The sequence below is a fragment of the Bradyrhizobium sp. IC3195 genome, from assembly GCF_020193585.1.
Taxonomy (GTDB): Bacteria; Pseudomonadota; Alphaproteobacteria; order Rhizobiales; family Xanthobacteraceae; genus Bradyrhizobium; species Bradyrhizobium yuanmingense.
The window spans coordinates 394,899-450,308 of sequence record NZ_JADYVG010000001.1; the positions used below are offsets into that span (position 1 = coordinate 394,899).

Consider the following 55,410-nt stretch of genomic DNA (forward strand, 5'->3'; position numbering starts at 1 on the left):
AGGTGCTCGCGCAAGGCCACTACTCCGAGCTCACCAAGGACGAGCGCGTCAAGGAAGCTTACCTGGGAGCCGGTCATGCCTGATACAGCGATCGCCGAGGCTCCGGCCAGGGCTGCGACTGGCGGGAACATCTTGCAAGTCCGCAACTTGGAAGCCTGGTACGGCGAGTCTCACATCCTGCACGGGATCAACTTCGACGTGAACGCGGGCGAGGTCGTCACCCTGCTCGGGCGCAACGGCGCCGGCAAGACGACGACGCTGAAGTCGATCATGGGCATCATCGGCAAGCGCACCGGCTCGGTGAAGTTCAACAACCAGGAGATCATCCGCGCGACCTCCGACAAGATCGCGCGCATGGGCGTCGCCTTCTGTCCGGAAGAGCGGGGCATATTCTCCAGCCTCGACGTCCGCGAGAATTTGATGCTGCCGCCGGTTGTCCGCGAAGGCGGTTTGCCGCTCGACCAGATCTTCGAGCTGTTCCCGAACCTGAAGGAGCGGCTGAACAGCCAGGGCACCAAGCTGTCGGGCGGCGAGCAGCAGATGCTGGCGATCGCGCGCATCCTACGCACCGGCGCGAGCTTTCTGATGCTGGACGAGCCGACCGAGGGTCTTGCACCCGTCATCATCCAGCAGATCGGCCATACCATTGCGCGGCTCAAGAAGGAGGGCTTCACGATCCTCCTGGTCGAGCAGAACTTCCGCTTCGCTTCCACCGTCGCCGACCGCTATTACGTAGTCGAGCACGGCAAGATCATTGACGGGTTTTCCAATTCGGAGCTTGCCGCCAACATGGACAAGCTCCACACCTATCTCGGTGTGTAGCCGAGCAGGCCGGACGATCGAGAGTAACTATCAAAGGAATATTGGGAGGTCGGATTATGAAGCACAGCATTTCGGCAATGTTGCTCGGGACGGCCCTGGCGCTCGGCGCGGCAGGCGGCGCGGTCGCGCAGGACAAGAACATCAAAATCGGCGTGCTGACCGACAATTCAGGACTTTATGCCGATCTCGGTGGCGCCGGCTCGACCGTCGCCGCACAGATGGCGATCGAGGATTCCGGGCTCGCTGCCAAGGGCTGGAAGCTCGACCTGATCTCCGCCGACCATCAGAACAAGCCCGACATCGGCTCCACGATTGCTCGGCAATGGATCGACGTCGAGAAGGTCGACATCTTCATGGATGTCCTGAACTCCGGCGTTGCGCTGGCGGTGAACAATATCGTCAAAGAGAAGAATTCCATCCTGATCAACACAGGTGCGGCGACGTCGGATCTCACCAACGCGCAATGCTCTCCGAATACGGTCCACTGGGTCTATGATACCTATATGCTGGCCAACAGTACCGGGCAGGCGCTGGTGAAGGCGGGCGGCGACACCTGGTATTTTCTCACCGCGGACTACGCCTTTGGCCATGCCCTCGAGCGCGACACCGCCGCGGTGGTGGTGAAGTCGGGCGGCAAGGTGATCGGCAACGTCAAGCATCCCCTGAATACCGCTGACTTCTCGTCCTTCCTGCTTCAGGCGCAGGCCTCCAAAGCCAAGATCATCGGCATGGCGAATGCCGGCGGCGACACCACCAACACCATCAAGCAGGCGTCCGAGTTCGGCATCGTCTCGGGCGGCCAAAAGCTCGCGGGTCTGCTGCTCTTCATCACTGACGTGCACTCGCTCGGTCTGAAGGTGGCGCAGGGCTTGAACTTCACCGAGACCTTCTATTGGGACATGAACGACGGCACGCGCGCCTTCTCCAAACGCTTCTCCGAGCGGATGAAGAACAAGGCGATGCCCTCGATGGTGCAGGCCGGGGTCTATTCGGGCCTGCTGCATTACTTCAAGGCGCTGGAGGCGATGGGCGGCAATCCGCATGACGGGGCCAAGGTGGTCGCCAAGATGAAGGAGATGCCGACCGACGATGCGTTGTTCGGCAAGGGAACGATCCGTGCGGACGGTCGCAAGCTGCATCCGGCCTATCTGTTCGAGGTCAAGAAGCCCGAGGAATCCAAGGGCCCCTGGGATTATTACAAGCTGATCGGCACGACCCCCGGCGACCTGGCCTTCCGGCCGCTGTCGGAAAGCGCCTGTCCGCTGGTGAAGAAGTAACGGTGAACGATGCGGGCCGGCGCCGCAGCGGTGCCGGCCTGTTGTTGAGGAATAGAAGGGACCGGGTGCGGGATCGATGCAGGCTCTCTACGCTCAGCTACTGGTGGGACTGATCAACGGCTCGTTCTACGCGCTGCTCAGTCTCGGGCTTGCCGTCATCTTCGGCATGCTCAACATCATCAATTTCGCCCATGGCGCGCTCTACATGATGGGCGCCTTCGTCGCCTATTTCCTGTTGAACCTCGGCGGCATCAACTATTGGTGGGCGCTGCTGCTGGCGCCGATCATCGTCGGCATCTTCGGCATGATCCTGGAACGGACCATGCTGCAATGGCTGACCGGGCTCGATCATCTCTACGGTCTGCTCCTGACCTTCGGCATCGCGCTGATCGTGCAGGGCGTGTTCCAGAACTATTTCGGCTCCTCGGGCCTGCCTTACGCCATTCCCGACCAGCTCAGGGGCGGCATGAATCTCGGCTTCATGTTCCTGCCGATCTACCGCGGCTGGGTCGTCGTGTTCTCGCTGGCGGTTTGCCTTGCGACCTGGTTCCTGATCGAGAAGACGCAGCTCGGCGCCTACCTGCGCGCCGCCACCGAAAATCCGACCTTGGTGCGTGCCTTCGGCATCAACGTGCCGCGCATGATCACGCTGACTTACGGTCTCGGCGTCGGCCTTGCCGCGCTCGCCGGCGTGCTCTCGGCGCCGATCAACCAGGTGCGGCCGCTGATGGGTGCCGACCTCATCATCGTCGTGTTCGCGGTGGTGGTGATCGGCGGCATGGGCTCGATCATGGGCTCCATCATCACCGGCTTTGCGCTCGGCGTGATCGAGGGCCTGACCAAGTATTTCTACCCCGAGGCCTCCAACACCGTCGTGTTCGTGCTGATGGTGCTGGTGCTGCTGGTGAAGCCGACGGGATTGACGGGAAGGGCGGCCTGAGATGACAACCCTGACGGACGACACGCTTCCTGTGACCCCGCGCGCAATGCGCGACGAGATGATTGTATTCGCAGTGATGGCGCTGCTGCTCGCAGCGGTGCCGTTCACGGGCGTCTATCCGTTCTTCGTGATGCAGGCGCTGTGCTTTGCGCTGCTCGCCTGCGCCTTCAATCTGCTGGTCGGCTATGGCGGCTTGCTGTCGTTCGGCCACGCGATGTTCTTAGGCACGGCCGGCTATTGCAGCGCGCATGCGCTGAAGGTCTGGGCGCTGCCGCCCGAGCTCGGCATTCTCGTCGGCGTCGCCGCGGCGTTCGTGCTCTCGATCGTCACCGGCTACATCTCGATCCGACGCCAGGGCATCTATTTCTCGATGATTACGCTGGCGCTGTCGCAGCTCCTGTACTTCATCTATCTCCAGGCCCCGTTCACCCATGGTGAGGACGGCATCCAGGGCATCCCACAGGGACGCATGTTCGGCGTGCTCGATCTGTCCAAGCCGACGGTGCTGTACTATGTCGTGCTGGTCGGCTTCCTCGCCGGCTTCCTCCTGATCTTCCGCATCATCAACTCGCCGTTCGGCGAGGTGCTGAAGTCGATCCGCGAGAACGAGCAGCGCGCGATCTCGCTCGGCTACCGCACCGACCAATACAAGTTCCTGGCCTTCGTGCTGTCGGGGACGCTCGCCGGCCTTGCCGGTGCGCTGAAGGTGTTCGTGGCGCAGAACGCTTCGCTCACCGACGTGCACTGGACGATGTCGGGCGAGGTCGTGCTGATGACGCTGGTCGGCGGGCTCGGCACCGTTTTCGGTCCCGTGGTCGGCGCCTTCGTGATCATCGCCATGCAGCAATATCTGGCCGGCTTCGGCCAGTGGGTGACGGTGATCCAAGGCGCGATCTTCGTGGTCTGCGTGCTGACCTTCCGCCGCGGTGTCGTCGGCGAAATCGCGCATTACTTCCGGCGTTCGCTCTAAGTAACTGATATTGCATCAATTTCATTGATGCATGAAAGCGGTGGATGATCCGGCTCCGCCGGCGTGAGGCGACACGCGCGCGGATCGAAAATGGTCTATGACAGTTTTGTGACAGCCCTTGCGGGCCTGACCATTTTCCAACCGGTAGTTTGTCCCCATGATGCGATGGTTTCGTGCGTTCCTGCCCAGGGAAGAGCGGTTCTTCGACCTGTTCGACCGCCATGCCCAGACCGTGATCCAGGGCGCGGTCGCGCTCCAGGGCATGCTCAACGGGGGCGAGGAGACGCCGGTCTATTGCCAGCGCGTCAACCAGTTCGAGAACGACGCCGACAATATCACCCGCGAGGTGCTGACGGCGGTGCGCCGCACCTTCATCACCCCGTTCGACCGCGGCGACATCAAGAACCTGATCACGTCGCTGGACGATGCCATCGACCAGATGCAGCAGACGGCCAAGGCCGTGATGCTGTTCGAGGTGCGCAGTTTCGAGCCGCCGATGCGCGAGATCGGCGGACTCTTGATCGAATGCGCCAATCTGGTCGGCCGTGCGCTGCCGCTGATGCAGGAGATCGGCAAGAACGTCGCCATGCTGACCGCGATCACCGAGGAGCTCGGCAAGCTCGAGGGCCGTGTCGACGATCTCCACGACATCGGCCTGAAGGAGCTGTTCCTCAAGCATCGCGACGGCAATGCGATGGATTTCATCGTAGGGGTCGAGATCTACGACCATCTCGAGAAGGTGGCCGACCGTTTCGATGACGTCGCCAACGAGATCAACAGCATCGTCATCGAGCAAGTGTAGGGCAGGGCCGCCGTGGATGCTGCGTTGGCTTTTCCCGTCCTGGTCGGCTTGATCGCCGTCGCTCTGCTGTTCGACTTCCTGAACGGCCTGCACGACGCCGCCAATTCGATCGCGACCATCGTCTCGACCCGAGTGCTGCGGCCGCAATTCGCGGTGTTTTGGGCCGCGTTCTTCAATTTCATCGCGTTCCTGGTGTTCGGGCTGCACGTCGCCCAGACCATCGGCACCGGCATCATCGATCCCGCGGTCGTCGACGCCCAGGTGATCTTCGCAGCCCTCGTCGGCGCCATCGTCTGGAACCTCGTGACCTGGGCGCTCGGCATTCCATCGTCGTCGTCGCACGCGCTGATCGGCGGGCTAGTCGGCGGCGGCTTGGCCAAGGCCGGTATTTCGGCCGCGGTGTGGAGCGGCCTGTCCAAGACCGTGCTGGCGATCGTGCTGTCGCCGCTGGTTGGCTTCCTGCTCGCAATGGCGCTGGTTGCGATCGTGTCCTGGGCCTCGGTGCGCTCGACGCCGTTCGCGGTCGACCGCGCCTTCCGCATCCTGCAATTCGTCTCCGCTTCGCTCTATTCGCTCGGCCATGGCGGCAACGACGCGCAGAAGACCATGGGCATCATCGCGGTGTTGCTCTATTCGCAGGGCCATCTCGGCAGCGAGTTCTCGGTGCCGTTCTGGGTGGTGCTGTCGTGCCAGGCGGCGATGGCGCTGGGCACGCTGATGGGCGGATGGCGCATCGTCCGCACCATGGGCCTGCGCATCACGAAATTGACCCCGATGCAGGGCTTTTGCGCCGAGACGGGAGGCGCGGTGACCCTGTTCATGGCGACCTATCTCGGGGTTCCCGTCTCGACCACCCACACCATCACCGGCGCCATCGTCGGCGTCGGTGCCGCCCGCCGCGTCTCGGCCGTGCGCTGGAACGTCGCAAGCTCGATCGTCTATGCCTGGGTGATCACGATCCCGGCCTCAGGCATCGTGGCCGCGCTGACCTGGTGGGTGGTCCAGCTCGTCAAGTGACGAGCTTTAGTCCGACGATGCCGGCGACGATCAGGCCGATGCTGGCGAGGCGGAAGGCCGTCGCCGGCTCGCCGAACAGAACCATGCCGAGCGTCGCGGTGCCGACCGCGCCGATGCCGGTCCAGACCGCATAGGCGGTTCCGACGGGCAGGGATTTGAGCGCAAATCCGAGCAGGATGACGCTGCCGGCCATGGCCGCGAGCGTGACCGCGGACGGAACAAGCCTGGTAAAACCCTCGGTGTATTTCAGGCCGATCGCCCAGGTGATTTCGAGAAGACCGGCGACGAACAGGATGCTCCAGGCCATGGCGACCCTCCATTCAAGGCAGGGTCGTCCCCGCGGCTGAGGTGCTGATGGGCGGGGAGGCCGTCCTCCCCCAAGACTGATATATTCAAGCGCCGATATGGGGCTGGCCGGAAGTCTCCGCAATCACCAAATGAGGCTTGATCAGGCCCGTTTTCCCTGCCACACGCTCCCGCCATGTCCGACATCGCCGCCACCACAGCCGAATCGCCGGCCCGTTCCCCGCTTGCCGCCGAGGTGGCGAGGCGGCGGACCTTTGCGATCATCTCCCATCCCGACGCCGGCAAGACCACGCTGACCGAAAAGCTGCTGCTGTTCGGCGGCGCTATCAACCTCGCCGGCCAGGTCAAGGCCAAGGGCGAGCGGCGCAACACGCGTTCGGACTGGATGAAGATCGAGCGCGAACGCGGCATCTCGGTGGTGACCTCGGTGATGACCTTCGAGTTCGAAGGCCTCGTCTTCAACCTGCTGGACACGCCGGGCCACGAGGACTTTTCGGAAGATACCTATCGCACGCTGACGGCGGTCGATTCCGCCGTGATGGTGATCGACGCGGCCAAGGGTATCGAGGCGCGCACCCGAAAGCTGTTCGAGGTGTGCCGTCTGCGCGACATCCCGATCATCACCTTCATCAACAAGATGGACCGCGAGAGTCGCGACGTGTTCGAGCTGCTCGACGAGATCGAGAAGACGCTGGCGCTCGACACCACGCCGATGACCTGGCCGGTCGGCCGCGGCCGCGACTTCCTCGGCACCTATGACGTCGTCAATGGCGGCGTGCGCCTGCTCGAAGGCGGCGGCGCCAAGACCGGCGCGGCGCTCGAGATCGAGATCGAAGAGCTCGCCAAGCTCAACGCCAATCTCGACGTCTCCGCCGTGAAGGACGAGCTCGAGCTCGTCACCGAGGCGTCGAAGCCGTTCGAGCTGGACGCGTTCCGCGAAGGCCACCTGACGCCGGTCTATTTCGGCAGCGCGCTGCGTAATTTCGGCGTCGGAGACCTCCTGGAGGGCCTCGGCAAGTTTGCGCCCGAGCCGCGCGCGCAGGACAGCGACCAGCGCAAGGTCGAGGCCACCGATCCCAGGATGAGCGCCTTCGTGTTCAAGATCCAGGCCAACATGGATCCCAACCACCGCGACCGCATCGCGTTTGCGCGCCTGTGCTCGGGCAAGCTCAGCCGCGGCATGAAGGCCAAGCTCGTGCGCACCGGCAAGAGCATGCCGCTGTCGAGCCCGCAATTCTTCTTCGCGCAGGACCGCTCGGTCGCGGACGAAGCCTTCGCCGGCGACGTCGTCGGCATTCCCAACCACGGCACGCTGCGCATCGGCGATACGCTGACCGAGGGCGAGGATTTCAACTTCGTCGGCGTGCCGAGCTTCGCGCCGGAAATCGTCCGCCGTGTCCGTCTCACCGACGCGATGAAGGCGAAGAAGCTGAAGGAAGCGCTGCAGCAGATGTCGGAAGAGGGCGTGGTGCAGGTGTTCCGCCCCCGCGACGGCGCCCCGGCGCTGGTCGGGGTGGTCGGCGCGCTGCAGCTCGATGTGCTCAAGGCCCGGCTCGAGGCGGAATATTCGCTGCCGGTCGAGTTCGAGGTCAGCGAGTTCCAGCTGGCGCGCTGGGTCTCCTCGGAGGACCGCAAGAAGCTCGACAGCTTCATCGCCGCCAATAATTCGAGCATTGCCGACGACGTCGACGGCGATCCCGTCTATCTCGCTCGGAACGAGTTCTACCTCGGCTACACCCGGGAGCGTGCCGAGGGTATCGAGTTTAGCAACGTCAAGGACGTCAGAAAAAGGGGTAATGTTTCCCAGACGTTCTCCGTGATGCAGGACGGCAACGCATAGCGAGGTCGACGGTCATGAGGCGGCGCGAATTCATCATGCTCGCTGCAGGCGCGGCGGCCTATCCGCTGAGCACATCCGCGCAGGGGAATGTGCGGCGGATCGGTGTGTTGGCGGGAGGCAGGTCGAGCGATCCGGAGAGCCAGGCCGGCTACCAGAAACTGAGACAGCGTCTGGGTGAACTCGGTTGGGAACAGGAGCGCAACATCCATATCGAGTATCGCTGGTGGGCCGGCGATCCGAATGTTGCCGATGCCCAGGCGGCGGAGCTCGTGAAGTGGGGGCGGGATGTGCTTCTGGCAATCGGCACTCCCTCTGTGGAAGCCCTGAGGCGACGCGCGCCGACCTTGCCGATCATCTTCACGGTCGTTGCCGATCCCGTGGGTGCCGGTTTCGTCCAAAGCCTGGGCAAGCCGGGCGGAAATATCACGGGCTTCACGACTTTCGAGCCTGAAATGGCCGGCAAGTGGCTGCAATTGCTCAAGCAGGCGGCCCCGGCGATACGACGGGTTGCCGCAATCTTCAATCCGCGCACGGCGCCCATGATCTTGATGCCGTCCGTGCAAGCGGCCATTCCGGCAGTCCAGCTCCAGCTCGTTCCGGCGCCGGCGCACAACGCCGCCGAGCTCGAACAGGCGATCTCCCGCTTTGCAGAGCAGCCAGACGGCGGGCTGCTGATCTTTCCCGACGCATTTCCACTCGTTCATCGGCAATTGATTCTGAACTTGGCGGCCGCGCATCGTCTGCCGGCGATGTATCCGTTCCCGTCCTTCGTCACGGACGGCGGGCTGATGTCTTACGGAGTCTCGATTACGCAGCTCGTCGGTCGCTCGGCGGATTATGTCGACCGCGTCTTGAGAGGAACCCGTCCCGCAGACTTGCCAGTCCAACAACCGAATGAATTCCAGTTCCTGCTCAATCTCAAGGCAGCCAACGCGTTGGGGCTGAATTTACCGCCCACGCTGGTGGCGCAAGCGGATCAGATTGTCGAGTGAAGCGAACCATCGCGGCCAGTCTTGAAGCTTTTATAGCCGTCGCCACCTGTTGCAAATGCCATTGCGGTCCCGGTACATGTGGCGCTGCATTCTTGTTCTTGCCTTGCTGGCAATGACCTCGATCGCCGCCGACGCGCAGCGACGCCAGATCAATCCGATTCCGTTCGCGCACGAGCCTTGCAGCGTGCTCGACGGCGAGCCCTGCACGCCATCCTATTGCAGCCCGCTCGAGCCCGGCCCCTGTATTCCCGAGATCGACTACCCTTACGGCCAGAACCTCCAGCTCACGATCGAGAGCGTGCCTGCCGAGGCCGACCGCGCCAAATACCGGAAGCCCGATCACGATCTCGACACGATCGGCGACCTCTTCGCCGCGCTGCGCAGCTGCTGGTCGCCGCCATCGGACCATGCGCGCGCAGGCATGCAGATGTCGGTGCGCTTCAGCTTCAACAAGACCGGCGGCCTGATCGGCCCGCCGCGCCTCACATACGCGACTGCGGGCGTGCCGGCGGACACCCGGACGACCTATCTGAACGCCATCAATGCATCGCTGAAGGCCTGTCTGCCGCTGAAATTGACCAGCGGGCTCGGCGGAGCGTTGGCCGGGCGGCCCATCGCGATCCGTTATGTCGACAATCGGGAGCTCGGCAAATAGCGCGCGAGTTGCGAGCATCGGCCGATCGATGATACCTCAGTGGCGGGGGCTGCTTTGCGGGGAGGATGTCGTGGGTCTGCTGGTCATGATCCTGGGGCTGGTGCTGTTTTTTGCATCCCATATTTTCACAACCAGACGGAAGGCCCGCGCGCAGGCGATCGCGAGGCTGGGCGAGGGGACCTACAAGCTCCTCTATTCGGCGGTCTCACTGGCGGGGTTGGTGCTGATCATCTGGGGCTATGCCCATTACCGCAGCTCCGGCTGGATCGACGTCTGGTATCCGCCGAAGGCGATGAAGCACATCGCGCTGGCCTTGATGCTGCCTGCAGTCATCCTCGTGGTGGCGTCCTACATGCGTGGCCGCATCTATGCGACGCTGAAGCATCCGATGCTGGCCGGCATCAAGCTGTGGGCGGCGGCGCATCTGCTCGCTAATGGCGATCTCGGCTCCATCATCCTGTTCGGCTCGTTCCTCGCCTGGGCGGTCTATGACCGCATCTCGCTGAAAGCTCGCACCGACGCCGGTGCTCCGCCGATTCCGGTCGGCGGCCCCACCAACGATCTGATCGCGGTCGCGGTCGGCGTGGTCGCCTATCTGGCCCTGGCCTTCGCGTTCCATCCGGTGGTGATCGGTGTGCCCGTGATCGGGGTCTAGCCGATCGGCGCAAGACGGGGCTCGCCTGACCGTGCGGGGAAGATAACGAGAGCAACAAGCCGAGGGTATCCATGGACTGGTCGCAATCTCAGATCCCGCCGATGCGGCTCGAAGCGCGCTTTGGCGAGCGGGTGGTGCCGGCATTTTGCGATCGGCCATCGAGCCTCTGGGCGATGATCGCGGAGGCGCGCGGCCGCAATGCCGATGGCGAAGCCTTGATCTGCGGCAATGTCCGGCTGAGCTGGCAGCAGGCAGCGGAGCAGGCGGCGCGGATCGCTGCGGGATTGCGTAAGCTCGGATTGCAGCGTGGCGATCGCGTCGCCATCCTGCTCGGCAACCGCATCGAATTTCCGCTGCTGCTGTTTGCCGCGGCACATGAGGGGCTGGTGACCGTGCTGCTCAGCACGCGCCAGCAGAAGCCGGAGATCGCCTATGTGCTCGCCGATTGCGGCGCGAAGATCCTGATCCACGAGGCCTCGCTCGCCGAGCGACTGCCCGACGCAAAGGACGTGCCCGATGTGATCCATCGCATTGCCGTCGCCGATGATCCGGCTCTGTCGCGTTTCGCAGTGCTCGGCGACAATCCGCCGGCCGTGGCACCGATCGAGGTGAGCGAAGAGGACACCGCGATGATCCTCTACACCTCCGGCACCACGGGCAAGCCGAAGGGCGCGATGCTGGCCCATTGCAACATCGTCCATTCCTCCATGGTGTTCGTGTCCTGCCTGCAATTGACGCAGGCCGATCGCTCGATCGCGGCGGTGCCGCTCGGCCATGTCACCGGAGTCGTCGCCAACATCACGACGATGATCCGCTGTGGCGGCGCGCTGATCATCATGCCCGAGTTCAAGGCCGCCGATTACCTCAAGCTCGCCGCGCGCGAGCGCGTCACCTACACGGTGATGGTGCCCGCGATGTACAATCTCTGCCTGCTCCAGCCCGATTTCGACAGCTATGATCTCTCGAGCTGGCGCATCGGCGGCTTCGGCGGCGCGCCGATGCCGGTCGCCACCATCGAGAAGCTCAAGGCGAAGATTCCCGGCCTGAAGCTGATGAACTGCTACGGCGCGACCGAGACGACCTCGCCCTCGACTATCATGCCGGGCGAGCTGACCGAGCGCCACATCGACAGCGTCGGTCTGCCGTGTCCCGGCGCGCGCATCGCTGTGATGGGCCCGGACGGGCGCGAGCTGCCTCCCGGCGAGATCGGCGAGCTCTGGATCCAGAGCGCCTCCGTCATCAGGGGCTACTGGAATAACCCGAAGGCCACCGCCGAAAGCTTTACGGGCGGATTCTGGCATTCCGGCGATCTCGGCTCGGTCGATGCGGAAGGCTTCGTTCGCGTGTTCGACCGGCAGAAGGACATGATCAATCGCGGCGGCCTGAAGATCTATTCGGCCGAGGTCGAATCCGTGCTGGCAGGCCATCCCGCCGTGGTCGAGAGCGCGATCATTGCCAGGCCTTGCCCGGTGCTGGGTGAGCGCGTCCACGCCGTGGTGGTGACGCGACAGCCGGTAACCGATACGGACCTGCGCGCCTGGTGCGCCGAGCGCCTGTCCGACTACAAGGTTCCCGAAACCATGGCGATCACGACAGACCCCCTGCCGCGCAACGCCAACGGCAAGGTGCTGAAGCGACAGCTGCGGGAGCTGCTGGGAGCTTGAGCCGGGCAGGGGCATCCGGGGATGTCCCGGGTGGTTAACGCCTTGATCGGGCTCGCTTTGCCTTGCCACCGCCATATCGTTAGGCTACCTCGCCGCCACACGGGGACGGGATTCCTGACGCGAACGCTTTGGCGCGCGCACCCGGACGGGCATGGGATTGGCATAAGTGTCTGAATTATTTGACGAAGTCAACGAGGAAGTACGTCGCGAACAGTTCAAGAAGCTGTGGGACAAGTATTCGATCTACTTCATCGCGCTGATGGTGCTGATCGTCGCCGGTGCCGGTGGCTGGCAGGGTTATAGGTATCTGGAGGCCCAGAAGGCCGCCGCGGCCGGCGCCGCTTTCGAGAAGGCCGCCGAGCTGTCCGAGCAAGGCAAGCACGAGGACGCCGAGAAAGCCTTCACCGAGCTCGCCGCCAAGGCGCCGTCCGGCTATCGCACCCTGGCGCGGCTGCGTGCTGCGGCCGAGGCCGCGAGCCGCGATCCCAAGGCGGCCGCGAAGATGTATGACGACATCGCCGCGGACCGCAGCATTGGCGGCGAGTGGCAGGATCTGGCCAAGATCCGCGCCGCGGGGCTCCTGCTCGACAGCGCCGGCTATGCCGACATCCAGCAGCGGCTGGAAGCTTCCGCCGCGCCGAAATCGACCTTCCGCCACACCGCCCGTGAGATGCTGGCGCTGTCGGCCTGGCGTAACAACGACATGACTGCAGCCCGCAAATGGCTCGAGGCGATTGACGGAGACGGCGAAACGCCGCCCGGCCTGCGCTCTCGCGCCGAGGCGCTCCAGGCTTTGTTGCCACCCGTCGCCAAAAGCTGACGACGGTTCTCTGACGTAACGAGACACCAAGATGCGCCGCACGCCACGCTTGATCGCAGCCGCCGTCCTGATCGCCTTCACCGGCGTCCTGGGCGGCTGCTCCAGCTTCGATCCGAGCGATCTGCTCGACTTCCTCGACACCAAGAAGAAGCTGCCGGGCGACCGCAAGCCGGTCTTCCCCGAGGGGGTGCCGGGGCTCGAGCAGGGCGTGCCGAGGGACCTGTACAAAGGCGCACAGCAGCAGCAGCCCGATCCCAACGCACCCGCCGTCGCGGCCCTGCCTGCCGAGCCGGAGCCGGCCAAGCCGGCAAAGGGGGCCAAGGCAAAGAATACCAAGCAGTCCGCCGCGCCGGCCGAGGCACCCGTCGGCGAGGTCGACGGCGAGGCGCAGCCGGAGGCAGCGCCGGCGACGTCCGCTCCGCCGCCCAAGCACAAGATCGTCCGCAGGCGCACCACCGCGCCGCCGCCAGATCAGCCGGCCCAGCAGGCGCAGCCGACCCAGCAGGCGCAGCCGACCAAGCCCCCGCAGCAGCAATCGCAGAGCGCCTTCCCGGCACCGCTGCCGAGCGGCAGCTTCTCGCGCTAGAGCATGATCCGGACCCGGAGGGCCGCGCTAGCGCAAAGTGTGAAGCGGTTTTCCGAAAAGATCATGCTCAAACAATATTTCCCGTTGCATTGACAGGCGCAGCCTCGGCAGCGCACGAATGACCGATGTCCTTCACGATCGCCATCATCGGCCGGCCCAATGTCGGCAAGTCGACGCTGTTCAACCGCCTGGTTGGGCAGAAGCTCGCGCTGGTCGATGACCTGCCGGGCGTCACCCGCGACCGCCGCGAAGGCGAGGCCAGGCTCGGTGATCTCCGCTTCACCATCATCGATACCGCCGGCCTCGACGAGGGCGCCAAGGGCTCGCTGACCGCGCGCATGCAGGAGCAGACCGAGACCGCGATCGCGCAGGCCGACGCGCTGTTCTTCGTGATCGATGCCCGCATCGGCCTGACGCCGACCGATCGCGCCTTCGCCGATTTCGCCCGCAAGGCCGACAAGCCGGTGCTGCTCATCGCCAACAAGAGCGAGGGCAAGCACGGCGATGCCGGCGCGATGGAAGCGTTCGCGCTCGGCCTCGGCGATCCCATCCAGATCTCGGCCGAGCACGGCGAGGGCATGGGCGAGCTCTACGATGCGCTCGCGAAGCTAATGCCCGAACCCGTCGAGGAAGATGACGATGAGGACGACGCGCCGATCTCGGAGGAAGAGGCCGCGACGCGCCCGATCCGGGTCGCGATCGTCGGCCGGCCCAATGCCGGCAAGTCGACGCTGATCAACCATCTGCTCGGCGAGGAGCGCCTGCTGACGAGCCCCGAGGCCGGCACCACGCGCGATTCCATCGCGGTCGAGATCAACTGGAAGGGCCGCGATTTCCGCGTCTTCGACACCGCGGGCCTGCGCCGGCGCTCGCGTATCGAGGAGAAGCTGGAAAAGCTGTCGGTTGCGGATGCACTGCGCGCGGTGCGCTTTGCCGAGGTCGTCGTGCTGATGATGGATTCGCAGAACCGCTTCGAGGAGCAGGACCTGCGCATCGCCGACCTGATCGAGCGCGAGGGACGGGCGGTCGTGCTCGCCGTCAACAAATGGGATCTGATGGAGACCAAGGGCGGCGGCGCGATCTCCGGCCTGCGCCGCGATGCCGATCATTGGCTGCCGCAGCTCAAGGGCGTGCCCATCGTCGCCGTCTCGGGCTTGATGGGCGAGGGCATCGATCGCCTGATGCAGGCGATCCAGGACGCCTATGCGATCTGGAACAGGCGCGTGCCGACCTCGGCGCTCAATCGCTGGTTCGAGCAGGCGATCCAGGCCAACCCGCCGCCGGCGGTCTCCGGCCGCAGGCTGAAGCTGAACTACATCACGCAGACCAAGGCCCGGCCGCCGAGCTTCGTGTTGTTCTGCTCGCGTGCCGACGCCGTGCCGCAATCCTACTTGCGCTATCTCACCAATTCCATGCGCGAGACCTTCGAGCTGCCGGGCACGCCGGTGCGCATCACGCTGCGCGAGAAGGCCAATCCCTTCGCGCACAAGCGCAAGCGGGCATCGTGAGCGACGGTGCCGGCGAGGCGGTGGTGCAGGACGCAGCGCCGGCCCCGCGCGGCGCGGTCGCCTTCATCTTCGTCACCATCCTGCTCGACATGGTCGCGCTCGGCGTGATCATGCCGGTCCTGCCGAAGCTGATCGAAAGCTTCGTCGACGACGACACCGCACATGCCGCGCGCATTTTCGGCCTGTTCGGCACCGCCTGGGCCTTGATGCAGTTCGTGTTCTCGCCGGTGCTTGGTGCGCTGTCCGATCGTTTCGGACGCCGGCCGGTGGTGCTGCTGTCGAATTTCGGGCTCGCAGCCGACTACGTCTTGATGGCGCTGGCGCCGTCGCTTGCGTGGCTGTTCATCGGCCGCGTGATCTCCGGCATCACCTCGGCGAGCATCTCGACCGCCTTCGCCTATATCGCCGACATCACGCCGCCGGAACGGCGTGCGGCGGTCTTCGGCCGGATCGGTGCGGCCTTCGGCGCCGGCTTCATCTTGGGGCCAGCGCTCGGCGGCCTGCTCGGCGATATCGATCCGCGCCTGCCGTTCTGGGCCGCGGCGGCCCTGAGCTTCGCCAACGCGCTCTATGGCCTGTTCGTGCTGCCGGAGTCGCTTGCGCCCGACAAGCGCGCGCCGCTGCGCTGGCGCAGCGCCAGTCCGCTCGGGGCGCTGCATCTGCTGCGCTCCGACGCGCTGCTTGCCGCGTTGTCGATCGTCAACTTCATCGCGCAGGTCGCCCATGTCGTGCTGCCCTCGACCTTCGTGCTCTACGCGACCTATCGCTACGGCTGGGATGCCAAGACGGTGGGCTTGACGCTCGCCATGGTCGGCATCTGCGCCATGGTGGTGCAGGGCTTTGCGATCGGCCCCATCGTGCATGCGCTCGGCGAGCGCAACGCGCTCCTGCTCGGCCTCTGCTGCGGCGCGATCGGATTCGTGGTCCTCGGCGCTGCGCCGACCGGACCGCTATCCTGGCTCGGGATTCCCATTCTGGCGCTGTGGGGCATCTCCGGTGCCGCCTCGCAAGCGCTGATGACGCGGCTCGTCGCGCCGGATCAGCAGGGCCAGCTGCAGGGCGCAACCGCGAGCGTGCAGAGCGTGTCGCAGCTCGTCGGCCCGTTCCTGTTCACGCTGACATTTTCCTATTTCATCGGCGCCAGCGCGCCGCTGCATCTGCCCGGCGCCCCGTTCCTGCTCGCCGCGGTGCTGATGGTGGTGTGCGTGGCGATCGCGGTGCGGTCGCTGGGTGCGACCAGGACAGTCTCGTAGGGTGGGTTAGCCTCGCGGTTCGCGCGAAGCGCAAACCGTGAGGCGTAACCCACCTCTTTCATTTCCGCGGAGGCGGAAGAGGTGGGTTACGCCAGCGGACTGCGCTTTGCGCAGCCGCATGCTAACCCACCCTACGATCCTACTTCTTCACCAGCGGGCAGTCGCTGTCCTTGAGCGGCTTGGCCGCATCTTCCGGCGCGATGGTGGCGACCAGCTTGTAATAGTCCCACGGCCCCTTCGACTCCTCGGGCTTCTTCACCTCGAACAGATAGGCGGGGATGAGGCGGCGTCCGTCCTGGCGCAGCGGGCCCTTGCCGAACAGCGGATCGTCGGTCGGTAGCTCCTTCATCTTGGCGACGACCTTGGCGCCGTCACGCGGATTGCTGCCGAGCGCTTCCATCGCCTTCAGGTAATGCAGGATCTCGGCGTAGAGGCCCGCAACCGTCATCGAGGGCATCGAGCCCTTGGGCGAGACCTTCTGGAAACGCTTCGACCATTCGCGGGTCTGGTCGTTGAGGTCCCAGTAGAACGACTCGGTGAAGGTCAGGCCCTGCGCGGTCTTCAGGCCGAGCGAGTGCACGTCGTTGATGAACAGCAGCAGCGCGGCGAGCTTCTGGCCGCCCTGGACGATGCCGAACTCGGCGGCCTGCTTGATCGCGTTGGTGGTGTCGCCGCCCGCATTGGCAAGGCCGATGATCTTGGCCTTGGAGGACTGCGCTTGCAGCAGGAAGGAGGAGAAGTCGGCCGTGTTCAGCGGATGCTTGACGCCGCCGAGCACCTTGCCGCCGGTCGCCGTGACGACCGCGCCGGTATCACGCTCCAGCGCATGGCCGAAGGCATAATCCGCGGTGAGGAAGAACCAGCTGTCGCCGCCCGCCTTGGTCAGCGCCTTGCCGGTGCCGTTGGCGAGCATGTAGGTGTCGTAGGTGAAGGACACGGTGTTGGGCGTGCAGGCCTTGCCGGTGAGGTCGGCGGTGGCCGCACCCGAATTGAGCAGCACCGCATTCTTTTCCTTGACGAGGTTGCTCACCGCGAGCGCGACGCCGGAGCTCGGCGTGTCGGCGATGGCGTCGACCTTGTCGGCGTCGATCCATTGCCGGGCGATGTTGACGCCGATGTCGGGCTTGTTCTGGTGATCGCCGGAGAGCACCTCGATGGTCCAGCCCTTGGCCTTCAGGCCGGAATCCTCGACCGCCATCTTCACTGCCGCCACCGAGTTCGGGCCGCCGATGTCGGCATAGAGGCTCGACATGTCGTTGAGCACGCCGATCTTGATGGTCTTGTCTTGCGCGAAGGCGGATGTGGCAAAGCCGAAAGCGGCACAGGCCAGAAGAGCCGCGGCGCGGCGTGCGGGCATCGTCATAAAGGCTTCCTCCATTGTCAAATATGCGGACGGCTCTCTTCGGGAGCCTTATTCCAATTGACGCTCTACCGTGTCCCATGGCCGACGGCAATGCACCTAAAGCCGGATGACGCTGCGTCGTAGCGTCATCCATCGGTTAACTTTTGGGCAAAATGCGTTGAGACGCTATTTCAGCGCGTTCGATGTCGGCTTGAAATTCTAAATGTGCTTTCCGGTATCGAACTCGGCGGTACGGACATTACCGCCGGCATGACGTCCAAGGCGTCGGAGGGCAATCAGGCCGGCGCGCGGAAGCTCATCAGGGTGCGGGTCTTGTAATCGTAGAATTTGCCGGTCTCGGTCCAGTCGGGCGCGCACAGCGGCACGATGAATTCTGCGACCTGCTCGGGCGTGTCGAGCGTCGCCGGATCCTCGCCGGGCATCAGGGTGGCCCGCATGCGGGTGCGCACCGGGCCCGGATTGAACAGGTTGACGCGCAGCTTCGTGTTTGCGGTTTCCTGCGCCCAGGCACGTGCCAGCGTCTCCAGTGCGGCCTTGGAGGCCGCGTAGGGGCTGACGTAAGCGGTGGCCTTGTTGGCGGCACCCGAGGTGATGAACACGGCGCGGCCGGCATCGGACTGCTTCAGCAGCGGTTCCATGCAGCGGATCAGCTGGAAGTTCGCGGAGACGTTCACCGCCATCACGTCGTTGAAGGTCTTCAGCTCGATATGGCCGATCGGCGAGGAGGGGCCGAGCACGCCGGCATTGCCGACGAGGATGTCGAGCTTGCCGTAGCGCTCGTGCAGGCCGGCGCCGAGACGCGCGATGCCGTCGGAATCGGTGAGGTTGAGCGGCACCAGGGTGGCGCTGCCGCCGTCTTTGCGGATCTCGTCGTCGAGCTCTTCCAGCCCTCCTTGCGTGCGTGCGGTGGCCACAATATGCGCGCCGGCTTTCGCCAGTGCGATTGCCGTGGCGAAACCGATGCCGCGCGAGGCGCCGGTGACGAGAGCGATACGGTTGGCGAGAGGTTTGGTCATCGTCGAATACTTCCGTCATGCCCGGGCTCGTCCCGGGCATCCACGTTCTTTGCGGCGGGTATTACAGACGAAGATGGCCGGGACAAGCCCGGCCATGACGAAAAGAAGTCTCCGATGAGCCCCCGGGGACGATCCTTGGTCAGCTCGCCTCGGCCAGCAGCGACAATTGCCGCGGCTGCGGCTCGGTCTGGGTCTGGTCGGTGAGGTGGGTCGGATAGACGCCGGTGAAGCAGTGATCGGCAAACTTCGGATTGGCGGGGTCGCGGCCTGGCTCGCCCATGGCGCGGTACATGCCGTCGATCGACAGGAAGGCGAGCGAGTCGGCGCCGATGAGCTCGCGCATCTCCTCCAGCGAATGCGTCGCCGCCAGCAGGCCGCCGCGGTCGGGCAGGTCGATGCCGTAATAATCGGGATAGAGGATCGGGGGCGAAGCGAGGCGGAAGTGCACTTCCTTGGCACCGGCATCGCGCATCATGCGCACGATCTTCTTGGAGGTGGTGCCGCGCACCAGCGAGTCGTCGATCAGGATGATGCGCTTGCCTTCGATCGCGGCGCGGTTGGCCGAATGCTTCATGCGCACGCCGGATTCGCGGATCGCCTGCGTCGGCTGGATGAAGGTGCGGCCGACATAATGGTTACGGATGATGCCGAGTTCGAACGGCACGCCGGAATACTGGCTGTAGCCGACCGCGGCCGGCACGCCGGAATCCGGCACCGGCACCACGACGTCGACCGGAACGTGGCTCTCGCGCGCGAGCTGCGCGCCGAAATTCTTGCGCACCTCGTAGACCGAGCGGCCGTGCACGATGGAATCCGGCCGCGAGAAGTAGATGTATTCGAAGATGCAGGGGCGCGGCGCCATCGGCGGGAACGGCTTGTGGATGTCCTGGCCGTTCTCGTCGAACACGATGACTTCGCCGGGCTCGATGTCGCGCACGAAGCGGGCGCCGATGATGTCGAGCGCACAGGTCTCGGAAGTCAGGATCGGGCAGCCGTCGAGCTCGCCGAGCACCAGCGGGCGGATGCCGCGCGGATCGCGGGCGCCGACCAGCTTCTTGTTGGTCAGCGAGACCAGCGCATAGGCGCCCTCGATCTCGCGCAGCGCGTCGATGTAGCGCTCGATGAAGCGGACGCGCTTGGAGCGCGCCACCAGGTGCAGGATCACCTCGGTGTCGGAGGTCGATTGCATCATCGCGCCGTTCTTGACGAGCTCGCGGCGCAACGTCAGGCCGTTGGAGAGGTTGCCGTTGTGAGCGACCGCGAGACCGCCGGCATTGAGCTCGGCGAACAGCGGCTGCACGTTGCGCAGGATGGTCGCGCCGGTCGTGGCGTAGCGGACATGGCCGACCGCGACATTGCCGGGCAGGCGGTCGATCACCTCGCGGCGGGAGAAGGTGTCGCCGACGAGGCCGAGGCGGCGTTCGGAGTGGAAGCGGCTGCCGTCGTAGGAGACGATGCCGGCGGCCTCCTGGCCGCGGTGCTGGAGCGCGTGAAGGCCGAGCGCGGTGATGGCGGCCGCATCAGGGTGGCCGTAGATGCCGAAGACGCCGCATTCCTCGCGCAGCGTATCGCCTTCCAGATCGTCCTGAAGCTCAAGCGCCGCCGGGCCTGGACCGGCGTTTGGATCGAGATCAAGCAGGGCGTCCTGGTCAGGGTGTCGCATCTCGTTCTCGCCTCTCTTTTGGGGCCCTATCAACGCGCCGCAGGTTTCTCGATCAGCTTTTTCATGCCGTCACGAGCCGACTTACTGTACCCGTCGCCACTGCCCGAAGGCTGCTGCTCGGATTCAGCTTGATCATCATCTGGTTTGTTTTTCTTGAATCTCTTCAAGATGGTGTTCTCGGGGTCGTCAGGCAAGAGGGCCATCAGCCAATCCCCGGTTCCCTGCAGCACCACGCGGGACTTGGCCCCGCTGACCCAGTCGGGGCGCTGCTTGTCCGGCACCAGCCAGGTGAAAAACAGGAACGCGACCACGACGATCAAAAGCCCGCGAGCCAGCCCAAACAGGAAGCCGAGGGTCCGATCCAGCGCGCCGATCCGCGAATCCAGGATCATGTCGGAGATCCGGACCGTGATGACGGAGACCACGACCAGGGTGCCGATGAACACGCCGGCCACCACGACGACGCTCGCGACCGTGTCGTTGTTGAAATAGGTCTTGGCGGTCGGCAGCAGCTTCGAGAACGAATACAGCGTCACGATCGCCGCGGCACCCCAGGCCGCGATCGACAGGATTTCGCGCATGAAGCCGCGAACCATCGCGAGCAGGCCCGAGATCAGCATCACACCGAGCAGGATCAGGTCGAGGATGGTTACTGGCATCGGCTGGTCTGGTCCGCTCGTACTTCAAAGGTGCTCTAGCGAATCGGTGCTTGGCCGCTGCCCTAAAAGAAGGGCAGACGGCGTTCCCGGCAAGGCCGCAACCACGCAATCCCATGCTGCTTTTGTGACGGCTGTATAGCGGCGGAGGCCTCCGGCGTCACCTCCACCTAACCCTCTCCGCGGCGGAATCTGGCCGGTGTGGCATTTTTCTCTGGCTGTGCACCGGATTCGCCCCGGCGGGAGCCCCGCGCTGCGATCTCGGCCACCAATGTCGTCAGGCTGTTCACCGCGTTCAGGGACAGTCCGGCATCGCCGCCCGCATCGCCCCGTGCCGATTCGGGCAGCACGGCGCGCTGGAAGCCGAGCTTTGCCGCTTCCTTGAGCCGGGCCGGGGTCTGCGCCACCGGGCGCACCACGCCCGACAGCGAGATTTCGCCGAAATAGACGGCATCGGTGGGTAACTGCGCATTAACCAGCGACGACACCAGGGCCGCGGCGGCGGCGAGGTCGGCCGCGGGCTCGTGGATGCGAAGGCCGCCGGCAACGTTCAGATAGACGTCGTGGCCGGACAGCTTGACCCCGCAATGGGCCTCCAGCACCGCCAGCACCATTGAGAGCCGGCTCGGATCCCAGCCGACCACGGCCCGGCGCGGGGTGCCGAGCGAGGTCGGGGCCACCAGTGCCTGCAATTCGACCAGCACGGGCCTCGTGCCCTCGATGCCGGCAAAGACCGCGGTGCCGGGCGTGCCGAGATCGCGCTCGGACAGGAACAGCTCGGAGGGGTTGGTGACCTCGCGCAGGCCGAGGCCCGTCATCTCGAACACGCCGATCTCGTCGGTCGGTCCGAAGCGGTTCTTCACCGCGCGCAGGATGCGGAATTGCTGTGAGCCTTCGCCCTCGAACGACATCACCGCATCGACCATGTGCTCGACCACGCGGGGGCCGGCGATCTGGCCGTCCTTGGTGACGTGGCCGACCAGGATGATGGCGGCCCCGGTCTTTTTGGCGAAGCGGATCAGCGCCTGCGCCGAGGCGCGCACCTGCGTCACCGTGCCGGGTGCGGATTCCACCGTGTCGGTCCACATGGTCTGGATCGAGTCGATCACGATCAGCCGGGGCACCGCGCCCTCCGACAGCGTCGAGACGATGTCCTCGACCGAGGTCTCGGCCGCGAGCTGCACCGGCGCGTCCGACAGCCCGAGGCGCTCGGCGCGCAGGCGCACCTGGGCGACCGCCTCTTCGCCGGAGATGTAGACGACGCGGTGGCCGGCGCGCGCGAGCAGGCTGGTCGCCTGCGTCAGCAGCGTCGACTTGCCGATTCCGGGATCGCCGCCGACCAGCAGCACCGAGCCGCGCACGAAGCCGCCGCCGGTAACGCGGTCGAGCTCGGTCATCCCCGAGGACAGGCGCGGCGCATCCGGGCTCTTTCCGGCGAGACTCTCCAGCGCGAAGGTTCTTCCCTTGCGCTTGGAGCGGATCGACACCGGCACGCTGCCGCTGGTGTCTTCTTCCGCCAGCGTATTCCACTCGCCGCAGGACTCGCACTTGCCCTGCCAGCGGTTATAGGCCGCGCCGCAGTTCTGGCAGACGAAGGACAGTGTGGATTTGGCCATGGGGAGCGCGAGTCGCGGGTTTCAGATGTGCTGATAGCACGGATTGGCAGGCCGATCGCCGGCGCTTCGAATATCTCAATTCGGCAGAGGAGATATACCTTTCGTTAGCCCTGCGCCGCTGTGCCCGGTGCGATTTTGCCAATTCTTAGCGGACGTGGGTCCAATCTCGGAACCAATGGGGGCGGCGAAATTGACGAGATTCCTGCAAATATTGCTCGCGGCGGGCATGGCCTGCGGCGTCTTCGGGTCCGTTGGCGGTAGCATCGCCAAGCCGCTCAACATCGTCTTCGTCAATCCCGGCAAGTCCGGCGAGGTCTATTGGGACATGGTCGCGCAGACCATGCAGGCCGCCGGCCGCAAGCTCGACGCGCATGTCGAGGTGCTGACCAGCGAGCGGAACCACCGCACCATGCAGGAGCTCGGCTTCGGCGTGGTGGCCCGTCCCGACAAGCCCGATTTCCTCATCCTGTCGAACGAGGAGTCCGCCGCCGTTCCCATCCTCGAGGCGGCCGAAGCCGCGGGCGTCAAGACGCTGCTGCTTTCGAACACGCTGATCGGCGAGGACGCGGTGCGCCTTGGACCGCCGAGGCAGAAGCTCAAGACCTGGCTCGGCGACATCACGACCGATCTTCAGACCGCGGGCGCGCGGATGGCCAATGCGCTGATCACCGCGGCGCGTGCCGAGAAATGGCAGAGCGCGGACGGCAAGATCCACATTCTCGGCATCGGTGGCGACGAGACCACGCCTGCCTCAATCGCCCGCAACGCCGGCCTCACGCTCGCGGTGGATGCTGCGTCCGACGTCGTGGTGGACCGCATGCTGTTCGCCAACTGGACGAAGTCCGAGGCCGAGCGGGTCACGGCAAACTACCTGAGCTGGGCCGCGCGCAAGCAGATCCGGCCCGCCGGGATCTGGGCCGGAAACGATCCGATGGCGCTCGGCGCGCTGCGCGCGACGATCGCCGCCGGCCTCGTGCCCGGCGAGAACATCCAGGTGGTCGGCCTCAACTGGTCGGAGGATGCGCTGCGCGAGATCAAGGCGGGCCGCATGCTCCTGACCGATGGCGGGCATTTCCTGCTCGGCGGCTGGTCCGTCATTCTCCTGCGCGATTATGCCGATGGCTGCGATTTTGCAGCCGTCTCGCCCCGCGTCGAGGTCAAGACGTCGGCGATCACGCGCGACAATCTCGCTTCGGTCGGCGACCTCATCAAGACCCGTGCGTTCGACCGGATCGACTTCGCGCGGTTCCGGGCGAGGGCCGGGCGCTGCGGCCAATATGACTTTTCCCTCGATGCGCTCATTTCGTCGCTGCCGGTCGCCGAAGGCGTTGCCGACTGATGCGCAAGGATGAGGCGATGACCGAGCCGGATCGCAACGAGCAGGCAGCGCCGCCGCGCTTGCGCTCGGTCGTCCACGCGATGATCTGGGCCACCGTGCCCGTTCTGCTGCTGGTGCAATTGCTCGCCTCCGCCGGCGTCGAGGCATCGAGCTTCTGGTCGCAGCTCAGGCAACTCGACGCCCGCATGGCCCGCGTCGCCGAGAGCCGGGCCGAGCTGATCGCCGAGCCGCTCTGGAAGATGCGCTACGACCAGGTCACGGGCGTGCTCAACGAGATCATGCACGACGAGACCATTGCGGCGGCGGCCGTCTATGACGATACCGGCGCTGCGATCGCCCGCGTGGTCGCGCGCCCCCAAGGCCAGTCGGTCGCCGAAGTCTCGCACCCGATCCACTACAGCAACGGCAATATGGCCGTTCAGGCCGGCCGCATCGCCATCGCGTATTCGCGTGCGACGCTGTACGCGGATGCGGGCAGCCGCCTGATGCTGCTGCTCGTCGTCGGGCTGCTCGCAACGTTCGCGACCCTGATCGCCATGCGCATCTCCGCCAACATCTTCATCGGCCGGCCGCTCGCGGCCATGATGTCGGCGATCCAGCGCAGCAAGCAGGACGGCCGGGCCTATCCGGCCGATGTCACGTCCTCGAACGAATTCGGGCAGCTCGCGCGCGCTTTCAACGCCATGCAGCACACGACGTCGGGCGCGCTGGACCGGCTCGGGCACATGGCGACGCACGATCCGCTCACCGGGCTGCCGAACCGGCGCTCCCTGACCGAGCGCCTCGCCGTGACGAGCCAGAATGGAGGCGCGCCGGATACGCTGGTCGCGTTCTGCTTCATCGATCTCGACGACTTCAAGGGCATCAACGACACCTTCGGTCACGAGGCCGGCGATGCGTTCCTGGTCCAGATTTCGCAGCGCCTTCGTCGCGCGGTCGAAGCCGAGGACTGGGTCGCCCGGCTCGGCGGCGACGAGTTCGTCGTCATTCGCCCCGAGGTGAGCGACGAGCAGGCCGCGCACGCATTCGCTCAACGCGTGCTCGATGCCATTTCCGAGCCGATCCGCCTCCATGACAAGCAGGTGGTGCCGCGCGCCAGCATCGGTCTTGCCGTGCGCCACGCCGACGATCCGGAACTGTCGCATCTGCCGACGCTCGCCGACATCGCGCTCTATCACGCCAAGAGCAAGGCGCCCGGCACGGTCGCCGTGCTGGACGAAGCGCTTCAGCGCGACTATCGCCGCCGCAGGGATCTCGAGCTCGCCATTCCCACCGGCTTCGCCGAGGGCCAGTTCGAGGTCTGGTACCAGAGCCAGGTCGATCTCGACAGCCATGAGGTCGTCGGTCTGGAAGCGCTGATCCGCTGGCGCCATCCCGAGCACGGCGTGATCGGCCCCGGCGAATTCCTGCCGCTGATCGAGCGCAGCGGGAACAATGCGCGGCTGACCCGCTACGTGCTGACCGATGCCTGCCGGGCCTTGCAGCAATTGGCCGCTGCGGGCAGGCCGCAGCTGCGGATCGCGATCAATCTGCCGCCGTCCGAGCTTGCCGACCACTCGCTCGCCGCCGAGCTGCGCGCGACCTGTGCGCGCTTCGGTGTCGCGGCATCGATGCTCGAGCTCGAGATCACGGAAGGGTCGCTGATCAACAACATCGCCAGCGCCTCCGAAACGCTGCATCGCCTGCGGCGCCTGGGAGCCACGATCGCGCTCGACGATTTCGGCACGGGCTACTCTTCGCTCGCCCATCTGCGCCGGTTTCCGCTCGACAAGGTGAAGATCGACAAGGCGTTCATCAGCGAGATCCCCGACAGCGCCGAGGACAAGGCCATTGTCGGCGTCATCGCCTCGCTCGCCGCCACGCTGGGACTGACATTGGTCGCCGAAGGCATCGAGCGCGCCGAGCAGGCGGAGGCCATGCGCGAGATCGGCGTGCGGCTCGGGCAGGGGTTCCTCTATCAGCGGCCGCAGCCACTCGAGGCCGTGCTGCAATGGCTCGACGGGCAGCCGGCCGTGGCGAGCCGCGTCGTCTCTGACGGCCCATCGATCACCCCCGAATTCGCCGTCTGAGTAGCGGCTGGGTCACGGCTGCGTTGCGGTCCAGAGCATCGAGAGCCCCGCCGCGATCATGATCGCGTCCATCAGCAGGCGGAAGGTTTCCGGCCTCAGATGCAGCACGAAGCGTTTGGCGATGAAGGCGCCCGACATCAGTGAGGCGCCCGCGATCAGACCCTTGATGAAGACCTCCCCGGTCAGGGCGCCGAAACGCTCGAAAGTCACCGACTTCGCGAAATAGAGCCCGAGCGAGGAGGCCGCTTCGGTGGCGAGGAACGCGCCCTTGGACAGGCCATAGAACAGGAACAACGGCACGCTGAGCGGCCCGGTCGAGACCACGATGCCAGTGAGATAGCCGATCAGCGCGCCCCCGATGGCGAGATGCCAGAGATTGGCCTTGAGCTCGTGCCGCGCCAGAAAGTGCCGCACCGGCACCATCGCGATCAGGAAGAGGCCGATGGTGAGATCGACGGCATGCGAGGGCAGTGCCAGCAGCGTCCGCGCGCCGAGCGCCGCCGCCGGGATGCCCGTGACCGAATAGGCCGCGCAGGCCCGCCAATCGACCTCGCGCCACCAGGCCAGGATCCGCGAAAAATTCGCCATGACGGAGGCCACCGCCATGATCGGCACGGCCTCCTTCGGCCCATAGGCATAGACCAGCACCGGCATCAGCATGATCGACGAGCCGGTGCCGACGATGCCGGAGATGGTGCCGGCGACGAGGCCGACGGCGAGGACGAAGAGAAAGGCCAAAACAGCCTCCAGGAATCGGGAGAGTTTAGCCGCGGGCAGCGATGCGGGCGATCAGTCCTACGCGAGGGAGCCCATCGCGCTGCGCATGGGCATGCCGGTCTGGGCGCCGGCCTTGAGGCATTTCAAAGCCGCCGCTTCGCAACTCACTTCGAGCGCGCGTTGCAGCGACACGCCTTCGCTGATCATCGCCGCAAAGGCGCCGACGAAGGTGTCGCCGGCGCCGGTCGTGTCCACCGGCGTGATGCGCTGGGCGGGCGCCCGCAGGCGGGTGCCTTCCGCCGTCACGGCGAGCGCGCCTTGTGCGCCGGCGGTGACAATGCAGGTGAGGTTGCCGGACTTCGCGAGTCCGGCGCTTGCGGCTTCGTAGTCGGCGGACGCCAGGCCGATGGCGGTGGCGGCGTCGCGCGCCTCGTGCTCGTTGACGAGGAGATAGTCGGTGACGGCGAGAAGCTCGGTGACCATCTCACGCGTCATCTGCTCCGGAACGGGTGCAAGGTTCCAGATGACGGTGCCGGAGGCCGCGGCGGTTCTTCGGGCAGCTTCCAGCGCGTGCGCAAAGGGCACCTCCATCTGAAGCACTAGCACGGTGTCCAAATTGAACAGCTCGCTCGCAAGATCGCCGGCACGCGCCGTCATGTTGGCGCCGCTCGCCACCGTGATTGCGTTCTCGCCGGCCTGATCGACGGTGATGAAAGCGCAGCCGGTCGGCTCGTCGGCTCTGATGACGCGGTCGGCGTCGACGCCGTTGGCTCTGAGGTTCTCGATCGCGCTGTCGCCAAATCCGTCCCGGCCGACGCGGCCAGCCATGCTCACGCGTCCAGGCCCGGCGATCCGCGCGGCGGCAACGGCCTGATTGGCACCCTTGCCGCCGAAATGCGTCCGGTAGGACGGCGCCAGCACCGTTCGGCCGGGACCTGGAATCACCGGGACCTGCGCGACCAGATCGATGTTTAGCGATCCGAACACCAGGATCATGGCGGAGAGCCCTCAGCCTTCCTCGTCCATGACGCGCAGCTTCTCGACGCGGCGGCGGAAATCCTCGTCGGTGGAGAATTCGGCGGACAGGTACGACGACACGAGATCGACAGCGAGCCAGGCGCCGACGATCTGCGCGCCGATGCACATGACGTTGACGTCGTCATGCTCGACGCTCTGATGCGCGGAGTGGACGTCGTGGCAGACCGCGGCGCGGATGCCCTTCATCTTGTTGGCGGCGATCGAGGCGCCAACGCCGGTGCCGCACACCATGATGCCGCGCGCGGCTTCGCCCGACGTCACCTTCGCCGCCACGGCGCGGGCGATGTCGGGGAAATCCACCGGCTTGTCGTCATAGGAGCCGACGTCGATGACCTCGTGGCCGAGCTTGCGGATGTGGTCGATGACGGTCTGTTTGAGCGGCCAGCCGGCGTGGTCGGATCCGATGACGAGACGCATTCTTTGTCCTTCTTGATCTTTGCATTGACCGTGACAGCCGCGCGCGGCTGTCACGATGTCTTTCCCCGCCGTTCAGCTGCGCATGTCCGCCGGCAGATCGACGCCATGGAATTTCTTGTAGATGGCGTTGAGCTTGCCGTTCTTGACGTTGTCGGTGATCCAGGCGTTGAGCTTGTCCATCAGCGGCTGCTCACCCTTCTTCAGGCCGATCGCGAGGTCGAAGGTCGCCAGCGGAATCCGGGACTCGAACACGCGCGAGGGATTCTTCACGCCGATCTGGTTGATGATTGTCGCGGACGAGCCGACGCAGTCGACCTGGCCCGACACCGCCGCCGTCACCATGGTGGCATCGTCGTCATAGCGCGCGATTTTGAGGTCCTTGTCCTTCATGTTGGACAAGGTTGTGTCCTGCGTGGTGCCGCGCGAGACGCCGATCGACTTGTCCTTCAGGTCCGGCCAGTCCTTCACGGTCGACGATTTCAGGCAGCCGACGTCGGATTGCAGCGTCGCATAGCGCTTGGTGAAGTCGATCACCTTGGCACGCTCGGCCGTCACCGACAGGGTCGAGATGATGATGTCGGCCTTGCCGGTCAGGACGTTCGGGATGCGGGTCGCACCGGTGGTCTGGATGAATTCCAGCTCGAGGCCCCAATCCTTGGCGAGCATCTGCGCCACTTCGACATCGGAGCCCGTCGGCTTCATCGTGGAATCCATCATGCCCGAGGGCGGGATGGCGAGGTCGGTCGATATGCGGATCTTCTTCGCCTTCATGATGTCGTCGAGCAGATCGGCCGACGCGGGCGTTGCCGCCATCATGATGAGGCCGCACAACGCGGCGGCAGTCCCCAGCACCATTCTGTTGGTCATCCCTTGGTTCTCCTCTCCCTGTTATGATTTTAGGTTCCCCGTCCCCACGAATTGCGTGAGTTCGGGCGTGGTCGGCGACGTCAGGATCGAGGCAGGTCCGGTCTCGTGGACCTTGCCTCGATGCATGAACACGATCCGGTCGGCGATGCCCTTGGCGAAGCCCATTTCGTGGGTAACCATCACCATGGTCATGCCGTCAGCCGCGAGCTGTTCGATCACCTTCAGCACTTCGCCGGTGAGTTCGGGATCGAGCGCGGAGGTGACCTCGTCGAACAGCATCACCTTCGGCTGCATGGCGAGCGAGCGGGCGATTGCGGCGCGCTGCTGCTGGCCGCCCGAGAGCTGCTCGGGATAGGCGTGCAGCTTTTCATCCAGCCCGACCTGCGCCAGAACTTTTCGTGCGAGATCCTTGGCCTGCGACGTCGCCATGCCCTTCACCGCGCAGGGCGCGAGCGTGATGTTCTGCTCGATGGTGAGGTGCGGAAACAGATTGTAGCTCTGGAACACGATGCCGACGTCCTGGCGTAGCGCACGCAAGTTCACGTCGGGACGGTCGACGCGATGCCCGCAGACCACGATCTGGCCGCCGTCGACCTTCTCGAAGCGGTCGATGCAGCGCAGCGCCGTGCTCTTGCCGGAGCCGGAGCGGCCGATCAGGGCGAGCACCTCGCCACGTGCAACGGCAAAGGAGACGCCGTCGAGCACGCGGAGCGCGCCAAAGCTCTTCTGCACGTTGTGGAGCGACACGATCGGTTCGGAGGAGGGGGCGTTTTGCTGCATGTCAGGCTGGCGCGAGGTTGGACCTGCCACGTCCCATCCGCCGTTCCAGCCTCTGGCTGAACAGCGACAGGGGATAGCACATGGCGAAGTAGGTGACGGCGATGATGGCGTAGATGGCGAACGGTTCGAACAGCGAGTTGTTGACGATCTGGCCTGAGCGCATCAGCTCGACGAAGCCGACCACGGACGCGAGCGAGGTGTTCTTGATGATCTGCACCATGAAGCCGACAGTCGGCGGCGTCGCGATGCGGATCGCCTGCGGCAGGATCACCTTGACCATGCGCTGGGTGCGGCTCAGCGCCAGGCCTTCGGCGGCCTCCCATTGCGGCTTCGGCACAGACTGGATGCACCCGCGCCAGATCTCGCCGAGATAGGCGGCGACGTAGAGCGTCAGCGAGGCACCGGCCGCGACCAGCGGCGAGACCTTCAGGCCGATCGCGGCAAGACCGAAATAGCCGAGGAACAGGATGACGAGCAGCGGCGTGCCCTGGATCAACTGGACATAGATCGCACTGGCGAGCCGCACCGATTTCAGCGGCGAGATGCGTGCCAGTGCGATCACGAAGCCGACGATGCCGCCGCCGATCAGCGCGATCAGCGACAGACCAATGGTCCACAGCGCGCCCTGGCCGAGGAACATCAGGTGATTGATGTTGAGATGTCCGCCCATGGTCATCTCACAACGGCGTGCCGAGCCGGCGCCGGCGCGGAAACAGGAGGAGGCCGAGGCCCCAGAAGCCGGCACGCATCACCAGCGACAGGATGACGTAGAGCACGGCGACGATGATGTAGGTCTCGAACGCGCGATAGGTGTCCGACTGGATGTAGTTGGCGATCGCGGTGAGCTCCTCGGCCGAGATCTGCGAGCAGACCGAGGAGGCCAGCATCAGGAGCACGAACTGGCTCGTGAGCGCAGGATAGACCTTCTCGACCGCCGGCAGCAGGATGATGTGCCAGTAGATCTGGAAGCGCGACAGCGCGAGGCCCTCGGCGGCTTCGATCTGCCCGCGCGGGATCGCCTCGAAGCCGGCGCGCATGATCTCGGCGGTATAGGCGCCGACATTGATGGTCAGCGCGGCAACGGCCACGGTAAAGGCGGAGTATTTCAGGCCGAGGCTGGCGAGGCCGAAGTAAACCAGGAAGATCTGCACCAGCAGCGGCGTGTTGCGAATGGTCTCGACGTAAACCTTGCAGGCGCCCGCGATCAGCGCGTTGTGCGTGCCGCGTCCGACCGCCGCCAGCGTGCCGAGCAGGGCGCCGAGCACGGTCGCGAAGAAAGCCAACTCCAGCGTGAGCACCGCGCCGGCGAGGAAACTCGGCCAACGCTCCAGCACTGCGGGAAAGTCGAGTTGGAGGCTCATCGTTCCAGGGTCAGCCGGTGGTCTGGTTGGTCATGCGGTCATAGACGCGGAACAGCGCTTGGTTGCCGTTGCTGCCTTCGCCATGGGCGCGCGCGTCGACATATTGGCTGGTGACGAGCGCGGTGCCAGGCAGGGGCACGTTCAGGGCCTGTGCGTGCTCCTGCACCAGGCGAAGGTCTTTGAGCTGCAGATCGATCCGGAAACCCGCGGAAACGTCGCCGGCGATCATCGCGGGGCCGAGCTTGTCCAGCATCCAGGAAGCGGCGGAGCCGCCGAGCAGCACCCGGCGGAGCAGGTTGAGATCGAGGCCCGAAGCGCGGCCGAGCGCGAGCGCCTCGCAGATCGCCTGGATGTTGATGCCGCAGATCAGCTGATTGCAGAGCTTGACGGTCTGGCCGGCGCCGGATGCGCCGACATGGGTGATGGTCGTGCCCATCGCGCGGAAGAACGGCTCGGCCTTGGCGAACGTGTCCGCATCGCCGCCGGCCATGATCGAGAGCGCGGCGCTCCTGGCGCCCACCGGCCCGCCGGAGACCGGCGCGTCGATGAAGCCGACGCCTGTCTTCTGCAGGTCCGAATGGATGCGGCGGACGGCGACCGGCGAGATCGTGCTCATGTCGACGATCAGCTTGCCCGGCGGCGGGGAATTCAGCAGGCCCTGCTCGCCGTAGATCGTCGCCTCGACGTGCGGCGTGTCGGGCAGCATGGTGATGACGATATCGGTGCCTTGCGCGGCATCGGCAGGGCTTTTGGCACGCGTCGCGCCTTCCTTGACGCTGTCGGCCAGCGCGGCTTCGTTCAGATCGAAGACGCGGACCGCGTGGCCCGCCGCCTGCAGGTTGCGCACCATCTCCCGCCCCATCGTGCCGATGCCGATGAAGCCGACCTTGCCCTTGTCGTTCCGTCCCATGTCGTCAGTCCGTTTCTTGTTTAATTGGCGTCTTGATTGAAGGGCTGTGCGCGATCAGCCCGAGGCACTGGTCTTGTCGATGTCGCCGACGACGGCGCGTCTGCGGTATTCGTCGCCGATGGCGAAATGCTTGCGCAGCGTCGCATCCGCGCGCTCGGGATCGCGCGCAATGAGGGCTTCGAAGATGCGGCGGTGATCGTCGACAAGGTAGGTCTTCATCGACGGGAAGGCCTGCACCAGCTCGCGGCGGCTGCGATGCGAATGTGTCAACAGGCCCGCCATGGAGGCGTGCAGCACGCTCAGCGTCTCCGAATGTGAGGCGACGACGATCGCGCGGTGGAAGTCGAAATCCGCCATGCCGCCGGCATCGGCTTCGTCGATGGTCTCGCCGATCTTCGTCAGCGCGCGCTGCAGCCGTTCGAAATCGGCGATGTTGGCGCGCTCGCAGGCGAGCCGGATCGCCTGGCATTCGATCGCGACGCGCGCCTGCATGACGTCCTCGAGCATGTCGGCCTGCTGGGCGAGGGCGAAGGTGAAGAAGTCGTTCAGCACCGAGACATCTGGCCGCGTCACGACGGTGCCGATGCGGTCGCGGATCTCGACGATCCCGAGGACGGTGAGGGCGCGCAGCGCCTCGCGGACGATTGGCCGGCTGACGCCGAGCAGGGTGGCGAGCTCGCGCTCCGAAATCAGGCGGTCGCCCGGCCTGAGCGAGCCGGTAAGCAGGCGCTCGCGCAGGAAGGCAAACACCTTCTCGAACCCCTTTTCGCCGTCGGCGGCTCGCTTGAACTCCATCCCCGTCTCTTGGTCTGATCGTGGTCAGACCAGTATGCTTACCAGGCCGCGGAGGTCAAGAGGCTTCCCTCCGAGTGATCAGCGGGGCGAACTCGATCGCGGGGCACCGCAATGATGAGGCTTCATGGCGCCGCCGCCGGCTCGGTTTGCATCTTTCGTCTGACGGCTCAGCCTTGAACGTTCCGACCGGCTCTCCTCGCGTGCTCCTGATGTTCGACGGACGCAAGGAGCTCCAGTTGGCTCGCCAGAGCGAGATAGGCGTTGGAAACGCTCAGAAGCACATTGGCGAGGCGCTTCGCCGATGTGGCATCATTCGCGCGCGCTCGATATTGCTCCGCAAGCTTGCGACAATCGTCGGGTTTGAGCATTCAGCCCCCAAAGAGAGCTGAACACCGCGTCGCGGTCCGGGTTCCTAATCGCGAGGCCCACTCTAGGTATACAGACGTCGTCGGTTGCGGCACACGCTCCGAGTTGCCAACATCCGTGCAAACCGCGATCATGGTGCAGTGACCCTCACGTCTCTCAAAAGCAACGTCCGACTCCTTTACGAGGGCGCAACGCCGGACGGCGTGCGCTTCCGTTATGCGCTGCTCATCTTCGATATCGTGACGGTGCTGTTCATTATTGCGACCTCGTTCCTGCCGCCCAGTGACATCGTCGAGACGCTCGACGTCCTGTTCGGCGTTATTCTGCTGGCCGACTTCTCCGCCCGGCTCCTGGTCGATCGGCATCCGTTTCAAAAATTCACCCAGCTCGCGACGTGGGCAGACATGGTTGCGATCGTATCCTTCCTGGCGCCGCTTGCCGGCGAGGCGGGCGGCTTTCTCCGGATTCTGCGGACGTTGGGCCTGCTTCGCGACTACCAGATGCTCGTGAGGCTGCGCCTCGATTCCCCGTTCTTTCGTCGCAACGAAGAGGTCATCTTCGCCGTCACGAACCTCGCCGTTTTCATCTTCGTGATGACCGGGATCGTTTACGAGACCCAGAAGTTTCGCAACGACGAGATCCGGAACTATGCCGATGCCCTGTATTTCACCGTCACGGCGCTGACGACGACCGGCTTCGGCGACATCACGCTGGCGGGTACGTTCGGTCGTCTGATCACCGTCGTGATCATGATTTTCGGCGTGACGCTGTTCTTCAATCTCGCCCGCGCGCTCCTCAGTCCCCATAAGGTGCGGTTTCCATGCCCGACGTGCGGGCTCCAGAGGCACGATGCCGACGCGGTGCATTGCAAGGCTTGCGGCACCGTCCTCAACATTCCCGATGAAGGGGCGATCTGAAGAGCCCTCGGCGCCACGTGGACGCCTTCGATGGTGACATCATGCCAGTGTTTTGCCCGACGGATCAACTTTGATTTCGGTTTACCCGTAAGTCATTGAGCGGACTGGGGCCAGCTACTGTGCATGGGGTTGTTTTCAGGTTTTATCGGGCGGCCCGCTGCTGACTGCGTTTGGGTCATCGCAATACCACCCACGCCGGCGCGTGATCGCTGGCGCCGTCCTCGCCGCGGATCTTCTTGTCGACGCCGGCTTTGGCGAGGCGCGGGGCGAGGGCAGGGCTGAGCAGGAGATGGTCGAGCCGCAGGCCCGCATCGCGCGGCCAGCGGTTCCGCTTGTAGTCCCAGAACGTGTAGATGCGCTCGTCCGGATGCAGCTCGCGGATCGCGTCGCACCAGCCTTGCTCGACCAGCGCGGCAAAGGCTGCGCGGCTCTTCGGCTGGATCAGCGCATCCTTGTCCCATGAGCGCGTCGGATAGATGTCGATCTCGGTGGGCGCAACATTGTAGTCGCCGGCGAGCACCACCGGCAGGTCCTGCTTGATGAAGGTGTTGGCGTGGCGCCGCAGCCGCGCGAACCAGTCGAGCTTGTAGTCGAATTTCGGTCCCGGCTGCGGATTGCCGTTGGGCAGATAAATGCTGGTGACGATGACGCCACGCACGGCGGCCTCGATGTAGCGCGCTTCGAGATCGGCAGGCTTTCCCGGCAAACGGTCGCGCGTCAGCACGGGCTCGGCATTGCGGGCGAGGATGGCGACGCCGTTCCAGGTCTTTTGTCCACGCCACACCGCGCCATAGCCGGTCCTTTCGATGGCGGCCGCCGGAAATTCGCCATCACTTGCCTTCAACTCCTGGAGCGCGACGACATCGGGCCTCGCCATTCGCAGCCATGCCAACAGATTGGGCAGGCGGCGGTTGATGTTGTTGATGTTGAATGTCGCGATCTTCATCTAGAGCTACCGGCTCTGCCTTTCGTCCCCGGAGATACAATGTCCAAGTTGAGCTTTGCCGCTACCGCCTTCATCGTCGCGTTCTCCGGGGCCACGGCACAGTCAGCCGAAACGCGCGGCGCATGCAAGGCGGACTACGACAAATTCTGCGCCGGCATCGCGCCGGGCAGCGGCATCGTCGCCTGTCTCAACGCCAAGCGCGACCAGCTCAGCGCCACCTGCAAGACGGCGCTAGACAGCAGAAAGAAGAAGTAGGTGCGGGTGGTTTAACTTGGCAGCGGCGGCAACGCCGACGGCTGTTCGATCGACGGTGGGGAAGGCGGCTGCCCGGCGTTCGAGGCGGGCTCCGGCTTCGTCAGCGGCTCCTCGACATTGCCACCCTTGTAGACGCGGGCATAGCGGCGGCCGAGGCTGGTCAGCACCTCATAGCCGATCGTGCCGAAATGGTGCGCGAGCTCGTCGACGGTGATGCCTTCGCCGAGCAGCGTCACCATGTGGCCGCGCCGCACCGCGTTCGGCGGCAGATCGGTGATGTCGATCGCGATCAGGTCCATGGAGATGCGGCCCGCGACAGGGCAGCGCTTGCCGGCCACGATGACATCGGCGCCGCGGGTGCCGTCATTGGAGCTGGCGGCGCGGAAATAGCCGTCGGCATAGCCGACTGCGATGATCGCCAGTTTCGTCGGCCGCCGCGCGGTCCAGGTGCCGCCATAGCCGACGGTCTCGCCGCGATCGATGGTGCGGATCTGCACGATGCGCGCCTTGAGGTCGACCACCTGCTGCATGGGATTGTCGGCCTCCGGCGTCGGGTTGACGCCGTAGAGCGCAGCTCCCGGGCGCACCAGGTCGAACTGGAAGGGCGCGCCGAGGAAGATGCCGGAGGAGTTGGCGAGCGCCGCCGGCACGCCTGTGAACTCACTGGCGATGCTGCGGAAGGTCGCGAGCTGTCTGGCATTGATCGGGCTGTTGAGCTGCTCGGCCGAGACCAGATGGCTCATCACCAGCGTGATGCCGTGATCGCCGGCGTTGATGCGGGGGATGATGGCCTGCGCCTCCGACAGCGTCAGCCCGAGCCGGTTCATGCCGGTGTCGATGTGAACAGCGGCGCCCCCGTTCCAGCCGGTGCGGCGGCAGAACACGTCCCATTCGGCGAGCTCGTTGAGATCGCCGATCACCGGACGGCAATTGATCTTGGCGTAGTGCTCGCCGGTGTTCTGGAAATAGCCGCCGAGCACGTAGATCGTGGGCTCCGGAACGGCGGCGCGCACCTTGCGCGCTTCCTCGATGGTGGCGACGAAGAAGGTCTTGCAACCGGCCTTGCTCAGGGCGCGCGACACCTGCTCGGCGCCGCAGCCATAGGCGTCGGCCTTGATCACCGCCGAACATTCGGCCGGCACCGCGGTCTTCTCGAGCTTGCGCCAATTGGCGATGATCGCATCGAGATCGACCGTCAGCACGCCGCCGAAGGCGGCGAGCGCGGCAGCCTGGTTGGCCTCCGGGGAGAGTGGGCCGGATTGCGGGATTGATTTCGGGGCGGACGCCATTGTCATGGCGTCGTTTTACGCAAGAGACCGGCCCCGTTCAACCCGGGGAACAATCTAGTAGTCGCTGCGGTCCGGCAGCTGGCCGTCATGCGCGAGGTCGCCGAAGCGCGTGACCGAGGCATCGAAGTGCAGCTCGACGGTGCCGGTCGGACCGTGGCGCTGCTTGCCGATGATGACTTCGGCGCGCCCCACGGTACGTTCCATGTCGGCCTGCCATTTGGCATGCTCTTCGGTGCCGGGGCGCGGCTCCTTCATGGCGAGGTAATATTCCTCGCGGAACACGAACAGCACGACGTCGGCGTCCTGCTCGATCGAGCCGGATTCACGCAAGTCCGACAGCTGCGGCCGCTTGTCGTCGCGCGATTCCACCTGACGCGAGAGCTGCGACAGCGCGATCACGGGAACGTTGAGCTCCTTGGCCAGCGCCTTCAGGCTGGTCGTGATCTCCGTGATTTCCTGCACGCGACTGTCGCTGGCGCGCTTGCCCGAGCCCGAGAGCAGCTGGATGTAGTCGATCACCAGGAGATCGAGGCCCTTCTGGCGCTTGAGTCGGCGCGCGCGCGCCATCAGCTGCGCGATGGAGAGGCCGCCGGTGGCGTCGACGTAGAACGGCAGCGACTGCAGCTCGATCGAGACCTGCCGGATCTTCTCGAAATCGGCTTCCGTGATGCCGCCGCGGCGGATGTGGGAGGAGGGAATGCCGGTGCGCTCGGCCACGATACGCGTGGCGAGCTGGTCGGCCGACATTTCGCAGGAGAAGAAGCCGATCACGCCGCCATTGGCGGCCTTCATGGTGCCGTCGGCCTGAAGCTCCGGCACGTAGGCCTGCGCGACGTTGTAGGCGATGTTGGTCGCCAGCGACGTCTTGCCCATGCCGGGGCGTCCCGCGACGATGATGAGGTCGGAATGCTGCAGGCCGCCCATCTTGGTGTCGAGGTCGCGCAGGCCCGTCGAAATGCCCGACAGCTTGCCGTCGCGCTGGAATGCCTTGGCCGCGAGATCGACCGCGACGGTGAGGGCCTGCGAGAATTTCTGGAAGCCTCCGTCATAACGGCCGGACTCGGCGAGCTCGTACAGCTTTCGCTCGGCATCCTCGATCTGCGCCCGCGGTTGGAAGTCGACCGGGGCGTCATAGGCCACGTTGACCATGTCCTCGCCAATGCCGATCAGGTCGCGCCGCAGCGACAGGTCGTAGATGGTGCGGCCATAGTCCTGGGCGTTGATGATGGTGGTGGCTTCGGCCGCAAGCCGCGCCAGGTATTGTCCGATGGTCATGCCGCCGACATCGGTATCGGCCGGCAGGAACGTCTTCAGCGTGACCGGGGTGGCGATCTTGCCCATCCGGATCAGGCTGCCCGCGGTCTCGAAGATGGTCTGGTGCAGCGGCTCGAAGAAGTGCTTCGCCTCCAGGAAGTCGGAGACGCGGTAGAAGGCGTCGTTGTTGACCAGGATTGCGCCCAGAAGGCTCTGTTCCGCCTCGATATTGTGCGGTGCGCTCCGATAGGCGGGAGTTCCGGCATCGGGCGCGAGTTTGAGAACGTTCGAATCAGTCAGTGCCATGGTCGGACGTGCTTAGCAATTTTCTTGGGCGGATGCGGGGCCGGGATAAAGCGCCGCCGCAGGTCAAAGCGGAAGCAAAAGCTGACCGCTATCAACCGCTCAGTTAAAATGGTGGATGATTAGCAGTCGCAGCACGCGCCGCGCTTGACTGGATTTTGGCGGAGCTCGCTCGGCGCAGAGGGCTGTGATCGCGCCGCGGAAAAATCCTGAAACCCGTGAACCCTGGGGGCTGACGCGCAGACCTACCGAGAGGCGCGCAAAATGACGCACGCTGACCGATTCGGCTCGGCTTCAGACCAGCAGGAGGTAGACCAGCGCAACCAGAGCCGCCCCAACGCCGGTGACGATCAGGGCGTAATCGGTGCGGAGGTCGTCCTGCACGTCGAATGAGGTTTGGGTCTCTTTGCTCATGGCGACGGTCTAAGCCAGGCCCGACCAGACTTCTGTGAACCAGATCACATCTCCCCGGATTCTTTCGGGTGTCATGTCGGAACAGGCGGATGGGCAGGGGGATTATCTCATTCCCCGCCAACAGGGATACGAGGCGAACGATGCAGCCAGAACGGCAGCACCAGAACTGGCGAAGCGAGGCAGGCAGCCGGCTTTGGCTGTCGGGGCTGATCGCGGCTATGAAGCACGCGGAGCGGCCCGAGGTACGTCGCCAGCCGGTCGCCCCCGAAATCCTGCTGGAATTGCGGGCGCAATTGGCGTTAACGGCGTCTTTCCGGACGTCCGGGATTTCGACCCTGCGTCACTAGGATCCGGACCTATTCACCAGCCAGCTTGAGCTTCGGCATGGCCGCGCCCTCCCGGGCCCGCAGCCGGGCTTCTTCCTGCGGGATATAGTCGCGGGTCATCGGCACCACGCCCTGGCGACGGGTGATCTGGATCTGGAAGTTCATCATGGCTTGCTTGCGGAACGTCATCTCGCAGGCCGCGAGGTAAAATTCCCACATCAAGGCGAAGCGCTCGTCGTAGAGCTGCACGGCTTCCTCGCGCCGCGCCATGAACCGCTCGCGCCAGGCCTTCAGCGTCTCGGCGTAGTGCAGGCGCAGAATCTCGATGTCGCAGACCAGCAGGCCCGCGCGCTCGATCGCCGGCAGCACCTCCGAGAGCGCGGGAATGTAGCCGCCGGGGAAGATGTATTTGGCGATCCACGGATTGGTCGAATCCGGGCCCTGCGAACGGCCGATCGAATGCAGCAGCATGACGCCGTCTTCCTTCAGCAGCTCGGCGCAGCGCTGGAAGTAGGCGTCGTAGAACCTCGCCCCGACATGCTCGAACATGCCGACGGAGACGATGCGGTCGAACGTACCTTCGACGTCGCGATAATCCTGGAGCTGGAATCTGGCCGAGCCCGTCAGGCCCTTTTCGGCGGCGCGCGCATTGGCGACCTCCAGCTGCTCGGTCGACAGCGTGATGCCGGTGACGTCGGCGCTCGCGATCTCGGCGAGATAGAGCCCGAGGCCACCCCAGCCGGAGCCGATGTCGAGCACGCGCTGGCCATTGCTGACGAGAAGCTTCGCCGCGATGTGCCGCTTCTTGGCAAGCTGCGCGTCGTCCAGCGACATCTCGGGCGTCTCGAAATAGGCGCAGCTATATTGCTTGTCGGCATCGAGAAACAGCGAATAGAGCCGGCCGTCGAGATCGTAATGATGAGCGACGTTTTGACGGGAGCGCGGGCGGGGATTGAACTGCTTGAGGTGCCGCGTCAGGTAGCGCAGGTGCCACCACGGCTTTGCCCACTGCGGCAATGGGTCGGGTTGATCGAGCAGGATCGCGAGGGCATCAGCTATGGTGCCGCGCTCGACCACGAACTCGCCGTTCATGTAGGCCTCGCCCAGCCCCAGCTCGGGATTGACGAGGACCCTCCGCTCGGAGTCCGCAGTGACGAAGCGGACTGCGACCGGCTCGCCGGAGCCGTCGCCGACGGTGAACTTCGACCCGCTCGCGCTGGTCACCGTCAACGACCCGCGGCGGATGAATTGGGACAGAAATCGACGCAACAAACGGTCCATCGGCAATCCTCTCGAGCGAACCCGAAAGATGCGACTACCCGGCCTTTATAACTGACGCCCAGGCGCCGCAGCGGTTCCTATGCGTTTGCATTCAAATCTAGCGAGCCGGTTCCGGCTGCGCTAGTTGCACTGTGTTCAAAGTAGATATTCGAAAACCGCTTAATCACATCCTTGCGCGCGGACCTGCTTCCATTCGCGGCTCAATCGGTTAAAAGGTGACCGCCGCCGCGCCGGATGCCGGCTGCATTTGCGGAAATTCAACGGAGATGATGGGAATGTCGAGCCGAGCGCTCAGCCTCGCGACGGTGTTGCTTCTGATTGGCTTCGGTGCGGCTAATTCCGTTCTTGCGCAGGCGACGAACCTCGAGGCTGGCAAGACCCCGTCGCAGCTGTTCTCGCAGACCTGCAATGTCTGCCACAAGAGCCCGCGCGGGCTGCTGAAGTCCGTGTCGCCCGGCTCGCTGCCGGGATTCCTGCGCCAGCACTACACGACGAGTTCGGATATGGCGGGCGTCCTCTCCGCCTATCTAATCTCGAACGGTGCCACCGACACGCGCTATCAGGCCAAGGACGCCAAGAAGGACGGCGCCGCGCCTGAACAACAGGGTCGACGCCAGCGCGCGCAGGATGCCGCGAGGCCGGAGGGCGAGGGCGCTGCTCCTGCCGCCGAGGGTACGCGCCAGAAGCGTGCGGCGCGGCCGGCCGAGGAGGGTGCCAAGCCGGAGGGAGAGGCTGCGCCCGAGGCACGCAAAGGCAAGCGGCGCGCCAAGCCCGGCACGGAGGAAGCCCCGAAGGTCGATGCCGCGGCGCCGGCGACCGACGACAAGAAGAGCGAGCCGAAGCCGGAGTCCGTCAAGCCTGACAGCGCCAAGGTCGAGCCGCGCAGCGAGACGCCGGCGCTGCGGCCCGATCCGGTCCCGCAGGTGACGCCGGCCGCTCCAGCCGCCGCCAAGCCCGCTGAGCCGGCCGCGCCCAAGCCGGTGGAAGAGGCTGCTCCGAAACCTGCCGAGCCGGCCCCCGCGGCCAAGCCGCAGGAACAGGCGCCGCCCGCGACCGCTGCAGCCCCGCCGCCGCCGGCGCCGCCTGCGTCCTCCGGTCCGCCGGTGCCGCCGATCTCGCGCTAAGTCACCCGGATCTTTCGATCGACGATGCGAAGGCCGCGCCCATCCGCGGCCTTCGCATCGTCTTGACCGTCATTAGAGTAGTACTCTAGAGTATTGCTCTAGGAGGCGCCCATGACGGCGAGCGTACGAGACGATCTGTTGGCGGCCGGCCTTGCCGTGTTCGACCGCGTCGGCTTCGAAGCCGCGACGGTGGCTGCGATCCGCACCCGCGCGCGGGCTTCCAACGGCAGCTTCTTCCACGTCTTCGGTTCGAAGAAAGAACTTGCCGGTGCGTTGTTTCTGGAGGTCTTGCGGCACTATCACGCCGCGATACTGGCCGCGCTCGATCCCGGCCCCGACGCCGAGCGGGGCATTGATCGCCTGATCCGGGCGCATCTCGACTGGGTCGTCACCAGCCGGCGCGAGGCGCGCTACCTCTTCGAGATCTCGCGCAGCGAGTGGGGCGAAGACGTGCGCGACGCCCAGCGGGCGCAGAATGCGCGGCTTGCCGAAGGCATTGAGCGCTGGCGCGCGCCGCTGGTGGCAAGCGGCGAACTTCTGCCGATGACGCCGGTGATGTTCGTCAGCCAGCTGATCGGTCCGGCGCAGATCTTCTGCCGCGCCTTCCTGTCGGGTCGCGAGCGAACCGATCCGCGCATCGAGGCGGACACGCTGATCGCCTGCGCCAATCGTGCGCTGAGGCCGTTCGATCGCATCAACAAGCAATAAGGGGAGATCGCATGCGGGCCGAAGCTGATCCGGAATTTGCGCCGATTGCCGAGCGCATCCACGCCAATATCGGCCGGCAGGGTTTCATGAACCTGGTCGGCGCCGAGCTCTCCGAATTGTCGCGCGGCACCTGCACCATCGCCGTGGAGCGCCGGCCGGAGCTGTTACAGCAGCACGGCTTCTTCCATGGCGGCGTCACCGCCTTCCTGGTCGACAACGCCACCACGATCGCAGCCGCCACGTCGCGCGGCCAGCCGGCGCTGACGGCGGAATACAAGCTCAATCTGTTGTCGCCCGCGGTCGGCGAGAAGCTGATCTGCCGCGCCCGGGTGATCAAGCCGGGCCGCCAGGTCGCGGTGGTCGCCGCCGACGTGTTCTGCGTCAGCGACGGCGTCGAGAAGCATACGGCCACCGCGCTGGCCTCGATCGCGATGCTGAGCGAGGACGTCGCTGCCAAAACGAAAAGCCCGGCCGCGTGAGGCAGCCGGGCTTTAATCGGGATCGTCATCCGGGTCTGGTCTTGCGGACCGTCCCGGAATGACGAGTTGAGCTGCTTACTTCTCTTCCGCAGCCGGCGCCGGCGCGACCTCGTCGTGCTGGGCTTCCGGATCGAAGAACTCGCCGGCGGCGGCGATCGCCTCGGCGGCCGCATCGCGATCCTCATTGCGGGTCGAGATGTCCTCGCCGCGGTTGATGCGCTCGGCCTCGTCCTGGCTGCGGGCAACCGTGACGGTGATCTCGACCTCGACTTCGGGATGAACGGCAACGGTGATCGAGTGCTTGCCGATGGTCTTGATCGGCGCGTCGAGCTGGATCTGCGGACGGGCGAGCGAAACGCCGTCGGCTTCGAACGCGAGCACGATGTCACGCACGTTGACCGAGCCGAACAGCTGGCCGGCTTCCGAGGCCTGGCGGATCACGATGATGTTCTTGCCCTCGATCTTCTCGGCGACCTTGGACGCCTCGGCCTTCGAGGCGAGGTTGCGCGCTTCGAGCTCGGCCTTCATGCCGTCATACTTGGCCCGGTTGTCGGCGGTGGCGCGCAGCGCCTTGCCGCGCTTGAGCAGGAAATTGCGAGCGTAGCCGTCGCGAACCTTCACGACTTCGCCCATCTGGCCGAGCTTGTTGACGCGTTCCAGCAAAATGACTTCCATATTCGTTCTCCTTTTGAAGTGCTCTCGAAGGTTTCAGTTTCGGGGTTGAACTCAAGGTGTAGGCAGTGGCGGCGGCTGCCGGCTGCGCAGGAAGCGTTCGCGCAAGCCAAACAAGGCATCCGCAAGCCCAAGGATCACCATCGCGACCACGGGCCATCCGAACACGACCACGGCGGCGTAGGTCGAGCCGAGCCAGAACGTGCGGCCGTTCAGCGCGAGCGTCAGCGTATGCAATACGGCGAAACCGGCCAGCGCATAACTCATCATCAGCGCGGCGGTGGCGATCTGCGCCACGATGCCAAGCAGCCCCCCGGTGAAGCAGAAGGCGAGGGAGATGCAAAGCACCACCAGCGTCATCTGCGGCAGCTCGGTGGTCTTGAGGTCCGGCCAGGGACGGCGCAGCCGGCCCGACGTCGCGGTCACCTTGGCGCTGAGCCAGAGGTTGAGAGTGAGCGTCATCGTCGCGGCAATCGTGGCGGCGGCGGGTGCGATGCGCACCAGCGCGTCGACGAACTGGCTGGCTTCGCCCGAAGTTTGCGGGTCGGTGGCGCGCAGGAGGCGCGTCAGGCCACGGCGCAACGTGCCGATGATGGTCTCGGCGTCGGTCCCGAGCGTGAGCAAAGCGGCCATCGTGGTCAGCGTCGCGAAGCCTGCAATCCAGAGCAGGATGCGGCCGACCGGGTACCACTCGACGTCCGGCTCCGCGGAGGGCGCGGTGCCGGTCGCAGACGCGGCGCTTCCCACCTGACGTCCGAGCAGGACGAGATGGCCGAGCCACCACGCCGGCAACGCGACGGTGACGGCGAAGGCGATGCAGTAGGGCAGGCCGAACAGGGCGCCAAGGCCGATCGCGGCGGCGATGCCGCCGAGGCTCGCGCAAAGCGGGCCCCAGCCGATCGCGGCGACCATCAGGGGGAGCGGAGCGAGATAGAACAGGACGAGCGCGATCAGCGCCCCCGAGATGATCGAGGCGAACATCAGGGCCGACGCAGCGCCGGCGATCAAGGCTATCAGTGCAAAGGCCATCATCAGCTGTCCCGCTCCCTTCGAGCGGTTAGAGGCGTCGCTTGCCCCAACCATCGGCGACCGGACGACCCGGAAGCCTTATGAGTTCGAAAAGTCGCGACCGGCGGCGCTAGCCGCCGCCGGTCGAATTGGTCGTATCAGCGAATGACGTAGGGCAGGAGGCCCAGGAAGCGCGCGCGCTTGATGGCGCGGGCGAGCTCACGTTGCTTCTTCGCGGACACCGCGGTAATGCGGCTCGGCACGATCTTGCCGCGCTCGGAGACGTAACGCATCAGCAGCTTGGAGTCCTTGTAGTCGATCTTCGGAGCATTGGCGCCCGTGAACGGGCAGCTCTTGCGACGACGGAAAAACGGGCGGCGTGCACCAGCTTCAGCCATGATTCTTACTCCCCATCCGTGGTTTCAGCTTCATCGCGCGGACGGCGCGGACCGCGATCACCGCGGAAACCACCCTCGCGGTCGCCACGGAAGCCGCCTTCACGCTCGCCGCGGAAGCCACCGCCGCGATCGTCACGCTCGCGATCACGGTCGGCCTTGCGCATCATCGCGGACGGGCCTTCCTCGAGCTCCTCGACGCGGACGCTGAGATAGCGGATCACGTCTTCGCTGATGCGCTCCTGGCGCTCGATCTCGGCGATCGCCGCGGACGGCGCGTCGATGTTGAGCAGCACGAAGTGCGCCTTGCGGTTCTTGTTCATGCGGTAGGTGAGGGAGCGCACGCCCCAATTCTCGGTCTTGGTGATCTTGCCGCCGAGACCTTCGACGATACCGGTCATCTGCGCAGTCAGCTCTTCGACCTGCTGCGGGCTCGCGTCCTGACGCGCGAGAAAAACATGCTCGTAAAGAGGCATGGTCGTCCTTTCCTCATGTTGGCGCATCGCCCGGCGTCAAACCCTTAAGAGGCCTTCGGAAAGGACTCTGGGATCAAGCTCAGAAGGCGGAAACACGGGACGACGGGCCGACTGGCCCTGCCACACCAAAATCACGAATGATTTGCTGAGACCGTCCGTTCAGCTCCCGGCCGGGGTCTGCGGATGGGCGCCTTATACGGATTTTGGCCGGCTTTGCAAGGTGGAGGGGCATTTTCAAGCCGAGCGGTCCGCCCCTCCAACGGGAACAAGAACCCCATCCTCCAATACCAAGATTCGGCTTGATCTGTTTGTTTGTATAACATACAAATAAATCAGCGAAGAGGATCCCATGGCAGAAGCGTCGGCCGATGCGCCGCTCGAAGCGGCAGGCGACCCCAAGCACGCCGCGCGCGCGACGCGCTCGGCCGGCCGCAAGATGCGGTCACTGCTCCTGGATGCTGCGAGCCCGCTGTTTCGGGAGCGGGGGCTGTCAGGCACGTCGATTACCGACATCGCGGCCGCCGCGGACGCGTTCCCGAGCCAGATCACCTATTACTTCCGCACCAAGGAGGCGCTGTTTGTCGAATGCGCCTGCCGCGATCTGTTGTATCTGGCACGGGCCACCGAGCAGGCGGCGCTCAAGGCGCGCACGCCCGGGGAATACACCCACGCGCTGGCCGAGACCGTGACGGCGAGCGATTCGGTCGCCTTCTTCGCCGAGGCGCTGACGCTGACGCGGCGTCGCCAGGATCTCGCGCCGCTGGTGGAGCGCACCATCGAGCGCCTGCACAGCGAGGGTACGCGCGCTTATGCGGGGCAGGTCGCGCGGCGCGGCTGGCGCTCGCTGCGCGAGCCCGACGAAAGCTCGCGGCGGTTCTGGGCCGTCGCCATCGGCGTCATTCTCGAGGGCTACGCGATGGGCCGCTCGCCCGAGGCGCTCTGCGCCGAGATGCTGCGCGTGCTGGGCGAGCAGGCGAAATCCACTGAAGACACCGCCCGCCTGCGTCTCGTCGAGGCGCGCGAGGCATCCGACAATTCCAATGGAAAGGGTTAGGCCATGACCGCGCTTCGCATGCGTGCCCGCGATTTCCTGACCGACGATCAATTGGCCGAGGTGCGCCAGCGCGCGACGTGGAAAGGCGCTGCGCTGATCGCGCACGCCTGGACGCTGATCATTGCAGCCATCGCGCTGGTCGCGTGGTGGCCCAATCCGCTCACCTATATCTTCGCCGTCGCCATCATCGGCTCGCGCCAGCTCGGCCTTGCGATCCTGATGCATGACGGCGCACATGGTTGCCTGTCCGCCGACGAGAAAACCAATCTGACGCTGAGCCAGTGGTTCTGCGCCTATCCGCTGTTTGCGGAGACGCGCAGCTACCGGCGCTATCACCTTCAGCACCATGCGCGCACCCAGCAGGAGGACGACCCCGACCTCGTGCTGTCGGCGCCGTTTCCGATCACCAAGTTGAGCTATCGCCGCAAGTTCATCCGCGACATCACCGGGCAGACCGGCTACCAGCAGCGCAAGGCGCAGTTGCTCAACGCGCTCGGGCCAAAGGACTGGTCATGGCGGCAACGTGCAGCGCATTTCTGGGAGATGCTCGGCCCGCAATGTGTGGTCAACGGGATCATGTTTGCCGCGCTCGCCGCGGCCGGCGTGTGGTGGGCCTATCCGCTGCTCTGGCTGGTGCCGCTCTTGACGTGGATGATGGTCATCACCCGCATCCGCAATATCGCCGAGCACGCCGTCGTCCCCGATAGCAGCGACCCCTTGCGCAACACGCGCACGACGCACGCCAATTTTCTCGAGCGCCTGTTCATCGCGCCGTATTACGTGAACTATCACCTCGAGCATCATCTGTTGTTCTACGTGCCCTGCTACAATCTGCCGAAGGTGCACCGGCTGCTGAGTGCGAGCCGGTACGCCGATCGCATGGAAGTGCAGCCGAACTACGCTTCGGTGCTGCGGCTGGCCACGGCAAAGCCGAACCGCGAGGATCGGCCGGGGCAACTGGTGAACAGTGCGCGCCGAGCGCGGGCAGGAGCGGACGTCGATGCCAACCAGACCGCCGGCGGGTTTTGAGGGGCTTATTCCCCGTTGAATGCTGCTCCAAGTTCCCGTCTCGGCTTGACAGTGCGGCCCCGGACGGTGTCTACGGCCCCCTTTGGAGCATGATCCGGAACCATGGCCCAAGGAACCACGGCCTAAGGCCGGGCGTAAATCGGCTGCCGGTTCAGAACAGGGATCATGCCTGACAGCAGGGAGCGCCGATGACGGCTGCATTCACATTTCCTGGGCAGGGTTCCCAGGCTGTCGGCATGGGCAAGGCCCTGGCCGACGCCTTTCCGGTGGCGCGCGCCGTATTCGACGAGGTCGATGCCGCGCTCGGGGAGAAGCTGACGGCCATCATCTGGGAAGGTCCGGCCGAAACTCTCCAACTCACCGAGAACGCCCAGCCGGCGCTGATGGCCGTGTCTATCGCGACCTTGCGCGTGCTCGAGGCCGAGGCTGGTTTTTCCGTGGGACGAGACGCGGCCTTCGTCGCCGGCCACTCGCTCGGTGAATATTCGGCGCTCGCGGCGGCCGGCAGCCTGACGGTTTCGGATACCGCGCGTCTGCTTCGCACCCGCGGTCTCGCAATGCAAAAGGCGGTCCCGGTCGGCGCCGGCGCGATGGCCGCGCTGCTCGGTCTCGACTACGAGGCCGCCATAGAGGTCGCGGGCGAGGCGGCGCAGGGGCAGGTCTGCCAGGCCGCCAACGACAATGGCGGCGGCCAGGTCGTCGTCTCCGGCGACAAGGCTGCGGTCGATCGCGCCGTCGAGATCGCCAAGGCCAAGGGCGCCAAGCGCGCGATGCTGCTGCCGGTGTCCGCCCCGTTCCATTGCAAGTTGATGCAGCCGGCTGCGGATGCCATGGCGGAAGCGCTGTCGAAGGTCACGATCAAGGCGCCGGCCGCCCCGCTGGTGTCGAACGTGCTGGCGAGCGCCATCACCGATCCCGACGAGATCCGCCGCCGCCTGGTCGAGCAGGTCACCGGCACGGTGCGCTGGCGCGAGTCGGTGGCTTACATGGCCGGGCAGGGCGTCACCCGCTTCTTCGAGATCGGCGCCGGCAAGGTGCTGACCGGTCTCGTCAAGCGTATCGCGGACGGTGCCGTCGGCATTGCGGTCGGCGGCCCGAACGATATTGCCGCCGCCAAGGATGCATTGGCCGCTGCGAAGCAGGCTTAAAGGAGTCCATCAATGTTCGATCTGACTGGCCGAAAGGCGCTCGTCACCGGCGCGACCGGCGGCATTGGCGGCGCGATCGCGCAGGCGCTGCACGCGCAGGGCGCCACCGTCGCCATTTCAGGGACGCGCAAGGAGGTGCTGGACGAGCTTGCCGGCAAGCTCGGCGAGCGCGCCCACGTGCTGCCCTGCAATCTCTCCAAGGCCGATGAGGTCGAGGCGCTGGTGCCCGCTGCGGAAGCGGCGATGGGCCAGGTCGACATTCTCATCGCCAATGCCGGCATCACGCGCGACAATCTCTTCGTGCAGCTTCGCGACGAGGACTGGGACGAGGTTATCAACGTCAATCTGACCGCGACCTTCCGCCTGGCGCGCGCCGCGACCAAGCTGATGATGCGCAAGCGCTTCGGCCGCATCGTCGCCATCACCTCGGTGGTCGGCGTCACCGGCAATCCCGGGCAGGGCAATTATACGGCGTCGAAAGCCGGCCTGATCGGCATGATCAAGACGTTAGGGGCCGAATACGCCAAGCGTGGCGTGACCGCGAACTGCATCGCGCCGGGCTTCATCAAGACGCCGATGACCGATGCGCTCAACGACAAGCAGCGCGAAACGATTCTCACCAAGGTTCCGGCCGCCCGCCTGGGGACGCCCGAGGACATCGCAGCGGCCGCCGTCTATCTGAGCTCGAACGAAGCAGCCTACGTCACCGGGCAGACCATCCACGTCAACGGCGGCATGGCCATGATCTGACATCTCGTGCCGCGTCGCCTGTCACGGCGGTGCGGCATGCGGCAAACGGCCGTTTCCGGAGCGAAATGAGGCTTGTAGTCAAGGCAATTGAAGTATGATAACCGGACCTCCAACGGATGGGCAAAGAACGCCATTGCAGGTTTTTGAAACCCTGTATATTGGCGATGCGGAGCCTTTGGCCGTCGTTCGCCGGGGCCTCCATCGGTTAGGATGGGCCAAATCAAAGTTCGTAAGCGAAGGCAGTCAAACGACCACGACGGCTCGTATCGTCCCGGGGGGTCGGGTCTACAGGGAACAACACGAGGTTAAGCAATGAGTGACATTGGCGAGCGGGTTAAGAAGATCGTGGTCGAACACCTTGGTGTTGAACCCGAGAAGGTTGTCGACAACGCGAGCTTCATCGACGACCTCGGCGCCGACAGTCTGGATACCGTCGAGCTGGTGATGGCGTTCGAAGAGGAATTCGGTTGCGAGATTCCGGACGACGCTGCGGAAACGATTCTCACCGTCGGCGACGCTACGAAGTTTCTCGAGAAGAACGCGAAGAGCTAAGGCTCTTCAATTTCGCGGGGACAACATTGAAACCGGACGGGCCGCTTCGCAGCGGTCAGCCGGTTTCTTGTTATTGGCCGTGAATCTTTCGATGCGGAGTTTTCGGATATGAGGCGGGTTGTCGTCACGGGTCTCGGCATGGTCTCGCCACTCGGCTGTGGCGTCGAGCCGACCTGGAAGCGCATCCTCAACGGCGAAAGCGGTGCGCGCAGGATCGAGAGCTTCGATGTCTCCGATCTGCAGACCAAGATCGCCTGCACGGTCGTGCGCGGCGACGGCTCGAACGACAGCTTCAATCCGGACAAGTGGATGGAGCCGAAGGACCAGCGCAAGGTCGACGACTTCATCATCTTCGGCATGGCCGCGGCCGGTCAGGCGCTCGACGACGCCAACTGGCATCCCGAGACCGAAGAGGACAAATGCGCGACCGGCACCATGATCGGCTCCGGCATCGGCGGCCTCAACGGCATCGCCGATACCGCGATCCTGCTGAAGGAGCGCGGGCCGCGCCGGGTGTCGCCGTTCTTCATTCCCGGCCGCTTGATCAATCTCGCCTCCGGCTACGTCTCGATCGCGCACGGGCTGAAGGGGCCGAACCATTCGGTGGTCACGGCATGCTCGACCGGCGCGCATGCGGTTGGCGATGCCGCCCGCCTGATCGCGCTGGGCGATGCCGACGTGATGGTCGCGGGCGGCGCCGAGTCGCCGATCAGCCGCATCGGCATCGCCGGCTTCAACGCCGCGCGCGCGCTGTCGACCGGTTTCAACGAGACTCCCGAAAAGGCCTCGCGTCCCTACGATAAAGACCGCGACGGCTTCGTGATGGGCGAGGGCGCCGGCGTCCTCGTGCTGGAGGAGCTGGAGCACGCCAGGCGGCGCGGCGCGAAGATCTATGCCGAGGTGATCGGCTATGGTCTGTCGGGTGATGCCTATCACATCACGTCGCCGTCGCCCGACGGCGATGGCGGCTTCCGCAGCATGTCGGCCGCGCTCAAGCGTGCCGGGCTGACGCCGTCCGATCTCGATTACATCAACGCGCACGGGACCTCGACGCCGCTCGGCGACGAGATCGAGCTCGGCGCGGTCGAGCGTCTGCTCGGCAACGCCGCCTCCAAGGTCGCGATGTCCTCGACCAAGTCGTCGACCGGCCATCTGCTCGGCGCGGCCGGTGCGATCGAAGCGATTTTCGCGATTCTGGCGATTCGCGATAATGTCGTGCCGCCGACGATCAATCTCGACAATCCGTCGGTCGAGACCGCGATCGATCTCGTGCCGCACAAGTCGAAGCAGCGTGAGGTCAACGTCGCGTTGTCGAACTCTTTTGGTTTTGGCGGTACCAATGCGTCGGTGATCGTCCGGCGCCTAGTCAGTTAGTTTGTGTTTGAGACGAATCCACCGTTTTGCCGTATTCGGCGATAGTCATGGACGTGGGCGCGTGCGTTTTTGGCAGGGCAAGCGATTGTCGGGCCGCTATTGAACCGGCAGGATTCAGGTTGTTTCGATGAGTGAAAGGCCGCCCATTTCACCCCGGAGTCCGCGGGCCGCGCTCGAGCCCGAGCAACTTCCGCCGCCGCCCAAGCGGTCGGACCGCGCGCGCAATCCGTTCGTCGTCGTCGGCAACGCCATCATCACCCTTCTGCTGATCGCCATGCTCGGCGCCGGCGGCGTCTATTATTACGGCCGCCAGGTGCTCGAGGCGCCCGGACCGCTGAAGGAGGACAAGATCGTCAACATCCCGCAGCGTGCGGGCAAGCGCGACATCGCCGAGACGCTGAACCGGGAAGGCGTGACCGACGTCAATCCCTGGGTGTTCATCGCCAGCGTCGCCGCGTTGAAGGCGAGCTCGGACCTCAAGCCGGGTGAGTATTCCTTCCAGAAGAACGCCTCGCTGCGCGACGTCATCGGCACCATCGTCGAGGGCAAGGTGGTGCAGCACGCCGTGACGATTCCCGAAGGCCTGACCTCCGAGCAGATCGTGGCGCGGCTGTCCGACAACGACATCTTCACCGGCAGCGTGCGCGAGCTGCCGCGCGAAGGCACGCTGCTCCCGGAGACCTACAAATTCCCGCGCGGCACCCCGCGCGAGCAGGTGGTCCAGCGCATGCAGCAGGCGCACAAGCGTGTGCTGTCGGAGATCTGGGAGCGCCGCAATCAGGACATTCCAGTCAAGACGCCGGAGCAGCTGGTCACGCTGGCGTCCATCATCGAGAAGGAAACCGGCAAGGCGGACGAGCGCAGCCGCGTCGCCGCGGTGTTCGTCAACCGGCTGAAGCAGCGGATCAAGCTGCAGTCCGATCCGACCATCATCTACGGCCTCGTCGGCGGCAAGGGAACGCTGGGCCGGCCGATCAAACGCAGCGAGATCACGCAGCCCTCGCCCTACAACACCTATGTGATCGACGGCCTGCCGCCGGGCCCGATCTCCAATCCGGGCCGCGCCTCGCTCGAAGCTGCCGCCAACCCGGCCCGCACCCGCGACCTCTATTTCGTCGCCGACGGCACCGGCGGGCATGCCTTCACCGAAACCTACGACGCGCACCAGAAGAACGTCGCCAAGCTCCGCGCGATGGAGAAGCAGATCCAGAACGACACGGTGGAGCCGCCCGAGGACGCGCAGCCGCCGGCCGTTGCCGCGCCTGGCGCTGCCGACGCGCCGACCGCGGCCACGCCGGCACGGCCCAATCAGCAGAAGAGGCCGCCGGCAGCACGCCCGGCTGCTCCAGCCAATCCCCCACCGGCCCGGCAGGGCGCGGTGCAGGGCTCGCCGCCGGTGGTTCAGCGCTGAGCCTTGCGCGCAGACCGGCTTGCGGACATTGCCGATTCCACTTTCCGGCAAAATAGTCTTAAGATTCGCGTGGCTTGATAGCCTCGCGAATCCCGTGTTCCTGGAGAATTTGAACTGATGGCGCTGTCGTCCATGACCGGCTTTGCGAGATGCCACGGCGCAAGCGGGCCGTATACGTTCGAATGGGAGTTGAAGTCGGTCAATGCCAAGGGCTTCGACTTGCGCGTGCGGCTGCCGCAGGGGTTTGACGAGCTCGAGGCCCATGCCAAGAAGCGCGCGGGCGAGCTGCTCTCGCGCGGCACCGTCTATGCCAATCTCACCGTCAAGCGCACCAATGCCGCCGCCACCGTCCGCATCAACGAGGACGTGCTCAACGCGGTGCTGAAGGCCGCCGCGCTGATCTCGGGGAAGGTCGATGCGGTGGCGCCGAGCGTCGACGGCCTGCTCGCCATCAAGGGCGTCGTCGAGGTCGCCGAGCCCGAGGGCGACGAGGAGGAGGACAAGGCAGCGCGCACTGCTGCCGCCGAGGCCTTCGACAAGGCGCTCGACGAGCTCGTTGCGATGCGCAAGCGCGAGGGCACTTCGCTTGGGCAGATCCTGACCCAGCGCGTCGACGAGATCGAGCAGCTGGCGAAGAGAGCGGAGGCCGCGCCCGGCCGCAAGCCGGAGGCGATCAAGGCGAAGCTCGCTGAGCAGATCGCAGCGCTGCTCGACACCTCCGACCGTTTCGACTCCGACCGCCTGATGCAGGAGGCGATCCTGATCGCGACCAAGGCCGACATCCGCGAGGAGCTCGACCGCATCGCCTCCCACATCGCGCAGGCGCGCGAGCTGATCGGCAAGGGCGGCCCGATCGGGCGCAAGCTGGATTTTTTGGCGCAGGAGTTTCACCGCGAGGTCAACACCTGCTGCTCGAAGTCGAACGACATCGAGTTGACCAACACGGGCCTCGCCATGAAGAACGTGGTCGAGCAGTTCCGCGAGCAGGTGCAGAATCTGGAGTGATCGATGACGACGGGCGGTCACGGAACTGACGGTGTCGAGCGGCGCGGATTGATGTTCGTGCTGTCCTCGCCATCAGGCGCGGGCAAGACGACGCTGTCGCGCATGCTGATCGACCGGATGCCGGGCTTGAAAATGTCGGTCTCTGCGACCACGCGCGCGATGCGGCCGGGCGAGGTCAACGGCAAGGACTATACGTTTGTCGACAAGGCGACGTTCGATGCCATGGTGAAGGCCGACGAACTGCTGGAATGGGCGACGGTGTTCGACAACAGCTACGGCACGCCGCGCGGCCCCGTGGATGCGGCGTTGTCGGCCGGCCAGGATGTGCTGTTCGACATCGACTGGCAGGGCACCCAGCAATTGAAGCAGAAGGCGCGCGCCGATGTCGTCAGCGTCTTCATCCTGCCGCCCTCGGCCGCCGACCTCGAGAAGCGCCTGCATTCGCGCGCGCAGGATTCCGACGAGGTGATCCGCAAGCGCATGAGCCGCGCCAGCGACGAGATGAGTCACTGGGCCGAGTACGACTACATCGTGATCAACCACGCGGTCGACGAAGCCTTCGCCGAGGTGCAGTCGATCCTGAAGGCCGAGCGTCTCAAGCGCGAGCGGCGGATTGGCCTCGTAGGCTTCGTGCGAAGTTTGCAAGGTCAGCTTCAAGGTTAGGCCGCGACAGGCGCGGCCCTTCCTTCGCCAGCTGCTCCAGCATCGTCGTGATCGCGTCGACATCGACGGCATCGGTATCCCGACCTGCCGGCGCGTCATCGCGATCCGCCTCAATTTCGTTGGCGGCAAGCTTGGGTGCAGCAGCCCGATCGAACAACTTGATCTCGACCTTGTCGCTTCTGGACTCGACCGGTTTTGCGGCCGGAGCGGCGGCACGTTGCCTGCGTGCGTCGATCAGCTCGATCTCGCGGCCGATCGCGGCGAGTTTCGTCGCCTGTCTTGTCGGTTGCGGACGTGCCGCATCGAAGTCGATCGGGCGGGGCGGCTGGGCGGCGGCCGGCGGTGAATCGCGCCAGGGCGCGTGGCTTCCGTCATGGTCCTGCGGCGCCCAATCGTCCCAATGCCCGCGGCGGTCGGCGGCCTTGGCGCGGACCCGTCCGCCGGCGAAGCGGTAGATGACGCTGGCGAGGATGCCGGCGAGCGCCAGCGCACCGCCGATCACAAGCATCAGCATCTGCAGCGAACCGCCGGACTTGTCAGTCGTGCCATCGGCCGCGGGCGGGAGCGGAGCAGGGGATTTTGACAGCTTCGCGTTTGGCTGCGCGGCTGCTGCAACCGTGGTTTCCGCCGGCTGATGCGCTGGCGCGGTGGACGCTGTGGAGGCCTCGGGCCAGCGCGCGGTCACGGCCGGCTGCTGCGCGTTGGTTTCAGCGACGCTGCTCGGCGGCTGCGGCGCGACCGCGGGTGCATTCGCTGCCGCCGGCGCGGGCGCGGCCATGTTCGGCGTGCCCGCTGCGGCACTCGTCTGCGGCGCGATATATTCCGCGCGCGCGTTCTGCACGGCCTGCGGCGGTGCTGCATCCGGCTCGGATGTATCGGTCGTCGCCTGCGCGGTCTGTGCGGCTTTGCCGCCTGCGGCGCGCAGATACCAGCACTTGCGCTTCGTCGTGCGATCGAGGCGGTAGTACCAGTGCTGGCCCTGCGGCGTGGCATCCTTCGGCGAAGCCAGGCAGTCGGGCGCGGCGGCGGCCGTGCTCGATGGCGTCGGCGCGTTCTGCGATTCCGCGGCCAATGGCGCGCCCGCGAGGATGCCGGCGACGAGGGTCGAAATGAACTTTGCGGCGCGGTTGCCCATCCTGGTCTCCCGGTTACGCATGACGCAACTCTCAACGAGCCCCTTCTCGTCAAAGACTTGGGTGGCAATGAGCCGCAAATCCGGAGAGGATGTGGCTTGAATCGGGCCTGCGCGACGTTCGTTCCGCCCCGGATGAGACTCTCCCAACGTCACGATCAGAGTTCCACGCCACGACCTGAGCCGGTTGACACGATCATAAGTCAGCACTAATCATTAGTAGTAACTTATGACAAGTCGAACAAGCGTGGCATGGGGCGGTGAGTGCTATGGCTAAGGACAGCGCACAACTGGCCGCACTCGGCGATCCCACCCGCAGGCGGATATTCGAGCTTGTCGGTGCACGGCCACGCACGGTCGCCGAG

Annotated in this window: 58 protein-coding genes and 1 pseudogene (2 of these 59 running past the window's edge); 34 read left to right on the forward strand and 25 right to left on the reverse strand. The window is 65.3% G+C overall.

What is annotated here, in order from left to right; translation table 11 throughout:
* The 7 genes from I6F09_RS01785 to I6F09_RS01815 all read left to right on the forward strand — a co-directional run.
* Positions 1-83: the 3' end of an ABC transporter ATP-binding protein gene (locus I6F09_RS01785; RefSeq protein ID WP_018317619.1), read on the forward strand. The gene continues 673 nt to the left of window position 1, outside the view; the window shows 83 of its 756 coding nt (coding positions 674-756); its start codon lies off the left edge, out of view; its stop codon occupies positions 81-83.
* Positions 76-822, forward strand: a complete 747-nt coding sequence (locus I6F09_RS01790; RefSeq protein ID WP_036022650.1) for an ABC transporter ATP-binding protein — start codon at positions 76-78, stop codon at positions 820-822. Before I6F09_RS01785 ends, I6F09_RS01790 begins: the two co-directional genes overlap by 8 nt.
* Before the next feature lie 56 nt (positions 823-878).
* Complete coding sequence (locus tag I6F09_RS01795; protein ID WP_036000846.1) at positions 879-2,099, forward strand: ABC transporter substrate-binding protein; 1,221 nt, start codon at positions 879-881, stop codon at positions 2,097-2,099.
* Between the two features lie 76 nt (positions 2,100-2,175).
* A complete protein-coding gene (locus I6F09_RS01800; protein WP_036000843.1) occupies positions 2,176-3,039 on the forward strand; it encodes a branched-chain amino acid ABC transporter permease in 864 nt (287 codons plus the stop codon).
* Position 3,040: 1 nt separating this feature from the next.
* Positions 3,041-4,009 (forward strand): branched-chain amino acid ABC transporter permease, encoded by a 969-nt coding sequence (locus tag I6F09_RS01805; RefSeq protein WP_036022655.1) that lies wholly within the window; start codon positions 3,041-3,043, stop codon positions 4,007-4,009.
* 157 nt (positions 4,010-4,166) lie between these two features.
* The gene (locus I6F09_RS01810) at positions 4,167-4,811 is read left to right on the forward strand and encodes a DUF47 domain-containing protein (protein WP_036000836.1); all 645 of its coding nucleotides are present in this window, start codon (positions 4,167-4,169) and stop codon (positions 4,809-4,811) included.
* A gap of 12 nt (positions 4,812-4,823) precedes the next feature.
* Entirely contained in the window at positions 4,824-5,828 is a 1,005-nt protein-coding gene (locus I6F09_RS01815) for an inorganic phosphate transporter (protein WP_036022657.1), read from the forward strand.
* Here the strand turns inward: I6F09_RS01815 and sugE are convergent.
* Positions 5,821-6,135 carry a quaternary ammonium compound efflux SMR transporter SugE gene (gene sugE / locus I6F09_RS01820; RefSeq protein WP_225187343.1) on the reverse strand — a complete coding sequence of 105 codons (315 nt, stop codon included), beginning with the start codon at positions 6,133-6,135 and terminating at the stop codon, positions 5,821-5,823. The two genes, I6F09_RS01815 and sugE, sit on opposite strands and share 8 nt — an antisense overlap.
* 174 nt (positions 6,136-6,309) lie before the next feature.
* Between sugE and I6F09_RS01825 the strand changes: the two genes are divergently transcribed.
* The 9 genes from I6F09_RS01825 to I6F09_RS01865 all read left to right on the forward strand — a co-directional run bounded on the left by I6F09_RS01825 (position 6,310) and on the right by I6F09_RS01865 (position 16,107).
* Positions 6,310-7,974 (forward strand): peptide chain release factor 3, encoded by a 1,665-nt coding sequence (locus tag I6F09_RS01825; protein ID WP_225187344.1) that lies wholly within the window; start codon positions 6,310-6,312, stop codon positions 7,972-7,974.
* 14 nt (positions 7,975-7,988) lie between these two features.
* Positions 7,989-8,966, forward strand: a complete 978-nt coding sequence (locus tag I6F09_RS01830; RefSeq protein ID WP_225187345.1) for an ABC transporter substrate-binding protein — start codon at positions 7,989-7,991, stop codon at positions 8,964-8,966.
* 76 nt (positions 8,967-9,042) lie between these two features.
* Positions 9,043-9,621: a hypothetical protein gene (locus tag I6F09_RS01835; RefSeq protein WP_036022667.1), complete on the forward strand. Its 579-nt coding sequence runs from the start codon at positions 9,043-9,045 to the stop codon at positions 9,619-9,621.
* A gap of 70 nt (positions 9,622-9,691) precedes the next feature.
* Entirely contained in the window at positions 9,692-10,276 is a 585-nt protein-coding gene (locus tag I6F09_RS01840; protein ID WP_225187346.1) for an NnrU family protein, read from the forward strand.
* A 71-nt stretch (positions 10,277-10,347) separates the two neighbouring features.
* Positions 10,348-11,940 (forward strand): class I adenylate-forming enzyme family protein, encoded by a 1,593-nt coding sequence (locus I6F09_RS01845; protein WP_225187347.1) that lies wholly within the window; start codon positions 10,348-10,350, stop codon positions 11,938-11,940.
* Between the two features lie 166 nt (positions 11,941-12,106).
* Positions 12,107-12,760, forward strand: coding sequence for a tetratricopeptide repeat protein (locus tag I6F09_RS01850; protein ID WP_036022675.1), 654 nt, complete (start codon positions 12,107-12,109; stop codon positions 12,758-12,760).
* A gap of 31 nt (positions 12,761-12,791) precedes the next feature.
* A complete protein-coding gene (locus tag I6F09_RS01855) occupies positions 12,792-13,346 on the forward strand; it encodes a hypothetical protein (RefSeq protein WP_225185921.1) in 555 nt (184 codons plus the stop codon).
* Positions 13,347-13,471: 125 nt separating this feature from the next.
* Positions 13,472-14,854 (forward strand): ribosome biogenesis GTPase Der, encoded by a 1,383-nt coding sequence (der, locus tag I6F09_RS01860; protein WP_225112245.1) that lies wholly within the window; start codon positions 13,472-13,474, stop codon positions 14,852-14,854.
* The gene (locus tag I6F09_RS01865) at positions 14,851-16,107 is read left to right on the forward strand and encodes a TCR/Tet family MFS transporter (RefSeq protein WP_225112246.1); all 1,257 of its coding nucleotides are present in this window, start codon (positions 14,851-14,853) and stop codon (positions 16,105-16,107) included. Before der ends, I6F09_RS01865 begins: the two co-directional genes overlap by 4 nt.
* Positions 16,108-16,246: 139 nt before the next feature.
* On the opposite strand, the gene I6F09_RS01870 is transcribed toward I6F09_RS01865, so the two are convergent.
* The 5 genes from I6F09_RS01870 to radA form a co-directional block, all read right to left on the reverse strand.
* Complete coding sequence (locus tag I6F09_RS01870; RefSeq protein WP_050991666.1) at positions 16,247-17,464, reverse strand: ABC transporter substrate-binding protein; 1,218 nt, start codon at positions 17,462-17,464, stop codon at positions 16,247-16,249.
* 281 nt (positions 17,465-17,745) lie between these two features.
* Positions 17,746-18,486, reverse strand: coding sequence for an SDR family NAD(P)-dependent oxidoreductase (locus I6F09_RS01875; RefSeq protein WP_225173422.1), 741 nt, complete (start codon positions 18,484-18,486; stop codon positions 17,746-17,748).
* A 139-nt stretch (positions 18,487-18,625) separates the two neighbouring features.
* Positions 18,626-20,149, reverse strand: a complete 1,524-nt coding sequence (gene purF, locus I6F09_RS01880; RefSeq protein WP_225112248.1) for an amidophosphoribosyltransferase — start codon at positions 20,147-20,149, stop codon at positions 18,626-18,628.
* Positions 20,150-20,178: 29 nt separating this feature from the next.
* Positions 20,179-20,808: a CvpA family protein gene (locus I6F09_RS01885; protein ID WP_036000794.1), complete on the reverse strand. Its 630-nt coding sequence runs from the start codon at positions 20,806-20,808 to the stop codon at positions 20,179-20,181.
* A gap of 167 nt (positions 20,809-20,975) precedes the next feature.
* Positions 20,976-22,421 carry a DNA repair protein RadA gene (gene radA, locus I6F09_RS01890; protein WP_036022683.1) on the reverse strand — a complete coding sequence of 482 codons (1,446 nt, stop codon included), beginning with the start codon at positions 22,419-22,421 and terminating at the stop codon, positions 20,976-20,978.
* Between the two features lie 226 nt (positions 22,422-22,647).
* On the opposite strand from radA, the gene I6F09_RS01895 reads away from it, so the two are divergent.
* Both I6F09_RS01895 and I6F09_RS01900 read left to right on the forward strand, forming a co-directional pair.
* On the forward strand, positions 22,648-23,760 hold the full coding sequence (locus I6F09_RS01895) for an ABC transporter substrate-binding protein (protein WP_225187471.1): 1,113 nt from the start codon (positions 22,648-22,650) through the stop codon (positions 23,758-23,760).
* Entirely contained in the window at positions 23,760-25,829 is a 2,070-nt protein-coding gene (locus I6F09_RS01900; protein ID WP_225187348.1) for an EAL domain-containing protein, read from the forward strand. The genes I6F09_RS01895 and I6F09_RS01900 overlap by 1 nt, the downstream gene beginning before the upstream one ends.
* Before the next feature lie 12 nt (positions 25,830-25,841).
* On the opposite strand, the gene I6F09_RS01905 is transcribed toward I6F09_RS01900, so the two are convergent.
* The 10 genes and pseudogenes from I6F09_RS01905 to I6F09_RS01950 form a co-directional block, all read right to left on the reverse strand.
* Positions 25,842-26,567 carry a sulfite exporter TauE/SafE family protein gene (locus I6F09_RS01905; RefSeq protein WP_109144015.1) on the reverse strand — a complete coding sequence of 242 codons (726 nt, stop codon included), beginning with the start codon at positions 26,565-26,567 and terminating at the stop codon, positions 25,842-25,844.
* Positions 26,568-26,624: 57 nt separating this feature from the next.
* The gene (locus I6F09_RS01910) at positions 26,625-27,542 is read right to left on the reverse strand and encodes a ribokinase (protein WP_225112251.1); all 918 of its coding nucleotides are present in this window, start codon (positions 27,540-27,542) and stop codon (positions 26,625-26,627) included.
* 12 nt (positions 27,543-27,554) lie between these two features.
* Positions 27,555-28,001 (reverse strand): ribose 5-phosphate isomerase B, encoded by a 447-nt coding sequence (rpiB, locus tag I6F09_RS01915; RefSeq protein ID WP_036022692.1) that lies wholly within the window; start codon positions 27,999-28,001, stop codon positions 27,555-27,557.
* A 72-nt stretch (positions 28,002-28,073) separates the two neighbouring features.
* Complete coding sequence (locus tag I6F09_RS01920; RefSeq protein WP_036000770.1) at positions 28,074-28,868, reverse strand: transporter substrate-binding domain-containing protein; 795 nt, start codon at positions 28,866-28,868, stop codon at positions 28,074-28,076.
* A 21-nt stretch (positions 28,869-28,889) separates the two neighbouring features.
* Positions 28,890-29,648 (reverse strand): amino acid ABC transporter ATP-binding protein, encoded by a 759-nt coding sequence (locus tag I6F09_RS01925; RefSeq protein WP_036000768.1) that lies wholly within the window; start codon positions 29,646-29,648, stop codon positions 28,890-28,892.
* Between the two features lies 1 nt (position 29,649).
* On the reverse strand, positions 29,650-30,318 hold the full coding sequence (locus I6F09_RS01930; protein ID WP_036034095.1) for an amino acid ABC transporter permease: 669 nt from the start codon (positions 30,316-30,318) through the stop codon (positions 29,650-29,652).
* Between the two features lie 7 nt (positions 30,319-30,325).
* Positions 30,326-31,009 carry an amino acid ABC transporter permease gene (locus I6F09_RS01935; RefSeq protein WP_225187349.1) on the reverse strand — a complete coding sequence of 228 codons (684 nt, stop codon included), beginning with the start codon at positions 31,007-31,009 and terminating at the stop codon, positions 30,326-30,328.
* A 10-nt stretch (positions 31,010-31,019) separates the two neighbouring features.
* Positions 31,020-31,922, reverse strand: a pseudogene (locus I6F09_RS01940) (NAD(P)-dependent oxidoreductase); the annotation flags it as partial.
* A 51-nt stretch (positions 31,923-31,973) separates the two neighbouring features.
* Complete coding sequence (locus I6F09_RS01945; protein WP_036000760.1) at positions 31,974-32,714, reverse strand: FadR/GntR family transcriptional regulator; 741 nt, start codon at positions 32,712-32,714, stop codon at positions 31,974-31,976.
* A gap of 167 nt (positions 32,715-32,881) precedes the next feature.
* Positions 32,882-33,082 carry a hypothetical protein gene (locus I6F09_RS01950; RefSeq protein ID WP_141697612.1) on the reverse strand — a complete coding sequence of 67 codons (201 nt, stop codon included), beginning with the start codon at positions 33,080-33,082 and terminating at the stop codon, positions 32,882-32,884.
* Positions 33,083-33,220: 138 nt separating this feature from the next.
* Between I6F09_RS01950 and I6F09_RS01955 the strand changes: the two genes are divergently transcribed.
* Positions 33,221-33,997 (forward strand): potassium channel family protein, encoded by a 777-nt coding sequence (locus I6F09_RS01955; protein WP_036034060.1) that lies wholly within the window; start codon positions 33,221-33,223, stop codon positions 33,995-33,997.
* Between the two features lie 175 nt (positions 33,998-34,172).
* Here the strand turns inward: I6F09_RS01955 and I6F09_RS01960 are convergent, their stop codons facing one another.
* Positions 34,173-34,943 (reverse strand): exodeoxyribonuclease III, encoded by a 771-nt coding sequence (locus I6F09_RS01960; RefSeq protein ID WP_225187351.1) that lies wholly within the window; start codon positions 34,941-34,943, stop codon positions 34,173-34,175.
* 39 nt (positions 34,944-34,982) lie between these two features.
* Between I6F09_RS01960 and I6F09_RS01965 the strand changes: the two genes are divergently transcribed.
* Positions 34,983-35,198, forward strand: a complete 216-nt coding sequence (locus I6F09_RS01965; RefSeq protein WP_128262008.1) for a cysteine rich repeat-containing protein — start codon at positions 34,983-34,985, stop codon at positions 35,196-35,198.
* An 11-nt stretch (positions 35,199-35,209) separates the two neighbouring features.
* On the opposite strand, the gene alr is transcribed toward I6F09_RS01965, so the two are convergent.
* Both alr and I6F09_RS01975 read right to left on the reverse strand, forming a co-directional pair.
* Positions 35,210-36,487 carry an alanine racemase gene (alr, locus tag I6F09_RS01970; protein WP_225187472.1) on the reverse strand — a complete coding sequence of 426 codons (1,278 nt, stop codon included), beginning with the start codon at positions 36,485-36,487 and terminating at the stop codon, positions 35,210-35,212.
* Positions 36,488-36,541: 54 nt separating this feature from the next.
* A complete protein-coding gene (locus I6F09_RS01975; RefSeq protein ID WP_036000744.1) occupies positions 36,542-38,047 on the reverse strand; it encodes a replicative DNA helicase in 1,506 nt (501 codons plus the stop codon).
* Between the two features lie 551 nt (positions 38,048-38,598).
* On the opposite strand from I6F09_RS01975, the gene I6F09_RS01980 reads away from it, so the two are divergent.
* Entirely contained in the window at positions 38,599-38,805 is a 207-nt protein-coding gene (locus tag I6F09_RS01980; protein WP_036000858.1) for a hypothetical protein, read from the forward strand.
* Between the two features lie 9 nt (positions 38,806-38,814).
* Here the strand turns inward: I6F09_RS01980 and I6F09_RS01985 are convergent, their stop codons facing one another.
* On the reverse strand, positions 38,815-40,065 hold the full coding sequence (locus tag I6F09_RS01985; RefSeq protein WP_036022698.1) for a cyclopropane-fatty-acyl-phospholipid synthase family protein: 1,251 nt from the start codon (positions 40,063-40,065) through the stop codon (positions 38,815-38,817).
* 275 nt (positions 40,066-40,340) lie between these two features.
* Here I6F09_RS01985 and I6F09_RS01990 point away from each other — a divergent pair, with 275 nt between their 5' ends.
* From I6F09_RS01990 to I6F09_RS02000, 3 genes are all read left to right on the forward strand, one after another.
* Entirely contained in the window at positions 40,341-41,189 is an 849-nt protein-coding gene (locus tag I6F09_RS01990) for a hypothetical protein (RefSeq protein WP_225187352.1), read from the forward strand.
* A gap of 111 nt (positions 41,190-41,300) precedes the next feature.
* Entirely contained in the window at positions 41,301-41,897 is a 597-nt protein-coding gene (locus tag I6F09_RS01995; protein ID WP_036000737.1) for a TetR/AcrR family transcriptional regulator, read from the forward strand.
* 11 nt (positions 41,898-41,908) lie between these two features.
* Positions 41,909-42,376, forward strand: a complete 468-nt coding sequence (locus I6F09_RS02000) for a PaaI family thioesterase (protein ID WP_036000734.1) — start codon at positions 41,909-41,911, stop codon at positions 42,374-42,376.
* Positions 42,377-42,451: 75 nt separating this feature from the next.
* Here the strand turns inward: I6F09_RS02000 and rplI are convergent, their stop codons facing one another.
* The 4 genes from rplI to rpsF all read right to left on the reverse strand — a co-directional run bounded on the left by rplI (position 42,452) and on the right by rpsF (position 44,927).
* Positions 42,452-43,051 carry a 50S ribosomal protein L9 gene (gene rplI / locus I6F09_RS02005; RefSeq protein ID WP_036000730.1) on the reverse strand — a complete coding sequence of 200 codons (600 nt, stop codon included), beginning with the start codon at positions 43,049-43,051 and terminating at the stop codon, positions 42,452-42,454.
* Between the two features lie 51 nt (positions 43,052-43,102).
* A complete protein-coding gene (locus tag I6F09_RS02010) occupies positions 43,103-44,080 on the reverse strand; it encodes a DUF2232 domain-containing protein (RefSeq protein WP_225187353.1) in 978 nt (325 codons plus the stop codon).
* A gap of 134 nt (positions 44,081-44,214) precedes the next feature.
* A complete protein-coding gene (gene rpsR, locus I6F09_RS02015; protein WP_007592020.1) occupies positions 44,215-44,454 on the reverse strand; it encodes a 30S ribosomal protein S18 in 240 nt (79 codons plus the stop codon).
* Positions 44,455-44,459: 5 nt separating this feature from the next.
* The gene (rpsF, locus tag I6F09_RS02020; protein ID WP_025035823.1) at positions 44,460-44,927 is read right to left on the reverse strand and encodes a 30S ribosomal protein S6; all 468 of its coding nucleotides are present in this window, start codon (positions 44,925-44,927) and stop codon (positions 44,460-44,462) included.
* A gap of 349 nt (positions 44,928-45,276) precedes the next feature.
* Between rpsF and I6F09_RS02025 the strand changes: the two genes are divergently transcribed.
* From I6F09_RS02025 to gmk, 9 genes are all read left to right on the forward strand, one after another.
* Positions 45,277-45,981, forward strand: a complete 705-nt coding sequence (locus tag I6F09_RS02025; RefSeq protein ID WP_225187354.1) for a TetR/AcrR family transcriptional regulator C-terminal domain-containing protein — start codon at positions 45,277-45,279, stop codon at positions 45,979-45,981.
* Positions 45,982-45,984: 3 nt separating this feature from the next.
* Positions 45,985-47,010 (forward strand): fatty acid desaturase family protein, encoded by a 1,026-nt coding sequence (locus I6F09_RS02030; protein ID WP_036034039.1) that lies wholly within the window; start codon positions 45,985-45,987, stop codon positions 47,008-47,010.
* Positions 47,011-47,198: 188 nt separating this feature from the next.
* The gene (fabD, locus tag I6F09_RS02035) at positions 47,199-48,158 is read left to right on the forward strand and encodes an ACP S-malonyltransferase (RefSeq protein ID WP_225155924.1); all 960 of its coding nucleotides are present in this window, start codon (positions 47,199-47,201) and stop codon (positions 48,156-48,158) included.
* Between the two features lie 12 nt (positions 48,159-48,170).
* Positions 48,171-48,908 carry a 3-oxoacyl-[acyl-carrier-protein] reductase gene (gene fabG, locus I6F09_RS02040; protein ID WP_025035827.1) on the forward strand — a complete coding sequence of 246 codons (738 nt, stop codon included), beginning with the start codon at positions 48,171-48,173 and terminating at the stop codon, positions 48,906-48,908.
* Positions 48,909-49,220: 312 nt separating this feature from the next.
* A complete protein-coding gene (locus I6F09_RS02045; RefSeq protein WP_008551805.1) occupies positions 49,221-49,460 on the forward strand; it encodes an acyl carrier protein in 240 nt (79 codons plus the stop codon).
* Positions 49,461-49,568: 108 nt separating this feature from the next.
* Positions 49,569-50,834, forward strand: a complete 1,266-nt coding sequence (gene fabF, locus I6F09_RS02050) for a beta-ketoacyl-ACP synthase II (protein ID WP_109144009.1) — start codon at positions 49,569-49,571, stop codon at positions 50,832-50,834.
* Between the two features lie 127 nt (positions 50,835-50,961).
* Entirely contained in the window at positions 50,962-52,245 is a 1,284-nt protein-coding gene (mltG, locus tag I6F09_RS02055; protein WP_036000702.1) for an endolytic transglycosylase MltG, read from the forward strand.
* A 117-nt stretch (positions 52,246-52,362) separates the two neighbouring features.
* On the forward strand, positions 52,363-53,250 hold the full coding sequence (locus I6F09_RS02060; protein ID WP_225133030.1) for a YicC/YloC family endoribonuclease: 888 nt from the start codon (positions 52,363-52,365) through the stop codon (positions 53,248-53,250).
* A gap of 3 nt (positions 53,251-53,253) precedes the next feature.
* Positions 53,254-53,913, forward strand: a complete 660-nt coding sequence (gmk, locus tag I6F09_RS02065) for a guanylate kinase (RefSeq protein ID WP_036000695.1) — start codon at positions 53,254-53,256, stop codon at positions 53,911-53,913.
* Here the strand turns inward: gmk and I6F09_RS02070 are convergent.
* Positions 53,846-55,069: a hypothetical protein gene (locus I6F09_RS02070; RefSeq protein WP_225187355.1), complete on the reverse strand. Its 1,224-nt coding sequence runs from the start codon at positions 55,067-55,069 to the stop codon at positions 53,846-53,848. The two genes, gmk and I6F09_RS02070, sit on opposite strands and share 68 nt — an antisense overlap.
* 245 nt (positions 55,070-55,314) lie before the next feature.
* On the opposite strand from I6F09_RS02070, the gene I6F09_RS02075 reads away from it, so the two are divergent.
* Positions 55,315-55,410, forward strand: partial view of a metalloregulator ArsR/SmtB family transcription factor gene (locus I6F09_RS02075; protein WP_036000689.1) — the beginning only. 222 nt of this gene lie beyond the right edge of the window; the window shows 96 of its 318 coding nt (coding positions 1-96); it begins with the start codon at positions 55,315-55,317; its stop codon lies beyond the right edge, outside the window.

Bases quoted from the DNA above. Each gene is read 5' to 3' on its own strand.
- I6F09_RS01790 (WP_036022650.1), top strand. From the start codon at position 76: ATGCCTGATACAGCGATCGCCGAGGCTCCGGCCAGGGCTGCGACTGGC.
- I6F09_RS01795 (WP_036000846.1), top strand. From the start codon at position 879: ATGAAGCACAGCATTTCGGCAATGTTGCTCGGGACGGCCCTGGCGCTC.
- I6F09_RS01800 (WP_036000843.1), top strand. From the start codon at position 2,176: ATGCAGGCTCTCTACGCTCAGCTACTGGTGGGACTGATCAACGGCTCG.
- I6F09_RS01805 (WP_036022655.1), top strand. From the start codon at position 3,041: ATGACAACCCTGACGGACGACACGCTTCCTGTGACCCCGCGCGCAATG.
- I6F09_RS01810 (WP_036000836.1), top strand. From the start codon at position 4,167: ATGATGCGATGGTTTCGTGCGTTCCTGCCCAGGGAAGAGCGGTTCTTC.
- sugE (WP_225187343.1), bottom strand. From the start codon at position 6,135: ATGGCCTGGAGCATCCTGTTCGTCGCCGGTCTTCTCGAAATCACCTGG.
- I6F09_RS01825 (WP_225187344.1), top strand. From the start codon at position 6,310: ATGTCCGACATCGCCGCCACCACAGCCGAATCGCCGGCCCGTTCCCCG.
- I6F09_RS01830 (WP_225187345.1), top strand. From the start codon at position 7,989: ATGAGGCGGCGCGAATTCATCATGCTCGCTGCAGGCGCGGCGGCCTAT.
- I6F09_RS01835 (WP_036022667.1), top strand. From the start codon at position 9,043: ATGTGGCGCTGCATTCTTGTTCTTGCCTTGCTGGCAATGACCTCGATC.
- I6F09_RS01845 (WP_225187347.1), top strand. From the start codon at position 10,348: ATGGACTGGTCGCAATCTCAGATCCCGCCGATGCGGCTCGAAGCGCGC.
- I6F09_RS01855 (WP_225185921.1), top strand. From the start codon at position 12,792: ATGCGCCGCACGCCACGCTTGATCGCAGCCGCCGTCCTGATCGCCTTC.
- der (WP_225112245.1), top strand. From the start codon at position 13,472: ATGTCCTTCACGATCGCCATCATCGGCCGGCCCAATGTCGGCAAGTCG.
- I6F09_RS01870 (WP_050991666.1), bottom strand. From the start codon at position 17,464: ATGCCCGCACGCCGCGCCGCGGCTCTTCTGGCCTGTGCCGCTTTCGGC.
- I6F09_RS01875 (WP_225173422.1), bottom strand. From the start codon at position 18,486: ATGACCAAACCTCTCGCCAACCGTATCGCTCTCGTCACCGGCGCCTCG.
- purF (WP_225112248.1), bottom strand. From the start codon at position 20,149: ATGCGACACCCTGACCAGGACGCCCTGCTTGATCTCGATCCAAACGCC.
- I6F09_RS01885 (WP_036000794.1), bottom strand. From the start codon at position 20,808: ATGCCAGTAACCATCCTCGACCTGATCCTGCTCGGTGTGATGCTGATC.
- radA (WP_036022683.1), bottom strand. From the start codon at position 22,421: ATGGCCAAATCCACACTGTCCTTCGTCTGCCAGAACTGCGGCGCGGCC.
- I6F09_RS01895 (WP_225187471.1), top strand. From the start codon at position 22,648: ATGGCCTGCGGCGTCTTCGGGTCCGTTGGCGGTAGCATCGCCAAGCCG.
- I6F09_RS01900 (WP_225187348.1), top strand. From the start codon at position 23,760: ATGCGCAAGGATGAGGCGATGACCGAGCCGGATCGCAACGAGCAGGCA.
- I6F09_RS01910 (WP_225112251.1), bottom strand. From the start codon at position 27,542: ATGATCCTGGTGTTCGGATCGCTAAACATCGATCTGGTCGCGCAGGTC.
- rpiB (WP_036022692.1), bottom strand. From the start codon at position 28,001: ATGCGTCTCGTCATCGGATCCGACCACGCCGGCTGGCCGCTCAAACAG.
- I6F09_RS01920 (WP_036000770.1), bottom strand. From the start codon at position 28,868: ATGACCAACAGAATGGTGCTGGGGACTGCCGCCGCGTTGTGCGGCCTC.
- I6F09_RS01925 (WP_036000768.1), bottom strand. From the start codon at position 29,648: ATGCAGCAAAACGCCCCCTCCTCCGAACCGATCGTGTCGCTCCACAAC.
- I6F09_RS01930 (WP_036034095.1), bottom strand. From the start codon at position 30,318: ATGGGCGGACATCTCAACATCAATCACCTGATGTTCCTCGGCCAGGGC.
- I6F09_RS01935 (WP_225187349.1), bottom strand. From the start codon at position 31,009: ATGAGCCTCCAACTCGACTTTCCCGCAGTGCTGGAGCGTTGGCCGAGT.
- I6F09_RS01945 (WP_036000760.1), bottom strand. From the start codon at position 32,714: ATGGAGTTCAAGCGAGCCGCCGACGGCGAAAAGGGGTTCGAGAAGGTG.
- I6F09_RS01950 (WP_141697612.1), bottom strand. From the start codon at position 33,082: ATGCTCAAACCCGACGATTGTCGCAAGCTTGCGGAGCAATATCGAGCG.
- I6F09_RS01960 (WP_225187351.1), bottom strand. From the start codon at position 34,943: ATGAAGATCGCGACATTCAACATCAACAACATCAACCGCCGCCTGCCC.
- I6F09_RS01965 (WP_128262008.1), top strand. From the start codon at position 34,983: ATGTCCAAGTTGAGCTTTGCCGCTACCGCCTTCATCGTCGCGTTCTCC.
- alr (WP_225187472.1), bottom strand. From the start codon at position 36,487: ATGGCGTCCGCCCCGAAATCAATCCCGCAATCCGGCCCACTCTCCCCG.
- I6F09_RS01975 (WP_036000744.1), bottom strand. From the start codon at position 38,047: ATGGCACTGACTGATTCGAACGTTCTCAAACTCGCGCCCGATGCCGGA.
- I6F09_RS01980 (WP_036000858.1), top strand. From the start codon at position 38,599: ATGCAGCCAGAACGGCAGCACCAGAACTGGCGAAGCGAGGCAGGCAGC.
- I6F09_RS01985 (WP_036022698.1), bottom strand. From the start codon at position 40,065: ATGGACCGTTTGTTGCGTCGATTTCTGTCCCAATTCATCCGCCGCGGG.
- I6F09_RS01990 (WP_225187352.1), top strand. From the start codon at position 40,341: ATGTCGAGCCGAGCGCTCAGCCTCGCGACGGTGTTGCTTCTGATTGGC.
- I6F09_RS01995 (WP_036000737.1), top strand. From the start codon at position 41,301: ATGACGGCGAGCGTACGAGACGATCTGTTGGCGGCCGGCCTTGCCGTG.
- I6F09_RS02000 (WP_036000734.1), top strand. From the start codon at position 41,909: ATGCGGGCCGAAGCTGATCCGGAATTTGCGCCGATTGCCGAGCGCATC.
- rplI (WP_036000730.1), bottom strand. From the start codon at position 43,051: ATGGAAGTCATTTTGCTGGAACGCGTCAACAAGCTCGGCCAGATGGGC.
- I6F09_RS02010 (WP_225187353.1), bottom strand. From the start codon at position 44,080: ATGATGGCCTTTGCACTGATAGCCTTGATCGCCGGCGCTGCGTCGGCC.
- rpsR (WP_007592020.1), bottom strand. From the start codon at position 44,454: ATGGCTGAAGCTGGTGCACGCCGCCCGTTTTTCCGTCGTCGCAAGAGC.
- rpsF (WP_025035823.1), bottom strand. From the start codon at position 44,927: ATGCCTCTTTACGAGCATGTTTTTCTCGCGCGTCAGGACGCGAGCCCG.
- I6F09_RS02025 (WP_225187354.1), top strand. From the start codon at position 45,277: ATGGCAGAAGCGTCGGCCGATGCGCCGCTCGAAGCGGCAGGCGACCCC.
- I6F09_RS02030 (WP_036034039.1), top strand. From the start codon at position 45,985: ATGACCGCGCTTCGCATGCGTGCCCGCGATTTCCTGACCGACGATCAA.
- fabD (WP_225155924.1), top strand. From the start codon at position 47,199: ATGACGGCTGCATTCACATTTCCTGGGCAGGGTTCCCAGGCTGTCGGC.
- fabG (WP_025035827.1), top strand. From the start codon at position 48,171: ATGTTCGATCTGACTGGCCGAAAGGCGCTCGTCACCGGCGCGACCGGC.
- I6F09_RS02045 (WP_008551805.1), top strand. From the start codon at position 49,221: ATGAGTGACATTGGCGAGCGGGTTAAGAAGATCGTGGTCGAACACCTT.
- fabF (WP_109144009.1), top strand. From the start codon at position 49,569: ATGAGGCGGGTTGTCGTCACGGGTCTCGGCATGGTCTCGCCACTCGGC.
- mltG (WP_036000702.1), top strand. From the start codon at position 50,962: ATGAGTGAAAGGCCGCCCATTTCACCCCGGAGTCCGCGGGCCGCGCTC.
- I6F09_RS02060 (WP_225133030.1), top strand. From the start codon at position 52,363: ATGGCGCTGTCGTCCATGACCGGCTTTGCGAGATGCCACGGCGCAAGC.
- gmk (WP_036000695.1), top strand. From the start codon at position 53,254: ATGACGACGGGCGGTCACGGAACTGACGGTGTCGAGCGGCGCGGATTG.
- I6F09_RS02070 (WP_225187355.1), bottom strand. From the start codon at position 55,069: ATGCGTAACCGGGAGACCAGGATGGGCAACCGCGCCGCAAAGTTCATT.